Here is a 42,633-nt window from a genome sequence, read left to right as displayed (position 1 = left end):
ACAGAAAAAACATGAAATACCCATATTTTTGGATGTTTCATGCTTTTTCTTTTTATATTTTTATATTTAAGTTAAAAAAGCCTTATTTCATGCCTTTCAACTTGATTATTCTCTTTAGATTCACAGTGAAGATTGATAACGCACCTTGCATTTGCATGCTAATTAAACCTGACGATGTTGCTACATCATAGCCATGCTGGTGCTTAAGTTCACTGTTTTTAGCCTCTATCATATAACGTTCTCTAGCACGTTTTTTAAAATACTCACTTTTTTCGAACTCTATTTGATCTTTGTGAGTATTTGACTTTATTGAAACCGAATAAGTTTTAGATTTAGCACCTTCTTTATAGCACCCATCTTTATGAACACAATTTTTACACTTTTCTACATTAAAATAGTAAGTTAGCACTTGATTTTTACCAACATTCTTCTTTCCCTGTTTTGCTTTTTTAATAGCCATATGGCCTGCCGGACATACAAATAAACCAGCATCTTTATTAAACTCAAATTCATCTTCTTTTTTTCGCATTCCTTGTGAAATTACAGGATTTAGTCTTGAAATTAATACAATTTTATTTTCTTTTGTATATTTTAAGTTTTTCATTTCAGAATAAGCTGTATCTCCAATTACTTCATTAACATCTATACCAGCCTCACGGCTTTTTTCTATTAAGGCTATGAGCTCCTTTCCATCACTTTTTTCGCCAGTTGTAATAACAGCTGCTGTAATTAAACGTTCTTCACTCATAGCAAGGTGTGATTTATATCCAAAAAAAGAACTATCTTCAGTTTTATGCCCCACTTTTGCATCCTCATCTTTTGATAGTTTTAGATTTTCTAAGTCATCATTAATAGCTTCCATTAAGTAGTTTAATTTAGTTTTCACAGCTGGATTTGCTGCAGTTTCTGGCTTCTCGTTTATGCTATCAATTAATAATTTGCAGTACTCAAGAATATCTTCAAGTACTCCAGTTGTAACTTTATTAGGTAACTCTTCTTTAATACCAGGATGTACTCCATACAATGTTTTTCTTAAGTTTTTTGCACGTTTCAATAATTCTTCGCTTGCTGACTTTTGGTTATAACGTGACTTGGTATGCGTAGCATCAACTATTATTGCTTTACTTTTTAAAACTCCCTCTTTTATAGCAAGTTCTACAGTCTTGTTTATTAATAAATCCAATAAATTCATGTCTTTAAGGCGAAGCTTTCTAAATTTAGTTAATGTACTTGAGTTTATTAAATTTGTTTCTTCTGGGGCTAAATTTAGAAAATATTTAAAGGACATATCATAAAGAGTTCTTTCAACAACATCTTCATCAGACAATTCATATATTACTTTCAAAAGTAAATATTTAAATAGCATTATGGGGTTAATAGCACCTCTACCCATAGATGAACTATAGTTAACCACCAATTCATCATAAACAAATGAAAAGTCAACAAGGTCATTAATTTGCTTTAAAATGTTATCTTCCGGAATAATTAACGAATATAAGCTATGGTATGTATTTATTTTTATTTCCAATTGTCCTTTTAGCATAATAGTATAGCCCCTTTTATTTTAGTCTACTATACTAATTCGACATATCTTTTAAAATTCCTTTTTGTTTTTAGTCTTTTACATAAAAAAAATCGCCATCTTTAATTCGATGACGATTTTTCATATAGTTTTTCAGTGGCCTCGTAAGATACCAGAGGTTTTTATTATTTAACTGATTTTAATTTCGTAATATCTTTCCAGTTACTTGCCGTTATAGATTCAACCTTATTTAAATTTTCTGTAATATCATCTAATCGGTTAAGTGCTGTATTTCTAAATTCTGTTAAGTCTGCGGTTTGTTCTACTACATTATCTAATTTTTTTTCAATCCTTATTTGACCTTCTAATAGTTTGTTTAATAAAGATTCTATTTCCTTATCCATATCATCACCTCATTTTTATATTATATCATTATAAATTACAACTTAATATTTAAAAATATTATTTGTTTTATTTTAGTTAAATTTAACTAAATGCTTAACAAGCATTATAAATCAATACTTTATAGCCTTCTACAATAGTTGTATATGATTATTTAAAGCCTTTTCTATTGTTTCTGTACCAATATTAATATATTTTTGTGTGGTTTTCAAGTCAGAGTGTTGAAGTAATTCCTTTACCAATGCCACATTATAGTTATTATTTATATATATCTGTGTAGCAAAATACTTTCGGAAACTATGGGTGCTTATATTTTGCAATTCTAAATACTGTGTGACAAGTTTTAATTGCTTCTGTACTGCTCTAACGGTTATATCAAATATTTTTGAAGTTGACTTGATGCTATTCTCTAAAGTATACATTTTTATATAATTATATATCTCCTTGGGAACGGTAAAGGTTCTTTTCTTATCTGTCTTATCCTCGATAATGTTTAATCTATATCTATCTCCATCCTTAATAATATCATTTAATCTTAAAGATAATATATCTCCAATCCTTAACCCTAAATTAGCTTGAATTACTAATATGGTTGCAATTCTATTATTACCTCGAAATTCTTTATCTTCACTTTTAAATCCTTGCTTCATAACTTCTATTATATTTTTATATTGCTCGGTTGTTAATGCTACCATTTAATACCACCCAATTTCTGTAATTTATTTATTAGCCATTAATATAATTATAGAATAAGTTCGTGTTTTGTCAACTGTAAGTTCGTCTTATATACAAATTCAGTGTTATGCCTTTTCAAGCCTAGGAATATAGCTAAAGTTCGCTTTATGGGTGAAACACGAACTTTTATAAAATTCAAAAAATTAGGTTAGCAGATAATATAAAAGTATGGTCTAAAATAAGTACCTCCTTAAATAATTAAATCAATCTTAGCCATTATTACCACCACAAGCAGTAACCCCAGAGAAATTATTCTCTGGGGTTACTATCAAACTACATGATACACTTATTGTATTAAAGGGTTCGTTTGCGGCATGCCTCAAACAAACATCAATAGCAGAAATTTCTGCTATTTTCTTACTATGGGGTAGTAATCGCAAATCGTAAATTTACCACGTTAAGACACCTATTACCAAAATGGCGATGGAATTAGTGGACTATTAAATATACCCTTGTTAATTTGATGTTTTTTCAAAGATTTTATTTATAGCTAATAAATACTTCTTTCTTTTTTGTTATAAAAAAGGCCAGAAGAAGAGGTAATATTAAAGTTGTTAAAATGTTAGCTGAAAAACCTTCAATTAATATATGTATAATAATATTAGCTATTACACAAGTGAAATACAAATAAATACCTAACCTGTTTTTAGTAAGAATTAATACAATTGAGAATATTCCAATTACAGATAAAATTACAGATAATTTCATAAATAAATATGAAGGTATTGTAATTCCATGTTCTTTAAATTCATTACTAAGAGCAGAACCTTTTAATAATATAAATGAATAACAAGCTATACAAACAGAATATGCCATCAATAATATAACTGAAACAGTAATAATATGTCCGCCTACTTTATTCTTAGAATTAATGTTCAACCAAATCATCCCCTTTATTAAATTTAATTCCAATATTTCTTATTTCTTTAATGATAATGTGGTGAAAAACGTTGACATATATCCTCCATTCTGCCGCCAACTCTTTTAGGATATGTAATTTTGAATGTTAGTAAAACAAAAGACTGACACATGCCAATATTTTTGTATACCGAGATGCAACCTCTTGGCATATATATTTTATTTAAGAATTATACCTCAATTGTAAATAGAACAGGTTGCTTTTAGATTTACAATTGAGTTTTTATGAGATTAAGCTCTTTACTTATAGTTATGTCGCAATTTTTTTAGTAGTGTGAATCAAATCCTACCTTTTTCATTTTTAAGGAATATTTTTATAATATATTTTAGAGTAATTAAAACACCGATATATTCAAAGTATTTTCTGAATATATCAGTGTTTTGGTAATATATGTCTTAACGTATAAAATCCGCGTTTTGCGGTTACTACCCCAGTATCTAAACGACCTTTAAAATCCACTACCCCACCTTTCTTTTCTTAAGAATATTAATTATCATATTTGCCTAAAAACTCTCGAGTTTCTTTCACAATCTCTTTTGATTTCGTATAAAAAATATAATGTCTTCCTTCTATAGCAGAATAACTAAATTTATTATACTCCTTAAATTCATCTAAATTCCCCTTCATTATATTTGTATATTTTTCATTATGTATGTCTTTCATAGATCTAATTGCAATAAATTTAAGTATTGGCAAATCCTTTGACATTTTAGTTTTATTCACTGTTTCACAATTCTTTAATATCATATTAACTTCATTTTTCATAGTTTTGTTAAATGTATTTTGAACTCCCATTTTTACTAAATTATTTTTATCCTCTTCTGAAAAACAAGCTTCATCTTTGTAAATGTTATTATAGTATATCCTATCAATACCTAAAAAATTTCCTACAGTAGCTGCCATATATAGCTTTTTACCCATGGGTAAATCAATTTTATCCGCTTCTTCTAGACATGCCTTAACTAATGTTGTATCCATCATAACTATTGCTTCAACTTCTTTTGGATAAACTTCTGCATAATACTGAGCGTATATCCCTGATATAGAGTGAGGCATAAGTATATATGGTCCATCTATATTTGCTTGCTTCAATGCCGTTCTGGTTTCAGCAACAATATTTTCTACGCTACGTTCCTTTGAAGTTTCATCACTAAATCCATAACCAAAGGGTTCTACAACCACTACTTTAAAGTCTTTTTTAAATTCTTTAATTAAAGGTTTAAAATCAATTGAAGGTGCAACACTTCCTAAACCCGGCATTAAAACGATTGTTTTCTTTCCTTCACCCTCAGAATATACGTGAATTTTTTTACCATCAACCTCAACTAATGTACCTAAAGGATTAACATCGTCCTTTTCTAGATATTTTCGAACTTGACCTACTGTAGACATAATTATTAACAATGCTAATATCACAATAAGAATGTTTTTTAATATCTTTAGTGTCTTTTTAATCATTATTATCACCTTCTTCATAGACCATCTTCACATAATTATTACTTATGAAAGAATAGAATAAAATCATTGTTATTGAATATAAGCATAGCGAAATTATTAACTCGGTATTTAATAACATTTCTTTGGGGGGATAGGCAAAAGCACCCTAATAGCGGTTAGAACCTCAGTTGATATACATTCTTAAAAACTTTCGCAATAGTTTACATAAAAACGCCCCCCCTTACAATCTTTGACAATTACCTTGTCTCAATTATTAGAAAGAGCAATTTCTATTCTGTTTACACGAAAGCTATTTACAGGCCTGATTTGTTAACACCTATTTTTAGAATCTCCTTAACATATGAACCAGTTTAGTAAAATTACTCTCCATTTTCTTAATTATATTTTCCTCAAGTATTCTTTTACACTACTTATTCCACAAGTTCCTCCCTATCTACTATTTCTCCATCTCTTAACTTTATAATAGATGTACCATATTTTGCTGCTTCTGCTGAGTGAGTTACCTGTATTAATGTTTTTCCGTACTTTTTGTTTATTTTTTTAAATAGCTTCATTATATCTGTTCCAGTTTTTGAATCAAGGTTTCCAATCGGTTCATCCAAGAATATTATTTCAGGTTCAAAAATTAAGGCTCTTGCTATAGCAACCCTCTGTTGCTGTCCTCCCGATAATTCCCTGGGAGTAAGCTTCCTCTTATCTTGCATACCAATTACGTCTAATATTTCATGAAGTTTTTTATTATAATCCTTAAGTTTTTTGCCATCTAATATTATTGGGAGCAATATATTATCTTCTACGCTTAGATTTGGCACTAGATTATAAAATTGAAATACAAATCCCATCTTATTTCTTCTCATCCAACTTATTTCTTTTTTCTTTATTTTACTAATATCTTTTCCTTCTATGCTTACGGTTCCTGAAGTTGGTTTATCTAATCCTCCTAATAGATATAAGAGGGTCGACTTACCACCCCCAGATGGTCCCATAATTGAGATAAACTCCCCCTTTTTAACGTTAAAGTTTATATCTTTTAGCACCTCGACACTTTCTTTTCCTACTTTAAAAGATTTATTTAAATTATTAACTTCAATTATATCCATAGTACTTCCCCCTTTATTCATACTTTAACTCATTTATTATTGATAATTTATTGCTCTTTAGCAATATAGGCAATGATCCTAATACTATTAATACTAAAGATGCTACTGCATATATTGGCACAGCTTTAATATCTAAAACTATAAGCATTGGCATTTCCATTGCGGTCATAGTTTTAGTCAATAATGACAGTCCTAAATAACTATAAGGAATAGCTATTACTACTGACCAAATTACTGACAATATTGACTCCGTAAGTAGCATTCCATTTCTAGCACCATCTGACATTCCTACTGAGCTTAAAACAGCAAACTCTCCCTTCCTTTGTAAAAACCCAATTGTAATATTGTTAAGTACACCCAATGCCGCTATAAAAATTGCTAAATATGAAAACATACTTAAAACAGTAACTATAATTTTATTTGTATCCATATTTTGATCTTGCTGTTCTTCCTTAGTAGTTGCAGTTGCGCCAAATTCCTTAACAACGGTCTTTAACTCCTTTTTAACATCAGCTGGTGATGTAGTAGTTTTAAATACTATTTTATCAGCCTCTTCAATATTAAATTCTTTACTCATTGCATCATTCTTTATTAATATAACTTTACCCTGATTATATGATTTTCCATCTATTGATCCTATTATTTTAAGATTCTTTTTTATGTCATTTACTTCAATTGTAATTTTATCTCCTACATTTACATTCAGTTCTCTTTTAAGCTTGTCAGTTATAATAATTTCGCTATCTGTAGATTTATCAAACTTTTTATACATCTCACTATATTTATTACTATCTAATTCTAAATATTTATTATAGTTCATATATTTTTTGCTATCTACCCCTTCAAGACCAATCGTTATATCTTTGTTAGCGCTGCCATACCCCTGTTTAACTATTTGAATGCTATCCTTATTCACATTTTTATTTTCTCTTATTTTAGAAATTAGTTTATCTGTTACACTTTCACCCGGAATTCCAGATACACCTTGAATTCCGGTTACAGAAACATCAAAATTCATATGTTTATATGTCCCAGCTACCTGCTCCCCCATACTTGTGCCTATGGATGTAATCATAAATATTGACAGCATGGAAATTATTATAAGTGTAATATTTCCCATAATCACCTTTGATGTTCTTAAATTATTAAGAGCAAATACTATGACCTTACTTTTCCCTCTAAACGTTTTGTACAATACAATAGTTACTACATCTATTACCTTAGGATACGTAAATACAAGCCCTATTGTAGATACTATTATTAATATACCACTTATTGAATTGACCCAAGCAGCATCTATAGAATTTATAAATATTGTAGCTACTAATATAGTAGACCCAATGATGAATCTTACCCATCCTATATGTTTTGGTATATTCACATTGTTTAGTATAACTTCCTTTACTTCTAATTTCCTTATTTTTATTATTGGCACTAAAGCTGATATGCAAGAGAATACTATTGCAAATATAGCTCCTAATACAAAATATATTGGATTTACTGAAAGTCTTTCAATTATTCCATAATCCTTTAATGGTGATATAATATAATTAATTAAATACAACCCCCAATATCCAAGAATATTACCAAAAATCGCTCCTATTATTCCATAGGCTATACTCTCTAAAATAAGTATCTTTTCTACAGTCCAGTTTGTTGCACCTTGACTTATAAATGTACCTATTACATGTAGCCGCTCAGTTATAGTTAATCTAAATGAACCATATATAATTATTGAACTCATAAATAATACTATTACTAACATTGCATATAATATTTGAGTAATGGGTGCCATTTCCTTTTCAATAGATGCTACATCAAAAAGTTCCTTGGCTTCAAATTGTGTATTGTTATCATTAAACTTCTTTACACTGTCTTTTAGATTATCTAATGTCTTATTTGCTGTTACATAATTATATTTTCCTTCTACTTTATATTGCTTTGCTATGTATTTATAAGGAACTATTATTTGATATGAAGTTTTATTATCCTTATAGAAAACTGCCTTATTCGAACTTATGGCTACAACTTTATACTTTTTATTCTCTCCTGCTATGATTAATTCTAATTCATCATTTATCTTTAAGTTTTTTTTCTCAGATGTTCTTTTTGAAATTATACACTTTTCTCCAGTGAAATCATTTAAATTGCCTTCAATTAAATTATCCTTGTTTATGTTTTTATTTTCCTTACCTCTAATGGTTACATTATTTATTTCATCACCATTAGTTATTGCTGATAAATCAATCTCACCGCTTATGTTTTTAACCCCAGATTCCTTTATATCTTTCGTCTTAATGAATGTCTCAGCTTCCTTAGATGATATAATTATTTCTTTTCCCTCAAAAGATTCAGTCATTGGTTTTTCAAAACTACTAATTGCTATTTTAACTGTTCCTGACACCGTTACTAATATTCCTGTACTAATAGCTATAGCCAAAACCAACAAGCAAAATCTAGCTTTCTTTTCTAACATGCTTTTGGCTATATATTTAAAAAATATTCTCACATCATTTCCCCCTACTTAATAAAATTATATTGTTTTCCGAATAAAAAAATCGTCCTACTATCATTCATGAAATATGCATATTCTATACGATAACCTCAAGTTATTCCACCTCCTCCATCACAGATTAATATATATTTGAGCATCCTTGCGATAGCTTAAATTGTAACAAACTATTTTTTCATAACTCGTAGCACTCTTACTTCTTGCCTTTTTATATCTTACTCTTCCAATAACGTATATTTAATAATATTTGTTATGTTTTTAACATTATCACCTATAAAAAAATGATCTCCATTCAGTGTATATATCTTGGCTTTTTTACAAGTATGCCTCTGCCATTCAATTATCTCCTCTAATTTTAATGTATCTTTATCACCATTTAATATTGAGATATTACATGCAATTTTATTTTCATTTTGTTTATATTTATATGTTTCTAATATTTTAAAGTCATTCTTAATTATAGGTAAAAACAAATCAAATAATTCTTTATTATTAATAATTTCTTCTGGTGTACCTCCCAATTCTATTATCTTTTTCATAAATTCATAATCTGGTAAATTATAAGTTATATCTCTTTCTTTAACAATGTTCGGTGCCCCATATCCAGAAAAAAATATGTGTTTTGGTTGCCTCTTACCCATTTTTTCTATTTTATAGTATAGTTCATACGCTAAAAGGCTTCCCATACTATGTCCATAAATAGCATAATCATAATTATCAATTACATCTTTAATAATATTATATATATCATCAATTTCTTCACGCATATTTTCATAGAAAGGCATATCATATTTTTTTCCTCTCCCATTTAATTCTATAGGATATAATTTTATTGATGGTTCTAAATAATTTCTCCATTTGTAGTACATTATTTCTGAACCACCAGCATAAGGTAAACAAAACAAAATCATATTAATCTCCTTCGTTTTATATCTAGTGCTAAGGGCCTTTAAGCCCTTACAGCATCTAATTTTTACATTGAATAAATATACTTAATATATTACTTGAATATACTAATGCATTTCATATATGGCAGAAAACACGCCCTATACTCAATTTGGTATTATTATAGTTACTATCATTATACACACTGTATTTATAGTATTTCTATCAACCGCAATATACCCTCACCCATCGCAAACTGACACATAAACCGTACTAATTTTTCTTTATCATTTGCATCCCTCAATTGGTTAACTAGTGCTGCTGTTCGAAATAACCTCCTTTTTTTCTCAGAACAATCGCAAGTCATACTGCATATACCACTAGCTCCATATAACACTAAATTCTTTAGCTTATGGTTAAAATATCAGATATCCCACTTTCCGCATTCTCTTATTTTATTTACAGCTATATACATATTTCCAAATACACTGTAAAGCTTACTAATATAAGCATTAAATATAAGAGATTTTATTTATAAACCATTTTTATATACTTCTTACTTATTCTTATATAAAATATCATAGTAACAAATGTAAACAGTCCTATCCCAATCAATGTTTGCAATGTAAATTTCACATTCAATAGCTGCTCTACCATAACCATAGCAACTACACTATGAATTATCCCTACAGTAGTGGGTAGAAGAAATTCGATTCCCACTTGAATGTAAACGGTTTTTCCTACCTCTTTTTTGCTCATACCTATTTTTTCAAGTATCTTATATTCTTCCTTATCCATTAATGCATTACTCAATATTTTGAAATATAAAGTGCTAAAAATAGCAAGTATAAAAACCATAGACATAAATAGTCCTACAAATGAGAAAATTCCCAGTGCATAATATTCCCAAACATATTCTGTTATATGAGGAAAAGTATTTTCAAATTTACCCGGTACAATTTCTGCAATTTTCTTAACAAGCTCATCACTATCTTTTTCATTTGTGATTTTAACTCCATTTAGAGTTATTTCTGTCATATCTGTTTTTAGTTTTTGGTATTCACTATCAAGTAAAACATAAATATTTCTATTACCTAAGTTAGGTATATTCCCTGTAAAAGATACCTTTTTATCTTCTTTGATCTTATATATATTGTCATTAAGCTTTACTTCTTCACCTTTTACAGAAAAAGGTGTTGCTATTGTATTAGCATTTAACATGAATGTAGCTTCATTTTCTTTTGGTTTAATTTTATATAATATATTTTCTCTATTTTCATACTTCAAGTTTTCTAAAGTCTTTTCAATTTGTGAGTAACTGGTAACAATCGCTTGATTTTTATAGTCAATTTTTTTATCCTTGCTTAAATATTCAGTAGTACCTATAAAAAATTTCATTTCATTAATATAAGTTAATTCATGTTCTGTTTCTCCAATAAGTTTTAAGACATTATCTTTAGTTCTTACATCGTTACTTATATAACTAAAGCTATAAGGCGACTCCATAATAACATTATCATCAGCGAAGCTCTTAAATGATAAGCTAATACTCAGTGCAGTAACTGCTGACGCTACTAACATAGCTGTCATTGCTAAAGTCCTATAATTTGACTTTAGTCTAAAAAAAATATTGCTTATACAAACAATTATTCCATTTTTGTAAAGCACATTTTTATTTCTTATTAATTTACTAAGAATAATAGTTAGACAGCTTCCAAATAATAAATATGTACCTAGGCATACCATTATAAGAGTTGACATTGAAGCAATTAATAAATCAAATTCTTGTTTTCTTATATTTATTCCAATAATGTATCCTACTGTAATTAATATAACTCCTAAAATAGCTGTCGGATAATTTAATTTTGGTATAGAACTATTTTTTTTGGTAGCATTAAGCATATTAATTAATTGACTTTTCTTTACTACAATGTAATTTTTAAAACTTAGAATCATGAAAATAATAAAAAAAACTATGACAATATTTACTATTCCTCTAAGTGAAACATTGAATGGGATTTCTGTGTTTAAAAGCATTGCTTTGCCTAATAACATAAAAAAAAGCTTAGAGAATACTATCCCTATAGATAATCCTACAATTAAAGATACTATTCCTAATAAAGTGCTTTCAATGGCAAAGACCTTTCCTATTTTGGAAGAACTTATTCCCATAAGCATATACAAACCAGTTTCTTTTTGTCGTTGTTTTAGAAAAAAATCATTTGAATACCACATAAAAAATATGACTGTACAAATTAATATAAATCCACATGTCATACTAACGATAGAGGTGGCTTGTAATTGTTTGGATAAATGTGCATATGTATCATTATATCTCATAGCTACAAAATTATAATATGTAGCTACAGTTACCACAATAACCATTAAATAAAGCTTATATATTTTAAAATTATTTTTTAAAAGCTTTACTGCTAATTTAAAGCAACTCATCACACGTACCTCCCATAACGGCAATCATATTTAATATTTTCTTAAAAAGCTCTTTCTTATTTCCGTCACTATCCAATCTACCATTAATTTTTCCGTCTTTTAAAAACATAATCCTGCTGCAATAACTTGCTGCCACTGCGTCGTGAGTTACCATAACAATAGTTGTCTGTAATTCTTTGTTAATACGTTTAAAGCACTCTAAGACTTCTGAAGATACCTTAGAATCAAGTGCTCCTGTTGGTTCATCTGCAAAAATAATCTTTGGCGAGTTAATTAATGCTCTACAAATAGCCGACCTTTGTTTCTGTCCTCCAGATAATTGGTAAGGATATTTATCTAACTTCTGAGTAATTCCCATTATCTTTGCAATCTCATCTATTTTTTTTAAGATAATATCTACCTTTACATTATTTAAAGTAAGAGGTAAAGCAATATTATCTCTTATAGTCATATTGTCCAGCAAATTGAAATCTTGAAAAACAAATCCAATAAGATCCCTTCTTAATTTAACTATTTCTTTTTCTTTAACCATTGTAATATCAATTCCATCTAGCCTTATATTTCCTAAAGTAGCTTTATCAATGGTAGACATAATATTTAATAAAGTTGTCTTTCCAGATCCAGAAGGTCCCATTATACCAAGAAATTCACCTTTACTAATTTCCAAGTTTACTTCTTTTAATGCCTTAAATACTCCACTTTTTTCACCATACTCCTTAGTTACATCTACAACTTCAACTATATTTCTCAATATTAACACCCTCTTTAAATTTATTAAATTTTCGCATTTTTTAAAGTTGATATACTTATTGTTATAATATTACAATAAGTATATTTTGATTTTATGTTTTTGCAATATTATAATAATCAGATAATTTATGAAGAGTTATAGTAAATTCTGTATATTTGTCCTTTTCACTTTTCACATCAATTCCAAAACTCAGATTTCCCGCAATTTTTTTCACATAATATAATCCCATACCAGTAGATTTTGTAATGCTTCTTCCATTGCTGCCTATAAACCCTTTATCAAATATTCTATTTATATCTTCCTTAGGAATACCCATTCCATTATCCTTTATATGTATATAATAAGCACATTCATCCTCTTTTGTAATAATACTTACTTGTCCATTATTACGTGTATATTTGCTACTATTATTAAGAATTTGACTTATTATATAGTGAAACCATTTTTTGTCACTTACAATAGTAATTTCGTCAATTTTTATGTCTATTGTAATGCTTTTATTTATAAAAAATAAAGCATTATCTTTAATTGCACTTTTTATTTCCGTAGACACATCGAATTCTTCTACGATGAAATCTTTATTATAATGATTTGCTCTCGTTACATAAAGAACTTGATTTACTCTAAATTTAATTTGCTCCATTTGATAATATAGTTTATTAACAGGTTCACATTCTACTTCCGTTTCTATATCTTCAATCAACAAATCACATATTGATATATTTCCCTTTATATCATGTACCCATTGAGTAATATCTTCTTGTATGCAATTTATTGTTTCTTTATAACCACCTTCTATTTGATTAAATTGCTTACATTGACTTTCCGAAACCTTAAATAACGTATTTAAATAGAAATCTTCTTCATAATTATGTTTATCTTGAATATTTTTTATATTTGATATATTTTTCAAAATATTACTATACTTTTTTTTGTGTGTTTTATAGCCATAAGTTATAAATGACAGCTCTATAATTAGTATAAGACTATCCATATATAAGACATCGTTTAAACTTTTATTTATAATTACACTACTAATTACAATGGAGTTAATAATTATTACTATAATTATAGAACTTATAATCCATAACTTATTTATCTTTGCATAATCACTTATACTCATATAAAATATATCCTATTCCCTTTTTAGTATTTATATAATCCTTGGCACCTATATCTTCAATCTTTTTCCTTAGCCTAGTTATATTTACAGTAAGAGTATTTTCATTGACATATATATCATCATTCCATAGTTGTTTCATTAACTTCACTCTAGAAACAACCTTCCCCTTATTTTCAATTAGAGTTTTTAGAATTTTGAACTCATTTTTTGTAAGCACTAAACTTTCATTTCCGTAATGAACATTCATATTATTTATATTAAGAATCAAATTATTATATTCTATAACCTGATTTGCAACTGTGCTATATTCATAAGCACGTCTAATAATTGCCTGTAATTTTGATACTAATACATTGCTATCAAAGGGTTTTTGTATATAATCATCACCACCATTATTAACCGCCATAATGATATCCATACTACTATCTCTTGATGAAACAAAAACAACTGGAACGCTTGATATTTCTCTTATTTTTTTACACCAGTAAAAACCATCAAATGCTGGGATATTAATATCCATAAGTACAATATGAGGTTCTGTTTCTATGAATATTTTTACAATATTATCAAAATCTTCACATATAAATACGTTAAAACCCCACTTTGATAGTATCGTTTTTACTACTTCAGCCATATCTATATCATCTTCTATAATAAGTATCTTATATATAGTGCTCATAACATTCACCTACTAAATTAGTTTATTTTTTACACACATTATATCATACTTATAATATAATAATCTTGAAATAGCAACGCTTTGCTGTCGTCCTCCTAAAAATGACCTTGAAGTGTTTTTTTCAATTAGCCAATATTATAATATTTAATATTTTATTTATCTCTTTTTCATAACTCTTAGGCTTTTTAAAATCCAAAAGCAATGGCAATGGCAATAATACATTATCCTATACATTTATTTTTTTCATAAAGTTTCAAAATTGAAATACAAATCCATTATCTCTTCTTCTTATTAAAATCATTTCTTTTTCCTACATATTATTATAGCTTTTATTACTAATGGTTGTGGTATTCAGTTTAATCTTAAATTTTTGATAAATATTTTTATCCAAATTCAAAATTGTGAATATATCCTTAATTAAATATTAGCCTACCAATATTATAATCTATAGTGGTATTAGGATTCTATAGATTTCAGTTACATTATCAAAGGTTAATGTTACATTCTTGTAACATTAACCTATATTATCTAAAATCCTAAATAAAATTAATGGTATATCTATTATCTGGTATACCATTTAATTTTTAAGCCTAGTGAGTTGTTCGTATGCTATCTATTGTAAAAATAATATTTATTCTATTATAGAATTTAAAATTTTATCAATTATAGAATAGTTTTTCTGTAAATTTCCATTTTCAAACATTGTAGCATGCTCTCCAAACCCCTCGTATAGACTAACTTTCTTGCTAGTAGAGCTACACCACAACTTACAATTATTCTCATGATGTATCTTTTTTCCCTCTTTAGCTTCTTCCTTTATTAAATGAATATTAGCATTAATTGTATTTTCATTGCTAAGGCTATTCAGATACTGAAAATATACTTTCATTTTATTCATAATGTTTTGTTGTACGTATTCTATTTCCAAGTACTTTGCATAAAATTGATTATTTTTAGCTCCTTCTAAAATATTTTCATATATATTTTCATCTTGTGAAACTGATTTCATAGTATCATTATTAACTTTATAACTATCCAACAAAATTATATCTGAAACATTAAATCCTCTTTTTATCAATTCTGTAGCCACTTCAAAAGCCAAGTTACCACCAGCGGAATAGCCAAACAATAGATAAGGGCCCTCCTTTTGTATACTTGTAATTAATCGTATGTATGTATTAATACGATCATCATGTTCTAAAAAATCAAATGAGTAGAAAGAATGAGAGCTTATTAACTGTGCTAATTCTCTATAATGTATACCTAACCCCCCAATAGGTGGAAAAGCAAATATGCTTTTTCCCTTATTTTCATTTAGTATTTTCATTACATTATTTTCATATGAACGCATATACTCTTCTTTTAGTATATACTCAGAAATTAATTTAATTGAAGCATTTTTATATATACTATTTAGCTCTAAATTAATATTAAATATATTTCTTATTTCCGATAATATTTTTATCAAACTTAATGAATGAGCACCTAGTATGAAAAAATCATCATTTATACCTATTTTTTTAATTCCTAGTACTTCACTCATTACCTTTACTAGCTTCTCTTGTGTCTCATTTGTTGGTGCTACATACTCTACTCCTGTATTTATTTGTCCATCTGGCTCGGGTAATGCTATCTTATCTATCTTTCCATTTGGTGTTAGTGGCATCTTTTCTACCTGAATAAAGTATGCTGGTACCATGTAGTCTGGTAGTTCTTTTATCAATCCTTCTCTTAATTCTGGCACTGTCATTTCTTTATCACATGATATATATGCACATAAGTATTTATCTCCTTGATTATCTTGTCTATCCACTACTACTGCTTCTTTTATATTTTCCTGTTTTAATAACTGATTTTCTATTTCACCAAGTTCTATTCTAAATCCTCTTATTTTTACTTGATTATCTATTCTTCCTATAAATTCAATATTTCCATCAGGCAGCCATCTTGCTAAGTCACCTGTGCGATACATTCTTTCACCAAAAGTAAAAGGATTGGGTATAAATCTCTCCTTTGTAAGTTCTGGCTTGTTTATGTATCCCCTTGCTAATAGGTCCCCAGCTATACATAGTTCACCTGCTACTCCTATGGGCACAAGTTTGTTGTTTTTATCCAAAATAAAAGAACAACTATTAATTATTGATTTTCCAATAGGTACTACATTGTAATTCTCTACGCTCTCATCAACTAAATATGAAGTAGCACATATAGTAGTTTCCGTAGGTCCATAAGCATTAATATATACAAATTTACTATTCCATTGTTTTACAAGTTTAATAGTAGCTGCAGAACCTGCTGTTATAATTTTCTTTACAGTATTAATACTATCAGGATTGAGATTTGCAAGATATATAGGTGGAAGAGTCATAACCGAAATCTGGGATTTATTCAAAAACTCCTGAAATTTTTCAGTATTGGCTTTAGTTTCTTCTGAAACTATATATAATGAAGCCCCTGAAAGTAAACCCATAAATATTTCCCACACCGATGCATCAAAAGACAAGCTTGCAAATTGAATTATCCTATCTTTATCATTTATACAAAATCCCAGGTTAAAGTACTCATTTAGGTTAGCTATTCCCTTATGTTCAACCATAACCCCTTTAGGTTTGCCAGTTGAACCTGAGGTATAAATTACATATGCTAGAGCATTTGATTTGTTTATCTTCTTTAAGTTAACCTTACTTCCTTTATATAACTCTTTATCTTCTAAATCGACTATAATTTTACCTGATTTCGCCTTAACTAAAAGATTATTCTGCGTTAGCAATATCTTTGTATTACTATCCTCTATCATATATTCTATTCTATCCTTTGGATATTCGGGGTCTATTGGCAAGTATGCTCCTCCAGCTTTCAATATTCCCATTATTCCTATTATCATCTCTAGAGATCGTCCCACCATTATTCCTACTACAGTATCCGGCTCTACACCCTTTTCTCTCAATATTCTTGCTAAACTATTTGCTTTTTCATTTAGTTCTCTATAAGTTAACTTCTTATCTTCAAATACTACTGCTATATTATCCGGCAATTTTTCTACCTGTTCTTCGAACAATTCATGTATTGTTTTATTTTTTGGATATTCCGCTTTGGTATCATTGAAATCTACTAATAATTTTGTCTTTTCCTCTCGTGATATCATCTCTATCTCTGATATATTAATTTCTGGATTTTCTGTTACTTCTGTTAATATATTTATAAAGTGTTTTATTATTCTTTCTATTGTTTCTCTCTTAAACAACTTTGTGCAGTATTCTATGTTGAATGCTATTTCTTCTCCTGCTTCTATTGCTGTTAAGGTAATATCAAACTTTGACATTTTATATTCAAAGTTATATTGTTTGAATTTTAAACTATCAATATCTATATCGCATGCATCAGTGTTGTTCTGTAATACAAACATGGTATCAAATAGTGCATTTCTACTTAAATCTTTTCTTATATTTAACTTTTCTACTAATTCATCAAATTGATAATCTTGATTTTCGTATGCACTCAATGCATTTTTCTTTACATTCTGTAAAAACTCTTTAAAGGTTTTATCTGCTTTTGGATAGTTCCTCATTGCAAGAGTATTTACAAACATTCCTACTATTTTTTGTAAATCCGAATGTGGTCTTCCTGCTATTGGAGAACCTACTATTATATCTTCTTGTCCACTATATTTTGATAGCAATATATTATATGTTGTAAGTAATGTCATATACAATGTTGTCCCATTATTCTTCCCTATTTTCTTTATCTTTTCTGCTATGTGTTTATCTATCTTAAATCCTATACTTTCTCCCTCGAAGCTTTGCATTTTAGGTCTTTTAAAATCTATTGGAATGTCTAATACAGGTATTTCATCCCTGAATACCTTCATCCAATAATCCTTTTGTTTTGTCATATTTTCTGAACTTAAAGCTTTATTTTGCCATGCTGAATAGTCTTTATATTGTATTTTTAATTCTTCTATTTCTTCTCCTTTGTACATCTTTGAGAATTCTTTAATAATAATTCCCATAGATATACCATCTGATATTATGTGATGCATATCTATCATTAAAATATGTTTTTCTTCTGCCATTTTTATTAGTTTAACTCTTAATAGTGGTGCTACTAATAAATCGAATGGTTTTATATTGTTTTCCACTATTTTTTTTATTGTTTTTTCTTCTGCTTCATTTAATTCCATAAATTCTAAATTGAATTCTACTTGTTTATGAATTCTCTGTAGTATTTCTCCATTTTCTAGTTCAAAAGAGGTTCTAAAGGCTTCATGCCTTTTAACAAGCTTTATAAAGATTTCTTCAACTCTTCCTTTTTCTAGTTTTCCTTCTATTACCAATATTAATGGTAAATTGTAATTTATTTCTTTTTCCCCAAACTGATTTAATGCAAATAATCTCTTTTGTGCTGAAGATGCCTTGTATACCTCTTTTTCTTCCACTACTTCTATTGGTGAATATATACTTTCCTTGGATTTACCTATATATTCTCCTGTCTGTCTTATGGTTGGATTGCTAAACACTTCACCTATAGGAACTTCTACATTTAATTCTCTATGCACTATTGATAACATCTGTATAGCTTTTAGTGAATGTCCTCCTAATGTAAAAAAGTCATCATTTATACCTATTCTTTCTACTCCTAGTACTTGACACCATACTTTTACTAACTTCTCTTCTGTATCATTTGTTGGTGCTATATATTCTACTCCTGTATTTATTTCTCCATCTGGCTCTGGTAGTGATTTCCTATCTAGCTTTCCATTTGGTGTTAGTGGCATCTTTTCTATCTGCATAAAGTATGCTGGTATCATATAGTCTGGTAGCTCTTTTAACAAATATATTCTTAGTTCTGTCACTGACATTTTTCTATGACATACGATATATGCGCATAAGTATTTATTACTTTGTTCATCCTCTCTGTCTATAACTACGGCTTCTTTTATTTCATCATTTTTTAATAACTCGTTCTCTATTTCACCAAGCTCTATTCTAAAGCCCCTTATTTTTACTTGATTATCTATTCTTCCTAAATATTCTATATTCCCATCTGTCATCCATCTTCCAAGATCTCCTGTCCTATACATTCTTGCTCCTGGTTCATATGGATTTTTCACGAATTTTTCTTCTGTTAACTCAGCTCTATTTAGATATCCTCTTGCAAGTCCATCTCCTGCTATACATATCTCACCTGCTACTCTTATTGGTTGAATCTTATTATTTTTATCCAGTATATATATTCTAATGTTATCAATTGGCTTACCAATTGGCACTTCCTCAATCTCTTGTTGCTTTGGACAATCGAAATATGTTACATCAACAGTTGCCTCAGTAGGCCCATACAAATTATATAATTTCGCATCAACTTCTTTAAATATATTATTAAACAACATTGTCTGCTTAGTATTTAAAACTTCTCCACTTGCAAATAATTTTTTTAAGCTTGAGATTTTCTGTATTGCATCTTCATTTTTTATATATTCTAGAAATATATTTAGCATAGATGGTACAAAATGTATGGTTGTTACAGAGTTTTTACATATAGTTTTCATAATATCTTCTGGGTTCTTATGTGCTCCTGGTGCTAACAAGCATACTCTACTTCCTTGAGTTGCCCACCAAAATAGCTCCCACACAGAAACATCGAAAGTAATTGGAGTTTTTTGTAATATAACATCATTTTTATCTATTGGATATTTGTTTTGCATCCAGTTTAATCTGTTAACTAAAGAATAATGTTCTATCATAGTACCTTTAGGTTTACCTGTTGAGCCCGATGTATAAATTACATATGCTAAATCATTTGGTTTATTTTTCTTCTTTAAGTTAGTTTTATTTCCTTTGTATAATTCTTTATCTTCTAAAGTTACTATAATTCCACCAAATTTTGCCTTACCTAAAAGATGATTCTGCGTTAACAATATGTTTGTATTACTATCATCTAACATATACTCTATTCTATCTTGTGGATACTCAGGATCTATTGGCAAGTATGCTCCCCCTGCTTTTAATATCCCCATTATTCCTATCATCATCTCTAGAGATCTTTCTACCATTATCCCTACTATAGTATCTGACTCAACGCCCTTTTCTCTTAATATTCTTGCTAAGCTATTTGCTTTTTCATTTAACTGTCTATAAGTTAGCGTATTATCTTCAAATACTACCGCTATATTATCGGGTGCCTTTTCTACCTGCTTCTCAAACAATTCATATACTGTTTCATCCTTAGGGTATTCTACTTTAGTATCATTAAAATCTACTAATATTATTTGCTTGTCTTCTTTTGATAACATCTCTATTTCTGATATCTTTATTTCTGGATTCTCTGTTACTTCTCTTAGTATATTTATAAAATGTTCTATTACTTTTTTTATTGTTTCTTTCTTAAATAACTTTGTGCAGTATTCTATGTTGAATGCTATTTCTTCTCCTACTTCTACCGCTGACAATGTAATATCAAACTTTGATATTTTATATTCAAAGTCATATGGTTTGAATCTTAAGCTATCAATATCTATATCTTCCGCATCAGTGTTTTGTAATACAAACATGGTATCAAATAGTGCATTTCTACTTAAATCTTTTCTTATATTTAACTTTTCTACTAATTCATCAAATTGATAATCTTGATTTTCATATGCGCTTAAAGCATTTTTCTTTACATCACGTAAAAAGTCTTTAAAGGTTTTATCTGCTTTTGGATAGTTCCTCATTGCAAGAGTGTTTACAAACATTCCTACTATCTTTTGTAAATCCGCATGTGGTCTTCCTACTATTGGTGAACCTACTATTATATCTTCTTGTCCACTGTACCTTGATAACAATATATTGTATGTTGTAAGTAATGTCATATACAATGTCGCTTCATTATTCTTTCCTATTTTCTTTATCTGTTTTGCTAATTCTTTATCTATCTTAAACCCTATACTTTCTCCTTTGAAGCTTTGTATTGTAGGTCTCTTATAATCTGTTGGCATGTCTAATACAGGTATTTCATCCCTGAATATCTGCATCCAATAATCTCCTTGTTTTCCCATGTTTTTTGAGATTAAAGCATCATTTTGCCATGCTGAATAGTCTTTATATTGTATTTTTAATTCTTCTAATTCTTCACCTTTGTAAATCTTTAAGAATTCTTCTTTAATTATACCCATAGATGTACCATCTGATATTATGTGATGCATATCTATCATTAATATATGTTTTACTTTTTGGATTTTTATTAGTTTCACTCTTAATAGTGGTGCTTTTGATAAATTAAATGGTTTTATAAAGTTTTTTATTACTTCACTTATTGTTTTTTCTTCTAATTCATTTAATTCAGTGTATTCTACATGAAATTCTACTTCTTTGTGTATTCTTTGTATTATTTCTTCATCTCTTAATTCAAAGGAAGTTCTAAATGCTTCATGTCTTTCAATAATCTTTGTAAATGCTTGTTCTACTTTTTCTTTTTTAAATTTTCCTTCTACTACCATTACTGATGGTATATTATAGTTTGTATCTCTTTTTCCAAACTGATTTAGTGCAAATAATCTTTTCTGTGCTGAAGATACCTTATATACTTCTTTTTCTTCTACTACTTTTATTGTTGAATATATACTTTTCTTAGATTTACCTATAGATTCTCCCATCTTTCTTATGGTTGGATTACTAAACACTTCACCTACAGGTACTTCCACATTTAGTTCTTTATGTATCATTGACACTACCTTCATTGCTTTTAGTGAATGTCCTCCCACAGCAAAGAAATCATTATCTATTCCTATTTTCTCTAGACAGAGTACTTCACTCCATACCTTAACCAGTTTTTCTTCTATTTCATTTCTTGGCGGTGCATATTCTACTCCTGTATTTATTTCTCCATCTGGCTCTGGTAGTGATTTAATATCTATCTTCCCATTTGGTGTTAGTGGCATTTTCTCTACCTGCATAAAGTATGCTGGTATCATATAGTCCGGTAGTTCTTTTGACAACTCAACTCTTAACTCGGGTGTCGTCATTTCTTTATCACATACTATATATGCACATAAATATTTATTGCTTTGTTTGTCTTCTCTATCAACTACTACTGCTTCTCTTATATTTTCCTGCTTTAATAATTGATTCTCTATTTCACCAAGTTCTATTCTAAAGCCCCTTATTTTTACCTGATTATCCATTCTTCCCAAGAACTCTATATTACCATCGGGCAACCATCTTGCAAGGTCTCCTGTGTTATATATTCTTTCTCCACATATAAATGGATTTTTTACGAACTTCTCTGCTGTCAATTCTTCATTATTTAAATATCCATCTATTAAACCATCTCCTGCTATATATAGCTCTCCAGGTATTCCGATAGCACTTAAGATATTATTTTTCTGTATAATGTAAGTCTTGGTATTAGCAATAGGACTCCCTATAGGAATATTTTCATCATTTTCATTTATATCATTTATATTATAATAGGTTGCAAAAACTGTACTTTCTGTTGGACCATATACATGTACTATTCTATTTGGACCCATATACTCTAGAGCCTTCCTTGCATGTGAAATTGATATTCTTTCACCGCCGAACAAAACCTTTCGTATATATTCAAAGCATTCAATTTTATTATCTACCAGAATATTAAATAAAGCTGTTGTTATGAAAAATATGCTCACCTTTTTATCAATTATAGTATCACCAAGCTTACTTATGTCAATTACCGTTTCTTTTTTAATCAATATAAGCTTTGCCCCATTAAGCAGTGCTCCATATATATCAAATATAGATCCATCGAAAGCATAATTTGATAATTGCAAAATTGTATCTTCTTCCGTTATATTTATATAATTTGTATTTTTAACAACCCTATTTACATTGTAATGTATTACTTTACTTCCCTTAGGCTTTCCCGTTGATCCAGATGTATAAATTACATATGCTAAATCATTTGCTTTGTTTATTTTCTTTAAGTTATCTTTATTCCCTTTATAAAGTTCCTCATCTTCTAAATCCACTATAATTCCTTTAAATATTACCTCGTTTATAAGATGACCTTGTGTTAGCAATATGCTTGTGTTGCTATCCTCTAACATATATTCTATTCTATCTTGCGGATACTCTGGGTCTATTGGCAAATAAGCTCCACCTGCTTTTAATATTGCCATTATTCCTATCATCATCTCAAAAGATCTTTCTACCATTATTCCTACTATGCTATCTGCTCTTACACCTTCTTCTCTTAACTCCCTCGCTAAACTATTTGACTTCTCGTTTAGTTCCCTATATGTTAACTCCTTCTCTTCATATACTATTGCTATATTATCTGGTGATTTCCCTACCTGTTCTTCGAACAATTCTTGAATTGTTTTATCTTTTGGATAATCTGTTTTTGTATCATTAAAATTTACAAGTATTTGATTTTTTTCTTCTTCAGACAACATTTCTATCTCAGATATATTTACACTCAGGTTATCAATTATATTAGTAAGTATGTTTGTATAGTGCTCCATTAATCTTACTATTGATTTTCTTTTGAATAATTTTGTACAATATTCAATTTTCACACCTATCTTACTATCTATTTCCATAATATTTAGTGTTAAGTCAAATTTAGCCACATCACTTTCCTTTTTATATGGCTTAAATTTTATATTTTCTAATTTTAATTCATCTATTTCAATGTTTTGTAGCACGAACATTGTATCAAATAATGGATTTCTGCTAAGATCTCTCTTTATGGTTAATTTCTCTACCAATTCTTCAAACTGATAATCTTGGTTTTCATATGCTTTCAGTGCGTTTTCTTTTACCTCTTCTAAAAACTCCATTACAGTTTTTCTTCCTTCTGGATAATTTCTCATTGCTAGAGTGTTTACAAACATTCCTATTATGTTTTCTAAATCTGCATGGGGTCTTCCAGCTATTGGTGAGCCTACTATTATATCATCTTGTCCGCTGTATTTGGACAACAAGATATTGTATGCTCCAAGTAATATCATGTATAGTGTTGCTCCTAGTTTATTAGATAGTTCTTTAAGCTTCTTTGTTAAAACTGTATCTATTACAAAGCTTATACTATTTCCTTCAAAGCTTTGTAATTGTGGTCTCTTATAATTAGTGGGCATATTTAATACAGGTATTTCACCTTCAAATACTTCTAGCCAGTATTTTTCCTGTTTATTTATTTTACCCGACTTTATCAAGTTATTTTGCCAATCTGAAAAATCCTTATACTGTATTTTCATTTCAGGTAAAATTTCCCCATTATATAACCTTATAAACTCTTTAACCAAAATACCCATTGATACACCATCAGATATTATATGGTTCATATCAAACATCATTATATGTTTGTCTGCTTCTATTTTAACTATACTTGTTCTTAGCAATGGTGCTTGTTTTAAGTTAAATGGTTTTATAAATTCATTTATCACATTATTTATTTCAACTTCTTTACATTCAAAGTAATTTATATTAAAATCAACTTCTTTATGTATTATTTGAACAATCTCATGATCTATAGTATTAAAGGATGTTCTTAAGGTTTCATGTCTTTTTATCAGTTTTTTCAACGTATTTTCTAAGCATTTTCTATCTAATTGCCCTTCTACTTCCATTATATGTGTCATATTATATGTAATAGAATTTTCTTCTATTTGATTTAATATATATAATCTTTTTTGTACTGAAGATACTGAATAATAATCCTTTTCTTTTATAGGTTGTATAGACTTATACCCACTAGCCTCCTTTTCATTTATATAACTTGACAGTTCTTTTATTGTAATGTTTTTAAATAGTTCACTTAATGTTATTTCTACATTTAACTCCCTATGTATTTTAGCAATCACAGTAGCTGCTTTTAGTGAATGACCACCTAAGTCGAAGAAGTTATCGTTTATACCTATCTTTTCTTGCCTCAATGCTTCACACCAAATTTTCTCTAATTTTTCTTCTATTTCATTTCTAGGTGCTACATAATCTAATGCTCTTAGACTATTAACATCTGGTTCTGGCAATGCTTTTCTGTCTATTTTACCATTTGATGTTAATGGTATATTATCTAGTTGTATAAAATAAGATGGAATCATATAATCCGGTAATTTTTTTAATAAATCCTTTCTTAAATCATCTATTATGACCTCCTTATCTGATATTACATAAGCACATAAATACTTACTTTCACTAAAATCTACTCTATCTAATACTACGGTTTCTTTTATACCTTCATATCCTAATATCTGATTTTCTATCTCTTCAAGCTCAATTCTAAAACCTCTTATTTTAACTTGAAGATCTATTCTTCCAATAAAATCTAAATTTCCATCAACATTCCATTTTACTAAATCGCCTGTTTTATATATTTTCTCCCCTGATATAAATGGATTTTGTATGAATTTCTCTTTTGTTAAGTTTTCTCTATTTAAATAACCAACAGATAGACCAACTCCTGCTACACATAACTCCCCCTCTATACCAATTGGACATAATTTATAATCCTTGTCAAACACATAACATTTAACATTATCTATCGGTTTTCCTATTAATATTTTTTCGCTGTGTTTTAATATTTCATAAACTGTAGAACAAATACTATTTTCTGTTGGTCCGTATTCATTAAACAACCTAGTGTTGGGTAATTTTTCAAAATGTTTTTCTGAAAGTTCTTTGCTTAAACTTTCTCCCGCAACTGTTATTTTATTCAAACTACTTAGTTCTTGACTGCTATTTTCTAATAATACTGCATATAGCCTTGGTGTAATTATAAAATTAGTAATTGAATTTATTAGAATAACCTTCTCTAAATATTTAATATTGGTAATACCATTTTCTTTTATCATTACTAGTTTACAACCACTGATAAGTGGAGTAAATATGTCTTCAATAGAACTATCAAACGTATAGTTAGGTATCTGCATAATGGCATCCTGCTCATTAAAATGATAATATCTCCTTCTCCATTGCAATGTATTTATAATACTTTCATGTTTTATCGCAACTCCCTTAGGCTGTCCTGTTGTTCCTGAAGTATATATTACATATGCTAAGTCGCTAAAACTATTAACACTACCTAAATTTTCGATTTTTTCATTATGTATGGCTTCATCATTAAGATCTAATATTGTTTTATCTGTATCAAAACTTTTAGTTAACCATGATTGTGTGATAAGTAGCTTAATATTGCTATCCTCTAGCATATATTCTATTCTATCCTTGGGACATTTGGGATCTATAGGAACATATGTTGCTCCTGCTTTTAAAATCCCTATTAATCCTACTATCATTTCTAAGGAACGTTCTACCATTATCCCTACTATACCGTTTGGTTTCACTCCCTTTTTCTGTATTATCCTAGCCAATTGATTTGATTTCCTATTCAGTTCACTATATGTTAAATGTTTCTCTTCAAATACTACAGCTATGCTATTAGGTGTCTTTTCTACCTGCTCTTCAAATAATTGGTGTATTGTTTTTTCCTTTTGGTAATCCGTTTTTGTATTATTAAAATCGTATAATAATTTCCGTTTTTCTTCTTCATCTATTATATCGATTTCGCCAATCTTTACATTCAAAGAAAAAAGGCTTTGACTTAATATATTACAATAATCTTTAAAAAGTTTTTTGATTGTATCTTCGGTAAATAAATTAGCATTATAAATCATTTTAAAACCTAGCTCTTGTTCATTTTTGATTACTGAAAATGTTATATCATTCATTATAGAACTTACATTATTTTCTAAATATTTCTTACCATGAATATTTTCATAGTGTAATACTATTTTTGTTAGTAGCCTATTATCTTCGTTAATTCCTAATTCCTTAAGTATTTCTTGCATAGGATAATGCTGATTCTTATATGCATTAATTACAGTTTGTTTTATCGCTATAATCAAATCTTTAAAAGTCATATCTTTATTTATTTCTTCTCTTAAAATAACATTATAATTATATGCAACTTCACTATCTTGTAATATATGGTATATTGGTGAACTTATAACTATATCATTTTTTTGAGTATACTTAAATAATAATGTGTTTAGTGTTGCGACCAAAACCACATAAATTGCAACATCTTCATTTCTACTTATCTCAAACAGTTTCCTTGCAGCACTATTATCAATAGTCTGTATGATTTCCCCTCTTTTATATACTAAAGACTTTTTATAATCATAAGGTAACTCTATTTCTTCCATAGAACTATCAAGCTTTTTTAACCAATAGTCTTTTGCTTTTTTATACTTATCTAAAGTTTGTATAATATTTATATTTTTTTCCACATACAACAACTCCTTTATTTTTTATGTATTTAAAGTCGTGCAAAATCTTACATTAAAGAAAATTATTATCAATTTATTCTAATTACGCTATATTGTTTTAAATATAGCGTAATTCTTCAAATCAAAAATCAAACTCGAAATTTATACTTTCCTCTATATCTATACCTTTTGATTCCATAGAATAAACTTCTTCTTCTTTCAAAATTATTATATTCTCTATTTTTCCTTCAATATTATTTACAACACTCTCAATAATTTTTATAAACCGTTCCGCTAGTTTTTCTATAGTTTGCTTTTCATATAATTTAGTACAATACTCAAAGCTTAATATTATTTTATCTTCTACCTCTATTGCATTTAGTGTTAAATCAAATTTAGCTATATTACTTTCCTTTTTATATGGCTTAAATGTTATCCCTTCTACTTTTAATTCATTCATTTCTTGATTATGAAATACAAACATAGTATCAAATAATGGATTTCTGCTTAGATTTCTCTTTATATTTAAATTTTCTACCAATTCTTCAAATTGATAATCTTGGTTTTCATATGCTTTTAGTGCATTTTCTTTTACCTCTTCTAAAAACTCTATTATAGTTTTTCTTCCTTCTGGATAATTTCTTATTGCTAGAGTGTTTACAAACATTCCTATGATATTTTCTAAATCTGCATGATGTCTTCCTGCTATCGGTAATCCTACTATTATGTCCTCTTGTCCACTATATTTGGATAACAATATATTGTATGCCCCCATTAATGTCATGTATATTGTTAATCCTATATTATTTGATATTTCTTTTATTTTTTTGGTTAAAACGGTATCTATTTCAAAGCTTATACAGTTTCCTTCAAAGCTTTGTATTAGTGGTCTCTTATAATCGGTGGGCATATTTAATTCAGGTATTTCATCTCCAAATACCTCTAACCAGTATTTTTCCTGTTTATCTATTTTACCCGACTTTATCAAGTTGTTTTGCCATACTGAAAAATCCTTATAATGTATTCTCAATTCAGGTAATACTTCCCCATTATATAACTTGATAAACTCTTTAATCAAAATACCCATTGAGACACCATCAGATATTGTATGGTGCATATCAACCATCATTATATGTCTATCTTCTTCTATTTCAATTATGCTTATTCTTAGTAATGGTGTTTCTTTTAAGTTAAATGGTTTTATAATTTTATTTATCGTATTATTTACTTCAGATTCTTTGCATTCAAAATAATCTATATTAAAAACTACTTCTTCATGTATTATTTGAACAATCTCATCCTCTACAGTATTAAAAGATGTTCTTAGTGATTCATGCCGTTTTATCAATATTTTAAATGTGTCTTCTAATCGTTCTTTATTCAAGTGTCCCTCTAATTTCATTATCTGTGTCATATTATACGCATTTGAAATTTCTTCTAATTGGCTTAATATATATAATCTTTTTTGCACTGAGGATACTGAATAATATTCTCTTTTTTCTACAGGCTGTATAGCATTGTATGTGCTTTCTTCTTTTTCACTTATATATTTCGACATTTCTTTTATTGTATTTCTTTGAAATATTTCCCTTAATGGAATTTTTATGCTTTGTTCCCTGTGTATTTTGGCTGCTAACATCGTTGCTTTTAGAGAATGTCCTCCTAATTCAAAGAAATTATCATTTATGCCTACTTTTTCAATCCCCAATATTTCACACCATGCTTTTGCAAGCTTTTCTTCTACTTCATTTCTTGGTGATTCGTACTCACTAGTTATAAGATCATTTACATTTGGCCTTGCCACTTCTTTTCTATCTATTTTTCCATTAGGTGTCAGTGGCATATTGTCCATGTGTACAATGTATGCTGGTATCATGTATTCAGGCATACTTTCCTTAAGATACTCTCTTATTTGAGATTTACTTATCTCTTCTTTACATACTACGTATGCACACAAGTATTTTTCATTATTTCCATCTTCTCTCGCTACTACTACTGCTTCTTTTATACCTTTATGGCTTAATAATCTGTTTTCTATTTCTCCTAGCTCTATACGGTAACCTCTTATCTTAACTTGATTGTCTATTCTTCCTAAAAATTCTATATTTCCATCAGATAGCCATCTAGCCAAATCTCCTGTTTTATATATCCTTTCTCCAAGTATAAATGGATTATCTATAAACTTTTCTTTTGTTAGTTCTTCTTTTTTAAAATATCCTCTTGCTAATCCATCTCCGCCTATACATAATTCCCCTGGAACGCCTACAGGTACTATTTGTTTATTTGCATCTATAATGTATATTTTTGTATTACTTATAGGCTTTCCTATTGTTATCTTCTCTTCGTCATCAATTAACTTAACCGTTGACCAAATTGTCGTCTCTGTTGGACCATATACATTGTAAATTTTTAAGTTTTTATACATTTTCAATTCCTTTAACAAGCTTGCTGGAAGCTCCTCACCACCAACAAGTATTGCTTTCAAGCTTCTCAATGAATCCCTAAATTCTATACTTTCTAAAAGCATCTTGAATCTTGATGGTGTAGTTTGCATTACCTCTATATCGTTTTTCTTTATAACCTGTCCCAACTTACCATATTCCATATTTTCTTCATCACTCGAGACAGTTATTTTCATTCCTAAAGTTAATGGAACTAACGTTTCCAAGCCAAATATATCAAATGAGATTGTTGTAACGCATAATATGCTTTGATATTGTGACAACCCTGTTTCTCTAACTATTCCATGTATAAAGTTAGTGACCTGTCTATGTTCTATCATTACACCTTTAGGCCTTCCTGTTGAGCCTGAAGTATATATCACATATGCTAAATCGCTACAGTTATTAGTTTTTCCCAAATTATTGCTATCAGCTTTATGAAGCTCTTCACTCGTTATATCTATTACACTTCCATTAAAGTCTATATTTCCACTAATTTCATTAGATGTAACCACTATATCGACTTCTGCATCTTCTAGCATATACTTTATTCTATCTTTGGGATGCTTAGGATCTATAGGCAAGTATGCTCCTCCAGATTTCAATATTCCAATTATTGCCACTATCATTTCTGGTGATCGTTCTACCATTATACCTACTATAGAATCAGATTGTATGCCTTTATTTATTAATATTCTTGCCAATTGATTGGATTTCTCATTCAATTCTTTATACGTTAATTTCTTATCTTCGAATACTACCGCTATACTATCCGGTGTCTTTTCTACCTGTTCCTCAAACAATTCATTTATAGTCTTGTTATTTTGATAATCAGTTTTAGTACTATTAAAGTCATATAATATTTGATTTTTTTCTTCTTCTGACATAATTTCAATTTCTGAGACTCTAATCTCACTGTTTTCACTTACTACTTTTATAATTTCGTTAAAATATTTCTTTATACTATTAATATACTCACTATTATATATGTTTTCATTATAAACAAATTTAACAATCAACTCACTGCCTGGTATAATAATAATACTAAAATCATAATTTGTTTGTTCGTATACTGTCCTGTCTTTAGTTATAAAACCTAATTCCATATTTAAGTTTTTAATACTCTCATCAATGTAATAATTCTCAAATATCATGATATTATTTATCAATTTTTGTTTAACCTCAGTCAATGACTGTATATCAGCCAAAGGATAGTAATCATATTTACTGGATTCCAATGAATCTTCCTGTATTTCTTTTAATAAATCTATAAATGTGCTATATTTATTACTTTTCACTCTTACAGGTATAGTATTAATAAATAGCCCTACCATCTCCTCTATACCTTCTACTTTTGCATTTCTACCCGATACTACTGATCCAAACACCACGTCATTTGTATTATTATATTTTTGCAGCAGTATTCCCCATACTGCTTGTAATATTGTATTTACAGTAACTTGTGCATCCTTACTTATTTCCATTAATTCCTCTGAGTATTTTCTAGAAATACTAAAGCACAGTTCTTGTTTTTTAGATTCTTTACTATCTCTATTATGATCACTCCGTATATGGGCTATAGTATTGTATTCTTCCAAATATTTTTGCCAGTACATTTTTGCTGTATCCTTATTTTGACTTTGAAGCCATTTTATATAGTTTACATAAGGTACAGGCTCTTTTAGATTAAAAGTCTTATTTTTTCTTAATGAAGAATATATCTCAAAGAAATCTTTCATTACTATTGAATTACACCATCCATCCATTAATATATGGTGAAAACTCCAAATTATTTTATACTCTTCCTTCTTTATCTTTAATACTGACAATCTTATTAGTATATCTTCACTCAAATTAAAGCCGTTCTCTCTATCTTTAATCTCAAATTTTTTTGTGTATTCTTTTATTTCTTTTTGATTTAATGAGCTTATATCCTCATAATATACGTCTGCCTTTCTATCTTCTATAACTAATTGCTTTGGCTTTTCAAGACTTTCATGTACTATAATTGTTCTTAATATATCATACCTTTTTATCAATTTATTAAAGCTATCCTCTAATATCCTTATATCTACTTTCCCTTCCCCTATAAATATACTTTGTTCAAAGTAATCTATAGAATCCTTGTCCCTGAGTGAATGAAAAAGCATACCCTCTTGCATTGGCGTAAGGGAATATATATCTTTTATTTTTAATTTTTTCTCTTTTTCATAAACTTCTCTTAATTCTACCAGTTCCTCTATTTCTAAATCATTGTCTGAAAAATCCGAAGGAGTCACCTCTGTTATTTTCTTGTTTTTACAGTGATCTATTATATCTAATAAATTCTTTTTATAGTTTTCTGCTATTTTGGATATCCTACTTACATCATATTTTTGACTATTATACGATATTGTAAATTCTAATTTGTCATCATAAATTATTCCATTGATGTCTATTTCGAATATTTTTTCTGATTCTAAGCTTACTGAATTTCCACTTGCTATTTTAGATATTTGAAATGCTTCTCCATTTATATCTTCATCAAATTGACCCAAATAGTTAAAGCTTATTTGTGGCTGCAATTTGTTCCATCTCTTTTCTTCTCCCATATACTTTAGTAATCCATATCCTATCCCTTTGTTTGGGACATGCCTTAGTGTCTCTTTTACGTTCTTTATTAAATACCCTATATCTTTTCCTTTTTTCATATTCAACGCAACTGGATAATGGGTGGTAAACCATCCTATTGTTCGATTAATATCTATTTCTCCATGTAATTTTTCTCTTCCATGACCTTCTAAATCTATTAATGTATTTTCTTCTGATGTCCACTCCCTTATTGTTAATCCCAATGATGTTAGCATAATATCATTTATTTCCGTATTATATGCCTTGTTTGTATTCTTTAATAGATCTTCTGTTTCTTTTCTACTCAATTCTATTTTAATATTTTTATAGTGTTTTAACTTGCTACTTTCCTCACTACACTCTTTATCAGCTGGAAGCTCTTTAAATTCTACTTTCTCTATTTTACCCCAGTATTCAAACTCATTTTCCAACATATTTTTTTCTACTTGTTTATATGAATAATCAGCCCAATCTTTAAATGAATTTGTTTTTTCTTGGAACGATATTTTTTCTCCGTTTAATGCTTGCTTATAACCTAATGCAAAATCTTCAAACAGTATTCTCCAAGATACGCCATCTATTACCAAATGATGTATCGCTATTAAAAGATGTTCCCCTTGCTTGGTTTTAAACAATCCTAGTTTTACCAACGGACCATTTTCTAAATCAATACTGCTTTGTAATTCATTACATTGTTGCTCTATGGCTCCCTCATAATTATCACAATATCTAAAATCCATTACTTTTAGATCAAATAGTTTTTCTTTAAATCCTCTATTAATTTGTACTATTTTATTTTCTTCTTTTTTATACACCATTCTTAAAGCATCATGGTGCTTCACTATTTCTTCAAAAACCTTTTTTACTATATCTTCATTAAACCCTTCGTTATTATATAACATTACAGCTTGATTCCAATGATGCGTATCTGTATAATTCTTCTCAAAAAATATTTTTTGTATAGGCGTTAATTTTACTTCTCCAGTAATCTCTTCCTGACATATTTTACTTTGACTAATTGTAACTTTATCACTTAATGATTTTATTTTTCCATCACTAAATAACTCACTTACATCCAGATTATATCCAAATTTTTGCAACTTAGATACTATTCTTATAGCTTTTATTGAATCTCCGCCCAAGTCAAAAAAATTATCATTTATGCCTACTTTTTTTATCCCTAATACTTCACTATATATTTTTACAAGTTTCTCTTCTACTTCATTTCTTGGCATTTCATATTTTTCAGTTGTAAGGAGGTCTATATCTAGCTTAGGCAAAGCTTTTCTATCTATCTTGCCATTAGCCGTCAATGGCATTTTCTCTATATTAAAAATGTATGAAGGAATCATGTACTCTGGTAATCTTTGTTTTAAGTATCTTCTTATTTCTGAAATATCAATATTTTTATTGCCTACTATATACGCGCACAAATACTTCTCATTATCATCATTGTTTCTCGCCAATACAACAGTTTCTTTTACATCTTCATAACTTAATAACTTATTTTCTATTTCTCCAAGTTCTATTCTAAAGCCCCTTATCTTTACCTGACCATCTATTCTACCTAAAAATTCAATATTCCCATCAGTAAGCCATCTTCCCAAATCCCCTGTTTTATACATCCTTGTTTTTTGTGCAAATATATTTGAAATAAAACTTTGTTCAGTTAAATCCTTTCGATTTAGATAACCTCTTGATACACCTTCTCCGGATATGTACATTTCACCTATTATTCCCTTTGGAACAATGTTCTTATCTTTATCCAATATATATATTTCAAAGTTATTAAGAGGTTTTCCTATTGGAATTCTTCTCAAGCTACTTAAAGTATTGAAATTATTTGTATCTATATGGTAGTAAGTACTATCAACCGCACATTCAGTAGGTCCATACACATTTGTAATAATAGGCTTACTATCATTAAACTTATTTAGAAACTCTCTTACAATTCCAATTTGAAGTTCATCCCCACCAATTATTAATTGTTTCAAGCTTAGGTTTCTATATAATTTGATATCAACAGCATTTAATATACTTATATGTATAGGCGTACCGTCTGAGATATCAATACTATTTTTAATATAGAATTCCAGCAATTTTTCCCCATTAAATCTTTCAGAATTAGATGATATATAAAGTGAATGCCCCAATAATAGTGATGCAAATATTTGCTGCACGGATGCATCAAAAACATATGAAGCAATAAGTGCGATATTTAATTTATCATTATAATCCTTGTACACATTTTCATATAACCCTGTAACTAAATTCAAAACATTTTTGTGCTCAACCATTACTCCTTTTGGTTTCCCTGTAGACCCAGATGTATATATTACATATGCTAGACTATTTGACGTTTTTACGTTATTGAGATTAGTATTATTTCTCGTATAAATATTTTTATCCTTTAGATTTATGCATGTTAAAGCTCTTTCAGTTCCATAATCATTACATTCAGCATCCGTTAGAATTATATTTGTGCCACTGTCTTCTAAAATATATTCTATTCTATCTTTTGGATAGCTTAAATCTATTGGAAGATAGGCTCCTCCCGACTTTAATATTCCAAGTATTCCCACTATCATTTCTAGTGACCTTTCTACCATTATACCTACTATAGAATCAGGTTGTACGCCTTTGTTTATTAAAAAACTTGCTAATTGATTAGATTTATCATTCAATTCTTTATATGTCAATTTCTTATCTTCAAATACTACCGCTGTATTATTCGGTGTCTTTTCTACATTTTCCTCAAACAATTCATTTATAGACTTATTATTGGGATAGTAAGTTCTAGTATTATTGAAATCATATAATATTTGATTTTTCTCATCCTCTGTCATAATTTCTATTTTTGATAATTCAATCATACTGTTTTCACATACTGTTTTTATGATTTTATTAAAATGTCTTTTTATAGTAGTGATATACTCACTACTATATATATTTTCATTATAAACAAATTTAACAATCAATTCACTGTGCGGTATAATAGTGATACTAAAATCATAATTAGTTTGTTCGTATACCGTCCTATCTTTTGCTTTAAAACCTAATTCCATATTTAAATTTTTAATACTCTCATCAATGTAATAATTCTCAAATACCATAATATTATTTATCAATTTTTGTTTAACATCAGTCAATGACTGTATATCCGCCAAAGAATAGTAACTATATTTATTGGATTCCAATGAAGCTTCCTGTATTTCTTTTAATAAATCTATAAATGTGCTATATTTATCCCTTTTCACTCTTACAGGTATAGTATTAATAAATAGTCCAACCATCTCTTCTATGCCTTCAACTTTTGCATTTCTACCTGATACTACTGATCCAAACACAACATCATTTGTATTGTTATATTTTTGCAGCAGTATTCCCCATACTGCTTGTAATATTGTATTTACAGTAACTTGTGCATCCTTACTTATTTCCATTAATTCTTCTGAGTATTTTCTAGAAATACTAAAGCACAGTTCTTGTTTTTTAGACTCTTTACTATTGCTATTACCGTCGCTAGATATCTGGGCTATGGTGTTATATTCTTCCAAATATTTTTGCCAGTACGTTTTTGCTGTAGCCTTATTCTGATTTTGAAGCCATTTTATATAGTTTACATAAGGTACAGGTTCTTTTAGATTAAAATTCTGATTTTTTCTTAATGCAGAATATATCTCAAAGAAATCTTTCATTACTATTGAATTACACCATCCATCCATTAATATATGATGAAAACTCCAAATTATTTTAGACTCTTCTTCCTTTATCTTTAATACTGACAATCTTATTAGTATATCTTCACTCAGATTAAAGCCATTCTCTCTATCTTTAATCTCAAATTTATTTATATATTCCTTCATTTCTTTTTCATTTAATAAGCTTACATCCTCATAACATATATTTGCCTTTCTATCTTTTATAACTACTTGCTTTGGATTCCTAAGGCTTCCATGCACTATTATTGTTCTTAATATATCATACCTTTTTATTAATTTATTAAAGCTAGTCTCTAATATCTTTAAATCTATTTCGCCTTCTGCTACAAACATATTTTGTTCAAAGTAGTCTATAGAATCCTTGTCCCTAAGTGAATGGAACAACATTCCTTCCTGCATTGGCGTAAGGGAGTATATATCTTTTATTTTTAATTTTTTTTCTTTTTCGTAAGTTTCTCTTAATTCTTCCAGTTCCTCTATGTCTAAATCATTGTCTGAAAAATCCGAAGGAGTCACCTCTGTTATTTTCTTGTTTTTACAGTGATCTATTATATCTAATAAATTCTTTTTATAGTTTTCTGCTATTTGGGATATCCTACTTACATCATATTTTTGACTATTATACGATATTGTAAATTCTAATTTGTCATCATAAATTATTCCATTGATGTCTATTTCGAATATTTTTTCTGATTCTAAGCTTACTGAATTTCCACTTGCTATTTTAGATATTTGAAATGCTTCTCCATTTATATCTTCATCAAATTGACCCAAATAGTTAAAGCTTATTTGTGGCTGCAATTTGTTCCATCTCTTTTCTTCTCCCATATACTTTAGTAATCCATATCCTATCCCTTTGTTTGGGACATGCCTTAGTGTCTCTTTTACGTTCTTTATTAAATACCCTATATCTTTTCCTTTTTTCATATTCAACGCAACTGGATAATGGGTGGTAAACCATCCTATTGTTCGATTAATATCTATTTCTCCATGTAATTTTTCTCTTCCATGACCTTCTAAATCTATTAATGTATTTTCTTCTGATGTCCACTCCCTTATTGTTAATCCCAATGATGTTAGCATAATATCATTTATTTCCGTATTATATGCCTTGTTTGTATTCTTTAATAGATCTTCTGTTTCTTTTCTACTCAATTCTATTTTAATATTTTTATAGTGTTTTAACTTGCTACTTTCCTCACTACACTCTTTATCAGCTGGAAGCTCTTTAAATTCTACTTTCTCTATTTTACCCCAGTATTCAAACTCATTTTCCAACATATTTTTTTCTACTTGTTTATATGAATAATCAGCCCAATCTTTAAATGAATTTGTTTTTTCTTGGAACGATATTTTTTCTCCGTTTAATGCTTGCTTATAACCTAATGCAAAATCTTCAAACAGTATTCTCCAAGATACGCCATCTATTACCAAATGATGTATCGCTATTAAAAGATGTTCCCCTTGCTTGGTTTTAAACAATCCTAGTTTTACCAACGGACCATTTTCTAAATCAATACTGCTTTGTAATTCATTACATTGTTGCTCTATGGCTCCCTCATAATTATCACAATATCTAAAATCCATTACTTTTAGATCAAATAGTTTTTCTTTAAATCCTCTATTAATTTGTACTATTTTATTTTCTTGTTTTTTATACACCATTCTCAAAGCATCATGGTGCTTCACTATTTCGTCAAAGACACTTTTTACTATATCTTCACTAAACCCTTCATTATTGTACAACATTACAGCTTGATTCCAATGATGCGTATCAGTATAGTTATTCTCAAAAAATATTTTTTGTATAGGAGTTAATTTTACTTCTCCAGTAATCTCTTCCTGACATATTTTGCTTTGATTAATTGTAACTTTATCACTTAATGATTTTATTTTTCCATCACTAAATAACTCACTTACATCCAGATTATATCCGTACTTTTGCAACTTGGATATTATTCTTATAGCTTTTATTGAATCTCCGCCCAAATCAAAGAAATTATCATTGATACCTACTTTCTTTATCCCCAATACTTCACTATATATTTTTACAAGTTTCTCTTCTACTTCAGTCCTTGCCATTTCATATATTTCGGTTGTAAGTAAGTTTATATCTGGCTTAGGCAAAGCTTTTCTATCTATCTTGCCATTAGCCGTCAATGGCATTTTCTCTATGTTCAAAATGTATGAAGGAACCATGTACTCTGGTAATATTTGTTTTAGGTGTTTTCTTACTTCCGAAATATCAATATTATTATTGCCTACTATATAAGCACATAAATATTTCTCATTATCATCATTGTTTTTAGCTAATACAACGGTTTCTTTTACACCATCGTAACTTAACAACTTGTTTTCTATCTCTCCAAGCTCTATTCTAAATCCCCTTATCTTCACTTGATTGTCTATTCTACCCAAAAACTCTATGTTTCCATTTGGTAGCCATCTAGCCAAATCTCCTGTTTTATACATCCTTTCTTCTGGATTAAACGGACAATTAATAAATTTTTCCACCGTCAATTTCGCGTTATTCAAATATCCTCTTGCTAATCCATCTCCAGATATCCACAGTTCCCCTATAACTCCTTTTGGAACTATATTTAAATGTTTATCCAATATATATATCCTCGTGTTATTGATTGGCCTTCCTATCGGTATAGTTTTTTCTCTTCTCTTCTTGCTTTCATATTTATATACAATACATCCAATCGTAGCTTCTGTTGGTCCGTATTCATTTATAATTTCCACTTTACCATTAAATTTTTTGTATATTTCCTCAGCTAATTTACTTGATAATTCCTCCCCTCCAACAATAAACTTTGAAATGTTAATTTCATTTATATTTAAGTCATTAACAATACTTAAGTGTGCCGGAGTAAGCTTAATTATATCTAATGTGTCCTTAACTATACGGGTAATAGAAGATTTATCTCTACTATCGTATATACGTATTTTTTTTGCAGACAATAATGGTACAAATATAGATGTCACTGTTAAATCAAATGATATAGATGTGAATAATGGAAAATCACCAATGTCATTTTGTTGATAGTTTTTTCTACAGAAACTTATATAGTTAATTAAAGATTTATGCTCAATCATAACGCCTTTAGGATTCCCTGTACTTCCTGATGTATATATCACATAAGCTAAATCATTACTTTTATTTATTATATCAGGATTGCTAGCATCTTGTTTAAAAATGTTTTCATCGGTAATCTCGATTATATTTCCCTTAAACTCTATATTTTTCACAAGCTCTTTTGATGAAATTAATATATCTACTTTCGCGTCATTAAGCATGTATTCTATTCTGTTTTGTGGATAATTAATATCTATAGGTAAATAGGCTCCTCCCGATTTTAATATCCCCATTAGTCCTATTATCAATTCTATAGACCCATTCATCATTATTCCTACTATAGTATCAGCTTGTACTCCTTTATCTCTTAATAGCTTAGCTAATTGATTGGCTTTTTCATTTAATTCTTTATAAGTCAATTTTTCATCTTCATATTCTACCGCTAAACTATCAGGTGACTTTTCTACTTGAGTTTCAAATAATTCCTGAACAGTTTTATCCTTTGAATATTCAATTTTATTATTATTAAACTCATATAATATTTGATTTTTTTCTTTCTCAGATATCAAATTTATATCTTTAACAGTAATATCAATATTATTTACCATTTCATTTAATATTTTTATATATCTTTCCCCTAGTAGCTCGATTGTTTCTTTTTTAAATATAAGTGCATTGTAAACAATAGATATACATACTGAATTATTCTCATTTTTATCTATGCATAGTGTTATTTGATTTTTGTTAGAATTACATATGTATTCAATACACGTATTATTGTGCAATTTATTTATAGCTATACTTATTGGTGTTAAATCCATTATACTGCTACAACCATTTAAATTATTTAAAATATTTTCTACATCGCAATACTGATTTTCATATACCTTAAATAAGTTTTCCTGTATGCTCTTCAATAAATTTTTTACAGTAATTTCATTACTCAAATAATTTTTTAAAGGTAACACCTTATTTTTTATAACATTATCATCTTTTACATTACCTATATATACAGGTATACCTATTATATTTTCTATTTTCCCAGTATATTTATACAGCATTATATTTAGCCCGGAAAGAAAAAGTATATATAAAGCTAATTGTTTTTTATTTGTAATTAGTTCCAATTTTTCATTTAGTATATTATCTAAATGAATAACTTCTACTTCTTTTTCATAACTTCCTTCATATAAAAAATCATGAGGTATAGTTTCTCTATATTCATTTGATAACCCAGCATTTTTCCAATAGTTGGATGATATAATTATTTTATCACTTATACTAGCATTTACATTATTTTTTTTCATACTCAAGTTCATCCTTTCAAACCTTTTATTCATATTTCATGTGTACGGTATAAACCCCTCTATAGTATCTACATATGCCTTCACCGTAGTTGATTTTTACCTTAAAGTGTAGTAACTCTTATTTAAATAATCAAGGGTAACTAAAGTCCTTTCACTGACCCTTGATTATATAGATAGTTTATCCTTTTAATATAAGAAACTCTTAGAACGTAAAACCATCATTTCTTAAATCAGATACTTCTTCATATATTTCTAAGATTAATGCTTTCTCAACATCATCTAAAACATTTATTTCTTTAATCAAAATATCTATGTCCTTTACTAAAGTGTCGATTATTACCTTGATATCTTTTACGGCCCTATCGATTGTGCTCTCCTTAAATAACCTTGATGAGTACTCGAAAGCCATTTCTAAGTTTTTACCATTATCAGCTACTTTTAAAGTTAAATCAAACTTTGATATGTTATTCTCAATTGGATACGGCTTTAATAAAAGTCCATTCAATTCAACAGCTGAATCATAGTGAGTATTTGTCATATCAAGCATAACATCAAACAAAGGAGTTCTCCCTATTTCTCTTTTCACATTAAGCACTCCAATTAACTCCTCAAACTGATAGCTTTGATTTTCATATGCCTTTAGGGAATTTTCCTTTACTTCCTCTAAAAATTGTCGAAATGTCTTCTCTTCGCTTGGTCTATTCCTCAAAGCTAGTGTATTTACAAACATACCTATAATATTGTTAAGTTCTATGTGTGTCCTTCCAGCTATAGGCATTCCTATCACTATATCTTCTTGTCCACTATATTTACATAACAATATATTAAATACTGCTTGTACTAGCATGTTCATTGTACTTCCTGTTTCTTTTGCTATACTTCTCATCCTATTGGTTATTTCCTCGTCTATAGAGAAATTCTTTTTTCTACCATCAAAACTCTGAATAGAAGTTCTCTCATAATCGTAAGGCAAGTTTAATACCGGTACTTTATCACTGAATCTATTAATCCAGTATTCCTTTTGCTTTATTATCTTTTCCGATTTCAACAACTTATTTTGCCATTCTGAAAAATCCTTATATTGAAGTTTTAATGTTTCAATCTCAACGCCATTGAATATCGCTACAAATTCTTTTATTAATATCTCCATCGATACCCCATCAGTTATTATGTGATGTACATCTATCAACAAATAAGTTTTACCATTATACTCACCCAGTTTCACTCTGAATAATGGTAATTTATCCAATTCAAAACTTCTAATAAAATTCTTTGCAACTTCATCGATTTCTTTTTCTTTTACCTGTTTTACTTCAATCTTAAATTCATATTCATTAACTATTTTTTGAACTATTTCACCATCAATTGTTTCAAAGTATGTTCTCAAAACCTCATGTCTTTGTATTAACTTTTTGAAAGTTATTTCAATTTTGTTTACATCTGCCTCTCCTTGCAACTCAAATACTATTGGAATATTATATGCTGTACTATTTTTATTGAGCTGTTGTACCATATATATTCTTTTTTGTGCCGAAGACGTTTCATAATATTCTTTCTCTTTACATTTTTCTATGGTTTCGTATATACTTTCACTCCTGTTTTTTATATAGCTGCTTATTTCTTTAATAGTTGGACTCTTGAATAACTCTATTAGCGGTAATTCTATATTTATCTCTTTGTGAATTTTGCTAATAAACATTGTTGCTTTT

General features: G+C 28.6%; 15 protein-coding genes (1 of these 15 cut by a window edge). All 15 read right to left on the bottom strand.

What is annotated here, in order from left to right; all coding sequences use genetic code 11:
- Window positions 1-82: 82 nt before the first annotated feature.
- Window positions 83-1,543, bottom strand: a complete 1,461-nt coding sequence (locus ACWJKP_RS20490) for an IS1182 family transposase (protein ID WP_224578778.1) — start codon at window positions 1,541-1,543, stop codon at window positions 83-85.
- Between the two features lie 164 nt (window positions 1,544-1,707).
- A complete protein-coding gene (locus tag ACWJKP_RS20485; RefSeq protein ID WP_462961704.1) occupies window positions 1,708-1,926 on the bottom strand; it encodes a hypothetical protein in 219 nt (72 codons plus the stop codon).
- A gap of 129 nt (window positions 1,927-2,055) precedes the next feature.
- Complete coding sequence (locus ACWJKP_RS20480) at window positions 2,056-2,619, bottom strand: tyrosine-type recombinase/integrase (protein ID WP_462961703.1); 564 nt, start codon at window positions 2,617-2,619, stop codon at window positions 2,056-2,058.
- Window positions 2,620-3,139: 520 nt separating this feature from the next.
- Window positions 3,140-3,538 (bottom strand): hypothetical protein, encoded by a 399-nt coding sequence (locus ACWJKP_RS20475; RefSeq protein ID WP_462961702.1) that lies wholly within the window; start codon window positions 3,536-3,538, stop codon window positions 3,140-3,142.
- A gap of 526 nt (window positions 3,539-4,064) precedes the next feature.
- Window positions 4,065-5,036 carry an alpha/beta fold hydrolase gene (locus tag ACWJKP_RS20470; protein ID WP_462961701.1) on the bottom strand — a complete coding sequence of 324 codons (972 nt, stop codon included), beginning with the start codon at window positions 5,034-5,036 and terminating at the stop codon, window positions 4,065-4,067.
- Between the two features lie 410 nt (window positions 5,037-5,446).
- Window positions 5,447-6,136, bottom strand: coding sequence for an ABC transporter ATP-binding protein (locus ACWJKP_RS20465; RefSeq protein WP_462961700.1), 690 nt, complete (start codon window positions 6,134-6,136; stop codon window positions 5,447-5,449).
- 13 nt (window positions 6,137-6,149) lie between these two features.
- Window positions 6,150-8,645 (bottom strand): ABC transporter permease, encoded by a 2,496-nt coding sequence (locus tag ACWJKP_RS20460; RefSeq protein ID WP_462961699.1) that lies wholly within the window; start codon window positions 8,643-8,645, stop codon window positions 6,150-6,152.
- Between the two features lie 218 nt (window positions 8,646-8,863).
- Window positions 8,864-9,559 carry a thioesterase II family protein gene (locus ACWJKP_RS20455; RefSeq protein ID WP_462961698.1) on the bottom strand — a complete coding sequence of 232 codons (696 nt, stop codon included), beginning with the start codon at window positions 9,557-9,559 and terminating at the stop codon, window positions 8,864-8,866.
- Between the two features lie 502 nt (window positions 9,560-10,061).
- Complete coding sequence (locus tag ACWJKP_RS20450) at window positions 10,062-11,984, bottom strand: FtsX-like permease family protein (RefSeq protein ID WP_462961697.1); 1,923 nt, start codon at window positions 11,982-11,984, stop codon at window positions 10,062-10,064.
- Complete coding sequence (locus ACWJKP_RS20445) at window positions 11,971-12,735, bottom strand: ABC transporter ATP-binding protein (protein ID WP_462961696.1); 765 nt, start codon at window positions 12,733-12,735, stop codon at window positions 11,971-11,973. The genes ACWJKP_RS20450 and ACWJKP_RS20445 overlap by 14 nt, the downstream gene beginning before the upstream one ends.
- A 91-nt stretch (window positions 12,736-12,826) precedes the next feature.
- The gene (locus ACWJKP_RS20440; protein WP_462961695.1) at window positions 12,827-13,858 is read right to left on the bottom strand and encodes an ATP-binding protein; all 1,032 of its coding nucleotides are present in this window, start codon (window positions 13,856-13,858) and stop codon (window positions 12,827-12,829) included.
- Window positions 13,845-14,537, bottom strand: a complete 693-nt coding sequence (locus tag ACWJKP_RS20435; protein WP_462961694.1) for a response regulator transcription factor — start codon at window positions 14,535-14,537, stop codon at window positions 13,845-13,847. The genes ACWJKP_RS20440 and ACWJKP_RS20435 overlap by 14 nt, the downstream gene beginning before the upstream one ends.
- A 631-nt stretch (window positions 14,538-15,168) precedes the next feature.
- Window positions 15,169-27,783, bottom strand: coding sequence for an amino acid adenylation domain-containing protein (locus ACWJKP_RS20430; protein WP_462961693.1), 12,615 nt, complete (start codon window positions 27,781-27,783; stop codon window positions 15,169-15,171).
- 121 nt (window positions 27,784-27,904) lie between these two features.
- Window positions 27,905-40,924: an amino acid adenylation domain-containing protein gene (locus ACWJKP_RS20425; RefSeq protein WP_462961692.1), complete on the bottom strand. Its 13,020-nt coding sequence runs from the start codon at window positions 40,922-40,924 to the stop codon at window positions 27,905-27,907.
- Window positions 40,925-41,126: 202 nt separating this feature from the next.
- Window positions 41,127-42,633: the final stretch of an amino acid adenylation domain-containing protein gene (locus ACWJKP_RS20420; protein ID WP_462961736.1), read on the bottom strand. 10,121 nt of this gene lie beyond the right edge of the window; the window shows 1,507 of its 11,628 coding nt (coding positions 10,122-11,628); its start codon lies off the right edge, out of view; the stop codon is at window positions 41,127-41,129.

The organism is Clostridium sp. CM037 (assembly GCF_055081095.1).
Note: the sequence above shows the minus strand (reverse complement) of the source record. Positions and strands in the feature narration are given on the sequence as shown.

Coding starts and splice junctions, on each gene's coding strand:
- ACWJKP_RS20425 (WP_462961692.1), bottom strand. CDS start 40,924: ATGAAAAAAAATAATGTAAATGCTAGTATAAGTGATAAAATAATTATA.
- ACWJKP_RS20485 (WP_462961704.1), bottom strand. CDS start 1,926: ATGGATAAGGAAATAGAATCTTTATTAAACAAACTATTAGAAGGTCAA.
- ACWJKP_RS20465 (WP_462961700.1), bottom strand. CDS start 6,136: ATGGATATAATTGAAGTTAATAATTTAAATAAATCTTTTAAAGTAGGA.
- ACWJKP_RS20480 (WP_462961703.1), bottom strand. CDS start 2,619: ATGGTAGCATTAACAACCGAGCAATATAAAAATATAATAGAAGTTATG.
- ACWJKP_RS20450 (WP_462961697.1), bottom strand. CDS start 11,984: ATGAGTTGCTTTAAATTAGCAGTAAAGCTTTTAAAAAATAATTTTAAA.
- ACWJKP_RS20490 (WP_224578778.1), bottom strand. CDS start 1,543: ATGCTAAAAGGACAATTGGAAATAAAAATAAATACATACCATAGCTTA.
- ACWJKP_RS20440 (WP_462961695.1), bottom strand. CDS start 13,858: ATGAGTATAAGTGATTATGCAAAGATAAATAAGTTATGGATTATAAGT.
- ACWJKP_RS20435 (WP_462961694.1), bottom strand. CDS start 14,537: ATGAGCACTATATATAAGATACTTATTATAGAAGATGATATAGATATG.
- ACWJKP_RS20470 (WP_462961701.1), bottom strand. CDS start 5,036: ATGATTAAAAAGACACTAAAGATATTAAAAAACATTCTTATTGTGATA.
- ACWJKP_RS20455 (WP_462961698.1), bottom strand. CDS start 9,559: ATGATTTTGTTTTGTTTACCTTATGCTGGTGGTTCAGAAATAATGTAC.